This is a genomic window from Pseudomonas baetica (genome assembly GCF_051216495.1).
In the GTDB taxonomy this organism is placed as follows: domain Bacteria; phylum Pseudomonadota; class Gammaproteobacteria; order Pseudomonadales; family Pseudomonadaceae; genus Aquipseudomonas; species Aquipseudomonas baetica_B.
In genome coordinates, this window is sequence record NZ_JBPKAM010000054.1 from 1 (window position 1) to 44,077 (window position 44,077).

General features: G+C 57.7%; 31 protein-coding genes and 2 pseudogenes. 18 read left to right on the forward strand and 15 right to left on the reverse strand.

What is annotated here, in order from left to right; translation table 11 throughout:
- Positions 1–60: 60 nt before the first annotated feature.
- From ACSFE6_RS19065 to ACSFE6_RS19075, 3 genes are read right to left on the reverse strand one after another with little or no spacing between them, the layout of a single operon-like run.
- Complete coding sequence (locus ACSFE6_RS19065) at positions 61–1,011, reverse strand: HlyD family efflux transporter periplasmic adaptor subunit (RefSeq protein WP_435429045.1); 951 nt, start codon at positions 1,009–1,011, stop codon at positions 61–63.
- A 4-nt stretch (positions 1,012–1,015) separates the two neighbouring features.
- Entirely contained in the window at positions 1,016–1,216 is a 201-nt protein-coding gene (locus ACSFE6_RS19070) for a DUF1656 domain-containing protein (RefSeq protein WP_110963029.1), read from the reverse strand.
- Complete coding sequence (locus ACSFE6_RS19075) at positions 1,206–3,344, reverse strand: FUSC family protein (protein ID WP_435429046.1); 2,139 nt, start codon at positions 3,342–3,344, stop codon at positions 1,206–1,208. Before ACSFE6_RS19075 ends, ACSFE6_RS19070 begins: the two co-directional genes overlap by 11 nt.
- 206 nt (positions 3,345–3,550) lie before the next feature.
- On the opposite strand from ACSFE6_RS19075, the gene ACSFE6_RS19080 reads away from it, so the two are divergent.
- The 3 genes from ACSFE6_RS19080 to ACSFE6_RS19090 all read left to right on the forward strand — a co-directional run bounded on the left by ACSFE6_RS19080 (position 3,551) and on the right by ACSFE6_RS19090 (position 8,003).
- Entirely contained in the window at positions 3,551–4,606 is a 1,056-nt protein-coding gene (locus ACSFE6_RS19080; RefSeq protein WP_435429047.1) for a tetratricopeptide repeat protein, read from the forward strand.
- Positions 4,607–4,833: 227 nt separating this feature from the next.
- Positions 4,834–6,336: an ATPase domain-containing protein gene (locus ACSFE6_RS19085; protein WP_435429048.1), complete on the forward strand. Its 1,503-nt coding sequence runs from the start codon at positions 4,834–4,836 to the stop codon at positions 6,334–6,336.
- Complete coding sequence (locus ACSFE6_RS19090; RefSeq protein ID WP_435429049.1) at positions 6,336–8,003, forward strand: ATP-binding protein; 1,668 nt, start codon at positions 6,336–6,338, stop codon at positions 8,001–8,003. The genes ACSFE6_RS19085 and ACSFE6_RS19090 overlap by 1 nt, the downstream gene beginning before the upstream one ends.
- Positions 8,004–8,116: 113 nt before the next feature.
- Here ACSFE6_RS19090 and ACSFE6_RS19095 read toward each other — a convergent pair whose 3' ends face one another.
- From ACSFE6_RS19095 to ACSFE6_RS19115, 5 genes are all read right to left on the reverse strand, one after another.
- Positions 8,117–8,494, reverse strand: a complete 378-nt coding sequence (locus ACSFE6_RS19095; protein ID WP_435429050.1) for a response regulator — start codon at positions 8,492–8,494, stop codon at positions 8,117–8,119.
- A gap of 77 nt (positions 8,495–8,571) precedes the next feature.
- Entirely contained in the window at positions 8,572–9,753 is a 1,182-nt protein-coding gene (locus tag ACSFE6_RS19100) for a hybrid sensor histidine kinase/response regulator (RefSeq protein ID WP_435429051.1), read from the reverse strand.
- Entirely contained in the window at positions 9,747–10,340 is a 594-nt protein-coding gene (locus ACSFE6_RS19105; RefSeq protein ID WP_435429052.1) for a chemotaxis protein CheB, read from the reverse strand. Before ACSFE6_RS19105 ends, ACSFE6_RS19100 begins: the two co-directional genes overlap by 7 nt.
- Complete coding sequence (locus tag ACSFE6_RS19110; protein ID WP_435429053.1) at positions 10,337–11,170, reverse strand: CheR family methyltransferase; 834 nt, start codon at positions 11,168–11,170, stop codon at positions 10,337–10,339. The genes ACSFE6_RS19105 and ACSFE6_RS19110 overlap by 4 nt, the downstream gene beginning before the upstream one ends.
- Positions 11,170–14,658, reverse strand: coding sequence for a response regulator (locus ACSFE6_RS19115; RefSeq protein ID WP_435429054.1), 3,489 nt, complete (start codon positions 14,656–14,658; stop codon positions 11,170–11,172). Before ACSFE6_RS19115 ends, ACSFE6_RS19110 begins: the two co-directional genes overlap by 1 nt.
- 249 nt (positions 14,659–14,907) lie before the next feature.
- On the opposite strand from ACSFE6_RS19115, the gene ACSFE6_RS19120 reads away from it, so the two are divergent.
- The 11 genes from ACSFE6_RS19120 to ACSFE6_RS19170 all read left to right on the forward strand — a co-directional run bounded on the left by ACSFE6_RS19120 (position 14,908) and on the right by ACSFE6_RS19170 (position 34,098).
- Positions 14,908–15,267 carry a response regulator gene (locus tag ACSFE6_RS19120; RefSeq protein WP_435429055.1) on the forward strand — a complete coding sequence of 120 codons (360 nt, stop codon included), beginning with the start codon at positions 14,908–14,910 and terminating at the stop codon, positions 15,265–15,267.
- 320 nt (positions 15,268–15,587) lie between these two features.
- Positions 15,588–22,673 (forward strand): hypothetical protein, encoded by a 7,086-nt coding sequence (locus ACSFE6_RS19125; protein ID WP_435429056.1) that lies wholly within the window; start codon positions 15,588–15,590, stop codon positions 22,671–22,673.
- A 170-nt stretch (positions 22,674–22,843) separates the two neighbouring features.
- Entirely contained in the window at positions 22,844–24,133 is a 1,290-nt protein-coding gene (locus ACSFE6_RS19130) for a glycosyltransferase (protein ID WP_435429057.1), read from the forward strand.
- A gap of 149 nt (positions 24,134–24,282) precedes the next feature.
- Positions 24,283–25,188: an AraC family transcriptional regulator gene (locus tag ACSFE6_RS19135; RefSeq protein ID WP_435429058.1), complete on the forward strand. Its 906-nt coding sequence runs from the start codon at positions 24,283–24,285 to the stop codon at positions 25,186–25,188.
- A 359-nt stretch (positions 25,189–25,547) separates the two neighbouring features.
- Positions 25,548–26,858, forward strand: coding sequence for an ABC transporter substrate-binding protein (locus ACSFE6_RS19140; RefSeq protein ID WP_435429059.1), 1,311 nt, complete (start codon positions 25,548–25,550; stop codon positions 26,856–26,858).
- Between the two features lie 147 nt (positions 26,859–27,005).
- On the forward strand, positions 27,006–27,932 hold the full coding sequence (locus ACSFE6_RS19145) for a carbohydrate ABC transporter permease (RefSeq protein ID WP_435429060.1): 927 nt from the start codon (positions 27,006–27,008) through the stop codon (positions 27,930–27,932).
- A gap of 8 nt (positions 27,933–27,940) precedes the next feature.
- Positions 27,941–28,771, forward strand: coding sequence for a carbohydrate ABC transporter permease (locus ACSFE6_RS19150; RefSeq protein WP_435429061.1), 831 nt, complete (start codon positions 27,941–27,943; stop codon positions 28,769–28,771).
- 148 nt (positions 28,772–28,919) lie between these two features.
- Positions 28,920–30,023 (forward strand): ABC transporter ATP-binding protein, encoded by a 1,104-nt coding sequence (locus ACSFE6_RS19155; RefSeq protein WP_435429062.1) that lies wholly within the window; start codon positions 28,920–28,922, stop codon positions 30,021–30,023.
- 16 nt (positions 30,024–30,039) lie between these two features.
- Positions 30,040–31,512 carry a mannitol dehydrogenase family protein gene (locus ACSFE6_RS19160; protein WP_435429063.1) on the forward strand — a complete coding sequence of 491 codons (1,473 nt, stop codon included), beginning with the start codon at positions 30,040–30,042 and terminating at the stop codon, positions 31,510–31,512.
- Positions 31,513–31,643: 131 nt separating this feature from the next.
- The gene (gene xylB / locus ACSFE6_RS19165; RefSeq protein ID WP_435429064.1) at positions 31,644–33,140 is read left to right on the forward strand and encodes a xylulokinase; all 1,497 of its coding nucleotides are present in this window, start codon (positions 31,644–31,646) and stop codon (positions 33,138–33,140) included.
- 13 nt (positions 33,141–33,153) lie between these two features.
- Positions 33,154–34,098, forward strand: coding sequence for a carbohydrate kinase family protein (locus tag ACSFE6_RS19170; protein WP_435429065.1), 945 nt, complete (start codon positions 33,154–33,156; stop codon positions 34,096–34,098).
- 119 nt (positions 34,099–34,217) lie between these two features.
- Here ACSFE6_RS19170 and ACSFE6_RS19175 read toward each other — a convergent pair whose 3' ends face one another.
- The gene (locus ACSFE6_RS19175) at positions 34,218–35,519 is read right to left on the reverse strand and encodes an OprD family porin (RefSeq protein ID WP_435429066.1); all 1,302 of its coding nucleotides are present in this window, start codon (positions 35,517–35,519) and stop codon (positions 34,218–34,220) included.
- 443 nt (positions 35,520–35,962) lie between these two features.
- Between ACSFE6_RS19175 and ACSFE6_RS19180 the strand changes: the two genes are divergently transcribed.
- Together ACSFE6_RS19180 and ACSFE6_RS19185 are read left to right on the forward strand one after the other, a co-directional pair.
- Complete coding sequence (locus ACSFE6_RS19180) at positions 35,963–36,235, forward strand: DUF2790 domain-containing protein (RefSeq protein WP_435429067.1); 273 nt, start codon at positions 35,963–35,965, stop codon at positions 36,233–36,235.
- Positions 36,236–36,322: 87 nt separating this feature from the next.
- A complete protein-coding gene (locus ACSFE6_RS19185) occupies positions 36,323–36,718 on the forward strand; it encodes a hypothetical protein (protein ID WP_435429068.1) in 396 nt (131 codons plus the stop codon).
- Here ACSFE6_RS19185 and ACSFE6_RS19190 read toward each other — a convergent pair.
- The gene (locus ACSFE6_RS19190; protein WP_435429069.1) at positions 36,715–36,987 is read right to left on the reverse strand and encodes a DUF1652 domain-containing protein; all 273 of its coding nucleotides are present in this window, start codon (positions 36,985–36,987) and stop codon (positions 36,715–36,717) included. The two genes, ACSFE6_RS19185 and ACSFE6_RS19190, sit on opposite strands and share 4 nt — an antisense overlap.
- 298 nt (positions 36,988–37,285) lie before the next feature.
- On the opposite strand from ACSFE6_RS19190, the gene eco reads away from it, so the two are divergent.
- Complete coding sequence (gene eco, locus ACSFE6_RS19195) at positions 37,286–37,768, forward strand: serine protease inhibitor ecotin (RefSeq protein WP_435429070.1); 483 nt, start codon at positions 37,286–37,288, stop codon at positions 37,766–37,768.
- A 41-nt stretch (positions 37,769–37,809) separates the two neighbouring features.
- On the opposite strand, the pseudogene ilvA reads toward eco, so the two are convergent.
- From ilvA to ACSFE6_RS19210, 3 genes and pseudogenes are all read right to left on the reverse strand, one after another.
- Positions 37,810–38,811 (reverse strand): annotated as a pseudogene (gene ilvA / locus ACSFE6_RS19200) (threonine ammonia-lyase, biosynthetic); the annotation flags it as partial.
- A 309-nt stretch (positions 38,812–39,120) separates the two neighbouring features.
- Complete coding sequence (locus tag ACSFE6_RS19205) at positions 39,121–40,044, reverse strand: magnesium transporter CorA family protein (RefSeq protein ID WP_435429071.1); 924 nt, start codon at positions 40,042–40,044, stop codon at positions 39,121–39,123.
- 7 nt (positions 40,045–40,051) lie between these two features.
- A complete protein-coding gene (locus ACSFE6_RS19210) occupies positions 40,052–41,581 on the reverse strand; it encodes a RimK family protein (protein WP_435429074.1) in 1,530 nt (509 codons plus the stop codon).
- 137 nt (positions 41,582–41,718) lie between these two features.
- On the opposite strand from ACSFE6_RS19210, the pseudogene rimI reads away from it, so the two are divergent.
- Positions 41,719–42,156 (forward strand): annotated as a pseudogene (gene rimI, locus ACSFE6_RS19215) (ribosomal protein S18-alanine N-acetyltransferase); the annotation flags it as partial.
- Between the two features lie 101 nt (positions 42,157–42,257).
- Here rimI and ACSFE6_RS19220 read toward each other — a convergent pair.
- Together ACSFE6_RS19220 and ACSFE6_RS19225 are read right to left on the reverse strand one after the other, a co-directional pair.
- Positions 42,258–43,412: a PQQ-dependent sugar dehydrogenase gene (locus ACSFE6_RS19220; RefSeq protein ID WP_435429072.1), complete on the reverse strand. Its 1,155-nt coding sequence runs from the start codon at positions 43,410–43,412 to the stop codon at positions 42,258–42,260.
- Positions 43,413–43,450: 38 nt separating this feature from the next.
- The gene (locus tag ACSFE6_RS19225; RefSeq protein WP_435429073.1) at positions 43,451–43,792 is read right to left on the reverse strand and encodes a hypothetical protein; all 342 of its coding nucleotides are present in this window, start codon (positions 43,790–43,792) and stop codon (positions 43,451–43,453) included.
- Between the last annotated feature and the right edge of the window lie 285 nt (positions 43,793–44,077).

The window sequence follows — 44,077 nt, forward strand, 5'->3', positions numbered from 1 at the left end:
GTTCAACATCAATGGTGGCTGATACACCGCTTTCGCGAGCAGGCTCGCTCCCACAGAGGGTTAGCGGTGGTCTTCCTGAACGGTCACGGTCGCTGTGGTCCCTGCCCGCAACTTGTCCTTGCCCCCATAGTCATCATCGATCTTGATTCGCACCGGTACCCGCTGCGCCAGTTTGACCCAGGTGTAACTGGGGTTGATGTTGGCCAACAACCGCCCACCGGGCAGGTTTTCCCGGTCGGCGATGGCGAAGGCGATGCTTTGCACGGTGCCGCCAAAGCGTTCGCCACTCATCAACTCGATATCGACCCGATCACCCTCCCCGATTCGCGGTAGCTTGGTTTCTTCGAAGTAGCCGCTGACATAAAACGAATCGCTGTCCACCAGCGCCACCAGCGGACCGCCCGCCGTCGCGTAATCGCCCTGCCGGGTCAGCAGATTGGTGACGTAGCCGCTGACCGGCGATTCGACCCGGGTGCGCTCCAGATCGTGTTCGGCCTCGGCCAACGCCGCTATGGCCAATTGCACGTTGGCCTGGGCAAACCCCAAATTGGCCTGGTTACGTAACAAATCAGCCTGGGCCACGGACACATCGGTACTGGATTTTTCCCACTCTTCACCGGAGATCGCCGAACGCTCCTTGAGTGTCCTGCGGCGGCGCTCCTCGCTCTGACGCTGTCGGAGCAACGCCTGACTCGCCACGATGGTCGCTTCGGACTGACCCAACGAGACCTTCGCCACTTCCACCGAACGCTTGGCGTGTTCCACCGCCAGGGCATAACGCGAAGGGTCGATCTCCAGCAGCAACTGGCCCTTCTCCACATGCTGGTTATCCTGCACGCCGAGGGTGACGATGCGACCGCCGACATCGGCGGACAGGGTCACCACATCGGCACGCACTCGCGCATCCCGGGTCCAGGGGGCGCGGGTGTAGTGCTCCCAGGCAAACCAGCCGAGCACAAAAGCCAGGGCGACCACGGCCAGCGTCGAGAGGTGGGCAAGGATCTTCTTCAAGGCGTCAGGCTCCCATCACCAGAATCAATGTCGCGCACACACAGGCGTACAACGCGCCCTCAAACAAGGCTTCATGCCAGACGAACTGCAACACGCCAAGGCGCCGCAGGATCCAGTCCAGCACCAGGAAAATCGGCAGGCCCAGCAACAGCGCTTGGGCAATCGGCGGCAGGTAGACGCCGCCCAGTTCCAGATCAATGGGCAAGGCTCGCTACTCCCTGTTGCGCAGTGGCGGGTTCGAAGTGGCGACGGTGTCGTTCCAGGAATGACACCACGATCAGCAGTGCCACGCGCATGCGAAACACTGACCACAACTGCTCATGGACGCTGGAATGCAGTGCATCCAGTTCGTCGCCCAAAACGTGCAAGCTATCGAGCACAGGGTCCACTTCACTGCCGGGCCGTCCGGCGACCAGCCGCCCGGTCTGGCGAACCGTGTCGAACAATCGGGTTTGCGTCTGCGGGCTCAGCAGTCGATTGTTCTGCCCCTGTTGCCTGAGCTGGTTCAAGGCAATGCCCAGGGCCAGGCAGCCGAGGCTGACCTCGTACAGATCGCGCGCCGGTTTGTCCTGGATGGCGGGTAACAACCCCAGCATCGTGGTCAGACGGTCGACCATGCGGCTTTCAAAAGCGAACTGGTTTTCGTCGGTCGCCGGCATTTTCAGCAACGCATGGACCTGCTCACAATTTTCCTGATGCAACCGGCGGATGCGCAGTACAGGCCGGAACGGGAAGATCAAGGCATACACGCTCAGCGCCAGTGCAGCGGCACAGGTATAGGCGCCGGCGAATTCAAACCACTGGATCGCGGTGTTCTGCCCTATCCCGGTGTTTGTCGGACCCAGCAACAGAAACGTCGTCAACCCCAGGCCGATCCCCGTGCCGGTAGTGGGTGGGCTGGACAACCCCACTGCGACGGCATACAGCAAGGGCGCCAACAACAGCGCCAACAGCTCGAAACTGCTGATCATCGGCACCAGCGCGAACTGCAACACCGCCGATACCACCAGCGCCAGCCCCAGTCCCCGTGCATAGCTCTGGACAGCCAGCAGCGGTCGGGGAAATGTCGCCATCAGCGAGCACAGAATCCCCGTCACAACCATGCCACCCCGGGCGCCATCCCAACCGGTTTCGATCCAGATCAGTCCCGCGACCATCAGTGCGCAATAAGCACGGATAGCGTTCATCGCCGCCAAGGTGAAATCCAGGTGCAGCGGGTTGGCTTGGCCGCGATACAGGCTGCTGGCCTTGCGTCCGCTCTGGATCGCATCGGCCAGCTCCAGAATGGTTTCCAGTTGCTGCAGCATGCGCGCCTGTTCCCAGCGCAACGACCAGGACAGCGAGCGCAAGGTGGCTTTCAAGGGTTCGGTCAGTTGCTCCGAGCGATAAGCCAGCGCATCGAAACGCTGTTGCAACACGGCAAACTGGCGTCGTTGCTCGGCGGACAGTGCGCGCCCCTGCCTGGCCAGTTCATCAAGAAAAATCAGCTCCTCCGTGAGCAGCTGTTGTATTTCAGCCGGAATCGCACCTTCCCAGCGCTCGAGCAACAGCACACGCTGGTGGCGCAATGCGGTCAGCCGCGCCGTCAGCAATAACAGCTGATTCGCGAGCAATTGCACCAAATCATCGGAACTGCTCAATCGCGGCGCGTCGTAATACAAATGCCGGCGTACCCCCTCCAGCGCGCTGATCTGCCCGAGCAACTGCATCTGCCGTTGGTGAAAGTCAGCCTCGCTTTCCTCGGTACGAATGACGGCGCTGGCATGGGTCGCCAGCAATTTGATCACCTGATCGATCCGCGCAAAGTAATCCTTGGCCACGGCCTCCGGGCGTGCGGTCAGCAAGCTGACGACACAGACACAGGCCACCGCCAGCAGCGTCTCGGTCACGCGGGTCACGGCCAGCAGGAAGGTGCCGTCCTGATCCGGCACCGCCAGCAGCCCCACCACCACCGCCGTGTAGCCGCTGAGCACGAACGCCTGGGAACTGGTGTAGCGCAACAAGGTGCCACCGGCGGTACACAGTGCCAGCCACAGTGACAAGGTAATAAGGAATGGCACTGGTGCCTGGGGAAAGATCGCCATGATCGCCACGGCCACGATCGCACCCACGGTAGTGCCAATGACCTGACCAAAACTGCGCGCCAGCGTCATGCCAGCCAGGGGCTGGCTAACGATGACCACGGCCATGATCGACCATTTGGGCTGTTCGAGGTCGAAGATGAAGGCCAGGTACAAGGTCAATAAACCGGCCGCAATGGTTCTCAAGGCAAACAGCAACACCCCGCGACTGGGGTGGATGATGGCCTTGAAGTATTGCAGCAGCGCTTGCATCGGGATCGCTCGTGGGCGGTTATCCAGCAAGCGTAGTCACTGCTTCGGAGCATCGACGGGTTTCAGTATCAGCGGCGCCGGCAGGCACATTCGTGGGTCCTGTCGGGTGGTCGCAGCCGGCTGCAAGCCAAGTCCGGGTTTGACTCACAGCCCGGCCTGACCGAAGCTGCTCACTTTGCAAAAGTTTGCCAGCTTCCGGATTCCGCATGCCCAAGTCCCGCCGATACCTGCTCATCAGCCTCTGCGCCCTGTTTATTGTTGGCCTCGCGTGGTTGTTCCTGCGCAGCACAACGCCCGAGGTGCCGGAGGCGATCAAGCGCGGCTACAGCGAAGCGCTGGCCCGGGCCCGTGCAGGCCAACCTGGTGCTGCCCGGGTGCTTTACCAGCAATTGGCCCGTCCGGACATTTCGCCCAAGCGGCGCGTCTGGTTGCATGCCGAACTGCCCAACTACCCCAGCTCCGTAGCGCTGAAACTGGCGGATGCGGATTTGCAGCACGAATCACCCGAAGTACGCATTGCAGCGATCAAAAGCATCAGTGGCCTTGTCACCAGCGCGCAGCGCAGTTTGTTGCTGGGGCCGTTGCTCGATGACAACGATCAGAGCGTGCGGCTGGCGGCGGTCAATGCACTGTTGGGGCTATCGCCAGATGACCTTGGCTTGTATTTCGGGCCACTGGAACAGGCCATCGATGCTTGGCTGCAGTTGCTCAAAAGCGCGCCGGACACCGCCGATAACCACTATCAGATGGCACGCCTGCATTTGCACAACGCCGAATTGAAAGAGGCACAGCAGGAACTGGACAAGACCTTGCATCTGGCACCGGACAATCTACCGGCACTGGTGATGCAGATCGAGGTGCTGGACCGGCTGGGTCAAGGCGAAGCAGCCCGCGAGTTGCTGGCCAAACAGCTCAAGGCACAGCCCGACTCGGCTTACTTGCAACATGCCTTGGGGCTCTGGCTCCTGCATCACGGTCAAAGCGAGTTCGCCCTGCTCGGCCTGTCCAAGGCCGTAGAACTTGAGCCGGACAACAAGGATTACCGCTATGACCTGGCCACCACGCTGCACGGCGAACAGGAGCTGGAGGCGGCGCAAAAGCAGTTGCAGGAAATCGTCCAGCGCCACCCCAATGATCGCAAGGCGCGGGTGCTGCTGATCAATTACTGGAAGGAAAGCGGGCAGCTGCAGAACGTGCAGATTCTGTTGGCGCAACTGGAACAGCTCAACCCTGACGATCCGGCTCTTCAGCAGGGCCTTTAACACCAAACACTGTAGGAGCGAGCTTGCTCGCGATGGTCGTGAACGATAACGCGGGAATCCTGACACCCAGCGTTATCGTTATCCTTCATCGCGAGCATGCTCGCTCCTACAGACATGCCAATACAAAAGTTTGAACGCTCATCTCGACCAAAGGTCAAGTGAACAGGCAGCCCCTTCACGGCCCAAGCGCCAGCTGCCTCGTTCCCCTGGTCAAGAGAGGGCATTTTTTGTCTACATCCAACGAGTTCATCAGCGCAAAAGCCGCCACCGGGATTGAAGGTCTGGATGACATCCTCGATGGTGGGCTGTCCCGTAGCCATGTGTTCCTGCTCGAAGGCGAACCCGGCACCGGCAAGACCACGGTTGCCCTTCATTTTCTTCTGGCTGGCGCCCTGGCCGGCGAACGTTGTTTGTACATCACCCTGTCGGAAACCGAGCGCGAGTTGCGTCAGGGGGCCAAGTCCCACGGGTGGGAGATTTCCGACAACCTTCACATCTTTGAGCTGACACCACCGGAAAACCTCCTCAATGCCGAGCACCAGCAGACCTTGCTGTACTCATCGGACCTCGAGTTGGGCGAAGCCACCAAGCAGATCTTCGAGGTGGTCGAACGGGTCAAGCCGACCCGCGTGGTCCTCGACAGCCTGTCCGAGATCCGTTTGCTGGCGCAAAGCTCCCTGCGCTATCGCCGGCAGATCCTCGCGATCAAGCATTACTTCGTGCGCTACGACGCCACGGTCCTGCTGCTGGATGACCTGACCACCGAATCCCTCGACAAGACCGTACACAGCGTCGCACACGGGGTGATTCGCCTGGAGGAACTGACACCCAACTACGGTGCCGAGCGGCGACGTATCCGGGTGGTTAAGTACCGGGGTCAGAAATATCGTGGCGGTTTTCATGACTTCACCATCATGGGCGACGGCGTGCATGTATTTCCGCGCCTGGTGGCTGCCGAACACCGCAGCGCCTACCTCAGGCAGCAATTGACCAGCGGTATCCCGGAACTGGACGCCCTGCTGGGCGGTGGCATCGAGACCGGGTCCAGCACCTTGATCCTCGGCCCGGCCGGTACCGGCAAATCGCTGATCTCGATGATCTTCGCCGTCGCCGCCGTGACGCGGGGCGAAAAAGCCGCGTTGTTCATTTTCGACGAAGAATTGGGATTGCTGTTCGAGCGCATGAAGCACCTGGGTATCGACCTGCAAGCACTGCAAGACACCGGCAACCTGCTGATCGAGCAAGTGGATGCCGCCGAGCTGTCCCCCGGCGAGTTCTCCCACCGGGTGCGGCGCTGTGTGGACGGGGGCGATATCAAGACCGTAGTCATTGACAGCATCAACGGCTATCAGGCGGCGATGCCAGAAGAAAACGCCCTGGTGTTGCACATGCACGAGCTGCTGCTGTACCTCAACCGCAAAGGGGCCGCGACCTTCATGACCGTCGCCCAACATGGATTGGTCGGCGACATGCAGGCCCCGGTGGACATTACCTACCTGGCCGATACGGTCATCCTGCTGCGTTACTTCGAGGCACTGGGCAAGGTGCGCCGGGCCATTTCGATCATCAAGAAGCGTACCGGCACCCATGAATCGACCATCCGTGAATACCGGATCGGTTCACGGGGCATGACCATCGGTGAACCGCTGGAAGCCTTCCAAGGCGTACTGCGCGGGGTTCCGACCTATCTCGGTGCGGGAGCGCCGTTGCTCGCGGATGAACATTCGTGATGGTCCAAAAAGAGACCTCCGAGCGCGCGATCATCCTCGCGCCACTAGGGCGCGACGGCCAGATTGCCCTGATGATCCTTAGAGAAGCCGGTTTCGACGGGGTCATCAGCCGCGATCTGCACGGACTGTGCGCTGAGCTGGAACAAGGCGCAGGCTTGTTGCTGGTGTCTTCAGAAGCCTTGCTGGGCCAGGATCTTTTGCCGCTGCTCAAACTGATCGAACAACAACCGGCCTGGTCCGACTTGCCTATCGTTCTGCTGACGCACCATGGCGGCCCGGAACTGAACTCGACGTCACGTTTCGGCTCACAACTGGGCAATGTGACGTTCCTTGAGCGCCCTTTTCATCCGGTGACCTTGATCAGTCTGGTGACCACCGCCTTGCGTGGTCGCCGACGACAGTACGAAGCCAGGGACCGGCTGATCGATTTAAGCCAAAGCGAGCTGCGCCTGCAAAACACCCTGGAAACCCTGGAGCAGCAAGTCGAAGAGCGCACCGCACAGTTGCGTCACAACGAAGAAGTATTGCGCCAGTCACAGAAAATGGAAGCGGTCGGCCAACTCACCGGCGGTATCGCTCATGACTTCAACAACATGTTGACCGGCATCATCGGCAGCCTGGAGTTGCTGCGACGACGCCTGGCCCGAGGACGCTTTGAAGATCTGGACAGTCTGATCGACCTCGGCGTGACCTCCGCCAATCGCGCGGCGGGCCTGACACACCGCCTGCTGGCATTCTCCCGACGCCAGTCGCTGGACTCCAAACCTGTGGAGATGAACGCTCTGGTGGTGTCCATGGGCGAATTGCTGCAGCGCAGCATTGATGAAAGCATTTGCCTGGACATGCAATTGAGCGAATCACTGTGGGTGGCGGAGGCCGACCCCAATCAACTGGAAAGCGCCCTGCTCAACCTGGTGATCAACGCCCGTGACGCCATGCCCGATGGCGGCCAACTGGTGGTGAAAACATCCAACCGGCAACTGGACGCCGACTTCACCCAACCCCACAGCAATCTCGAACCCGGGGATTTCGTGGTACTCAGCGTGACCGACAATGGCTGCGGCATGCCGCAAAGCACCATCAACCGCGCATTCGATCCCTTCTTCACCACCAAGCCCATCGGCCAGGGCACGGGCTTGGGGTTGTCAATGATCTACGGATTCAGCAAGCAATCGGGTGGCCACGTCGCCATTCAAAGTGAAGTCGGCGAAGGCACCACCGTCAGCCTTTTCCTGCCGCGTTATCGGGGCCATGTCTCGCAAGGTCAATCGGTAGAAAGCCTGCACCCGACGATTGCCGGGAACGGGGAAACGGTGCTGATCGTTGAGGATGATCCTGCCGTGCGGGTATTGGTCAGTACGGTGCTGAGCGAGTTGGGCTATGGCTTTGTCGAGGCCGGCGATGCGGACAGTGCGATGCCGATTCTCGATTCGGGACAACGCATTGACCTGATGATCAGCGACGTCGGGCTGCCCGGCATGAATGGCCGGCAACTGGCGGAGATCAGTCGGCAATACCGGCCCGGGCTCAAGGTGTTGTTCATTACCGGCTACGCCGAACACGCGGCGGTGCGTGGGGGCTTCCTGGATCCGGGCATGCAGATGATCACCAAGCCGTTTACCTTTGACCTGTTGACGGCGAAAGTGCGGGAGATGATTCGGGTTTGAAACACCCATTCCCTGTAGGAGCGAGCTTGCTCGCGAAAAACGTCTGGACAACGCGTTCATCCAGACAGGATGCGTTATCGTTGTCGTCCATCGCGAACTCGCTCCTACAAGGGCTACGACAATAGATCCTGCATGATGTCCTGCAACTCATCCAGGTCGAACGGTTTTTCCAGAATCGGCGCCTTCAGCGTGATCGGGCTGCCGGTTTCGCGGATTTCCTTCGCGTAGCCACTGATGAAAATCACCTTGAGGTCCGGTCGCAGCTTTACCGCAGGTTCAGCGATCTGTACGCCGGATATGCCGCCCGGCAGCCGGTAGTCGGTAATCAGCATATCCAGATGCGGCTTGCTGGCGAGGATCTCGAAAGCCTGCTCGCCGTTTTCCGCCTGTAGCACACGATACCCCTGCCCCGACAAGTAGTCGGTCAGCACCATCAGGATAACCGGCTCGTCCTCGACGACGAGTACTACATCTTGTGCATCTTCACTCATGGGAAGCCTTTGTTCGTTCAATAGCTGCTGATACGACCCCGGGGTCGATCAGAGGTTGCGTTTATCGGGCTGTTTTCCTACAGCGGCAGACAAACGCGAAACAGAGCGCCTTCGCCAATCCGGCTTTCGACGGTAATCGTTCCGCCATGGGCGGTCACTATCTGTTCGGAAATAAACAATCCCAGGCCCAAGCCGGCGATGGCGTGCGTGGCCGAAATCCGTTCGAACTGTTGGAAAATCCGTTGCTGGTTCTCTTCGCTGATACCGATCCCGAAATCCCGGACCTCGACCCGCGCCTCACCATTTTCACTGTATACCTTCACTTTGATCGGGCTCTTGGCACCGTAGCGCAAGGCGTTGGTCAGCAGGTTGGAAATCACCTGTTCAATGCGAAATTCATCCCAGTTACCGACCACCGGTTGTTCGGCGTCGAGGGAAACCGAAGCTTCGGCGGCTTCGATCTGCTGGGCAAAATTCTGTAACAAACTGCGTACCAGCACCGACAGATCGAAGCAGGTCGTCCGGATCGACAACTTGCCGGTGCGAATGCGCGACACGTCGAGCATGTCTTCGATCAGGCGGATCAGGCTTTTGATCTGCCGTTCGTCGCGGTCGACCATGGCGTGCATTTTATCGAGGGTAAATGCCGCGGCGTTATCCCGCGCCAGGTGCATCTTGCGCAGTTGGGTTTCAAGAATCAGGCCATTGAGTGGCGTGCGCACCTCGTGGGCGACAATGGACATGAAGTCATCGCGCATGCGCACCGCCTGCTCGAGTTCGATTTGCGTGCTCTGCAACTGCGCCAGCAATGCCTCCTGCTCGCGACGGCTCTGCTCCAGCGCTTCGACCTGCTGCTTCATGGCCTTGCTCTGGCGGTACAACTCGACGAACACATTGACCTTGCTCTTGACCGCATGGATATCCAGCGGCTTGTGCAGGAAGTCCACGGCCCCGCTTTCGTAGCCCTTGAACGCATAGTTGAGCTCACGGCCGGCGGCGCTGACGAACACGATCGGGATGTTCTTGGTCTTTTCCGTGCCACGCATCAATTCGGCCAGTTCAAAGCCGTTCATACCCGGCATCTGCACATCGAGAATGGCCATGGCGAATTCGTGCTGCAGCAACAGGGACAAGGCTTCGTCAGCCGATTGCGCCTTGAATACGGTGCGGTCTTCGCGCTTGATCAGCGCTTCAAGTGCCAACAGATTCTCCGGCAGATCGTCGACGATCAGCAGTTTGGCCTGGATATTACTTAGCATGCGATTCGTTCCAGCTCGACAAGCAGACGGCCGATGCCGCTGACAGTAAGAATATGGTCGGGCTGATGAATTTCCAGCGCCGCCTGAGGCATGGTCGCCACCTGAGCCTCCTCAGGGTCTTGCACGATCGTCAGGCCGCCATGGCGTTTGACCTGCGCAAGGCCATGGGCACCGTCGCGGTTGGCGCCGGTCAGCAACACGGCCGCCAGTTTCGGGCCGTAGGCATCGGCGGCTGATTCGAATAAGTAATCGATGGCAGGCCGCGAATAATGCACACGGTCCTCAAGGCTCAAGGAAAAGCTGCGGTCCAGTTCCACCGACAAGTGATAACCGGGCGCGGCGAAATACAGCGTTCCGGCTTCAATCGAGGTTTTGTCGATAGCCTCCCGAACCGGCAGCGCAACACGCCGGGCGAAGACTTCCGTCAATTGACTGCGGCGTTCGTTCGGCAGATGCAGCACCACGATGATCGGCAACGTGAATCCTGCCCGCAGCGGCCCGAGGATGTTCAACAACGCCTCAACCCCACCGGCCGAGGCGCCGATCACGATGGCTTCTATGGAAGGCAAACCTGTTGCGCCGTTCATGTTTTGCGGTAGATCCGTTCCTGTTTGACCAGCGGCTCGAACCGATTGCCAAAGGCTGAAAAATCCGGGGTTTCCTTGCTGCCCAGCACCAGAAATCCACGGTGGCACAGCGACTCGTGAAACAAACCGAACGCGCGATCCTGAAGCGTTTTATTGAAATAAATCAATACATTACGACACGAAATCAGTTGGGTTTCCGAGAATACGCTGTCGGTCGCCAGGCTGTGGTCGGCAAAGGTCACGTTCTCGCACAGCGACTTGTCGAAAATTGCGTAACCGTAGGCCGCCGTGTAGTAGTCGGCGAACGAACGCTGGCCACCGGCCTGCTGATAGTTAGCAGTGTAGGCGCGGACATTCTCCATGGAGAAAATCCCTTGCTTGGCTTTCTCCAGCGAGCGCGGATTGATGTCGGTGGCGTAGAGGATGGTGCGATCGAGCAGGCCTTCCTCGCGCAGCAAAATGGCCATCGAATAGACTTCTTCGCCCGTGCTGCAACCGGCGATCCAGATCTTGATCGACGGGTAGGTCTTGAGCAGTGGCACCACCTCCCGGCGAATCGCCAGGAAGTGCGAGGGATCACGAAACATTTCGCTGACTGGAATCGTCAACAACTGCAGCAACTGCATGAACGCGGCGGGATCGTGCAGGACCTTTTCCTGCAGGGCCGAAATGGTATTGCACTCGAACTGGCTCAACGCGTGGATCACCCGCCGCTTGATCGATGCACCGGAGTAATCGCGAAAATCGTAGCTGTACTTGAGGTAAATGGCCTCGATCAACAACCGCAGTTCGATTTCGGTATTTCGCTCCACTGAATACTGGCGCTCCACTAGATACGTTCCATTTTCGGCAACCACACACGAATCAGCGAAAACAGGCGATCCAGGTCGATGGGCTTGGCCAGGTAATCGTTGGCGCCTGCTTGCAGACAGCGCTCCTGATCGTCCTTCATGGCCTTGGCCGTTACCGCAATGATCGGCAGCTTGCGCCAGCGCGGGTCCTTGCGGATCTCGACGGTGGCTTCAAAACCATCCATCTCCGGCATCATCACGTCCATCAGCACCAGATCGATGTCTTCGACTTCATTCAATCGAGCAATCGCTTCACGACCATTTCGGCCGATGACCACGACCGCACCCTTTTGCTCCAATGCACTGGTGAGGGCGAAGATGTTGCGCACATCATCATCCACCAGCAGCACTTTTCGACCCTCGAAGACCTTGTCGCGGCTGCGGGCGGTCTTGAGCATCTTCTGTCGTTCATGGGACAGCCGGGATTCGACTTTGTGCAGAAAGAGTGTCACCTCATCCAGCAAGCGCTCGGGCGAACGTGCCCCCTTGATGATGATCGAGCGTGAATAGCGGCGCAGTTCTGCCTCTTCGTCCCGGGTCAGGTTGCGCCCGGTGTAGATAATGACCGGCGGGAACGAGCAGATTTCCTCGGTGGACATGCGCTTGAGCAAATCGCCGCCGAGCATATCCGGCAGCTTGAGGTCGATGATCATGCAGTCGAAAATCGTCGTGCGCAGCAGGTCCAGCGCGTCCTGGGCAAAGCCGACCGCGGTGATTTCGATGTCATCGTCGCCGATCAAGCGGGAAATGCTGTCACGCTGCAAATCATCGTCTTCCACCAGCAATACGCGCTTGACCTTCTGGGTCAATTTGGCTTCCAGGCGCACGAACACGTCCTTGAGTTCTTCCCGGGTGGTCGGCTTGACCGCATAGCCGATGGCGCCCATGTGCATCGCCGCTTCCACCCGGTCTTCAACCGAAATCACATGCACCGGGATGTGCCGGGTTTCAGCGTGTTCCTTCAGGCGTTGCAGCACGGTCAGCCCGGAATGGTCCGGCAGGCGCATATCGAGCAGGATGGCGTCGGGAATGAATTGCCGGGCCAGGTCGTAGCCTTCGTCGGCGCCATGAGCCACCAGGCACTGATAGCCCAACTCATGGGCGAGGTCGTAGAGGATGTGCGCGAAATTCGCCTCATCCTCCACCACCAGAATACAACGGGAGGTAAACGGCGCCTTGCTGCGATCATCGTCGAAACGCGGGATATGGACATCAGCGATCACTGGCTTTGCCTGCGGAGCCGCGACGCTGGGGACGGCCATGACCGATGCCCGCATCGGCTCGATGGCATCATCTCCAGGTTCAACGTAGTTTTGCGGCAATACCAGGGTAAACACACTGCCCTGCCCCGGCGCGCTGGACACGCTGATGGAGCCGCCCAGCAATGTTGCCAGATCGCGGGAAATCGACAGGCCCAATCCGGTGCCGCCGTAACGGCGATTGGTGGTGCCGTCGGCCTGGCGGAAAGCCTCGAAAATGCTTTCCTGCTGATCGTCGGCGATGCCGATCCCCGAATCGCGGACGCTGAAAGCGATACCCTGATTCGGCGCACTGGCGACGCTCAAGCTGACGCTGCCTTGTTCTGTGAATTTCACTGCGTTGGACAACAGGTTCTTGATCACCTGCTCCAGGCGCTGGCGATCGGTGAACATCATGGCCGGTGCATCGTCCTGCAACTCGACGTGGAATTGCAGTTGTTTGTCCGTCGCCAACGGCTGGAACATGCCGCGCAAACCGTCCACCAGACGTTCCACGCTGGTGTTCTCCGGGCGGATTTCCAGTTTGCCGGCCTCAACCTTGGAAATATCGAGGATGTCGTTGATCAGGTTGAGCAAATCGTTTCCAGCGGAGTAGATCGACTCGGCAAACTTGACCTGCTCGGCACTGAGATTTTCCTGAGGGTTTTCCGCGAGCAACTTGGCCAGGATCAGCGAACTGTTCAACGGCGTGCGCAGTTCATGGGACATGTTGGCGAGGAATTCCGACTTGTATTTGCTCGAACGCTGCAACTCTTCGGCACGCTCCTCGAGCTGGGCCTGGGCCTGATTCAATTCAGTGTTCTTAAGGTCCATGGCGTCGCGTTGCTCGGCGAGAATCTCGGCCTGTTCAGCCAGTTGCTCGTTGGTCTGCTCCAGCTCGACCTGTTGGGTTTCCAGGTGCGCCTGGGACTCCTTGAGAATCCGCGACTGTTCTTCGAGTTCTTCGTTGGCGGTCTTGAGCTCTTCCTGTTGCACCTGCAGTTCTTCGTTGAGCTGCTGGGTCTCCGCCAGGACTTCCTGCAAGCGCTGGCGATAGCGCGCCGCCTCGATGGAGGTGCCGATGTTGCCGGCGATCAACTCGAGCAACTCGACGTCACGGTCGTCCAGCGGACGCAAAAAGCCCAGTTCGATGACACCGTTGACCCGATCATCGTCGCTGGTTGGCACCACCAGCACACTGCGCGGCAGTCCCTCACCAAGCCCGGAACTGACCTTGAAATAGTCACTCGGTACTTCATCGAGACGAATCAGCCGCGCTTGTTGCGCCACCTGACCGACAATGCCTTCATCGCTGTAAATCTGCTGCTCACGCTCTTCCTGCTCGCGGGACATGCCATACGCTGCCACGCGCTTGAGACCACCGTGCTCCTCACGCACGTAGATGGCCGCCACGGCGCTGCCCAAATACTTTGCGCAAAACTGCAGAATGTTGCGTCCCAACATATTCAGGGACAACTGCCCCAGCATCTGCTCGGCCAATGCGGTCTGACCTTCGCGCAACCAAGCCTGGCGCTCCAATCGACCGGCGCTGGCCTGTTGTCTGGCCAGGTTGGCGCCGTATTGTTGCGAAAGATTGATCAGGTCACGACGGCCAACATACGCCAGCAAGCCGCTGATCGCAGCGATGAACACCAGATAGAGGGCAATGCTCCAGATCGTCGTGCGTCGCACTTCCTCGTTACGCGCTGCGCGTAACTGCTGCTCCATGTCGATCACGTCTTCGAACTGTTTGCGGATTTCGTCGGTCAGGCGCTTGCCCTTTCCGGCCTTGACCGCGCTGCGGTAGTCACCGCTGGTTCGCTGCAAGTCGATCATGGTTTTCGCGTACTCGACCCACTCCTGCTGCAAGCCTTGCAACCGATGCAATCGGTCAGACTGAACCGAATTGTCGGCGGTCAACTCAAGCAAGGTATTGAGCACGACTTCGATTCGCGGCTTGGCGGTTTCGTAAGGTTCGAGAAATTTTTCATCGCCACTGAGCAAGAAGCCGCGCATGCCGGTTTCCAGATCGACCGTCAGCTTGACCGCCTCGTTGGCGTTATTGATCACCCGGTCCGTGTGCTCGACCCACTGGATCGTCGACAGCAGGTACGTAATCAGCGACACGAAAAAGACCGCACTGATGGCGCCGACACCCAGCGGCAGACTGATGTTGCGGCTCAGGAGTTTGCGGAAGCGTTGCTCATCAACCGAAGACGCAGAGGTCATAAATCAGCCTTGTTGAACGGGTGAAAACCAAGGAGTTTGCCCCAAAAACGGCGAATGGATCCATTTTTCTCACGCCTTTTCGAGCAAAGTCCTACATTCAGCTGCTCCCATGACTACGGGAGCGGTTATCCTTTCCACTATTCTTTTATAGCGCGTCGGGAACTTGTCGGGATCCGCCACTTACTCATGGATTAGGGTCGGCGATTTCAATCGACCGGTGACCGTCCATCCATTGTCGAGAACCCCACCATGCCAGCCAACGCCTCCACCATTCTGGTCGTCGAAGACGATTCCATCGTGCGCAGTTTGATTATCGATGTGTTGGAGGAGCTGGAGTTCAATGTGCTGGAGGCCGACGGCAGTGAACAGGCCCTGGAAAAACTCCGGGACCAAAACCTGCACATCGACCTGATGATGACCGATGTCGGCCTGCCGATCATGGACGGCCGGGAACTGGCCAACGAAGCGTGCACCCTGCGCCCTGGCCTGCCGATCCTGTTTGCCAGCGGTTATGCCGAAAGCATCGACGTGCCGCCTGGGATGCATGTGATTGGCAAGCCGTTTTCAATTGATCAGTTACGCGACAAGGTCAAAAGCATCATTGGTTAGTTAATAGAGGCGTCAATATTTTCATCATGTTTGAAACCCCGGTGGCACCTATCGTTTCGGGTTGATCCATGCCTGAACGTGCTTAGCGTTGAGGCATTTTTTGAACCGCGTCTCGACAAGGCCTATTCATGCTTCCCGCAAACACTACTTCAGTCGTCCGCCCTGCCTTCGTATCCTCTCCCCCGCCAACGGCACCTTCGACATCCAGATTTTCGGGAGCTTGTGTCCGTAATTCAACGGCCGGCAATCTTCGCTGGTCCCCCTATGCCGTAGTAGAAAAGCCCGCCTCAAAAGATTCAAAGCTGCCGATTTCGTGCCCGGTGTACAACGGCCTTCTCACAACCGAAGAAATCCCCGAAAGTTTGAGAGATGAGGTGATCCACTCCCAGGAATCTCTAGAAAGAAGCTGGACGTCAATCGCAGAGCAACTACGGACACAGCCGCTCACGGAGGAAGACGTTCTACAGACACTTAAGGCCGGCTTTCTGCAAACACCGCACGGTAAGGTGCTGGCCCCGTTATTCGTAGATGCCATCCTGCGTTCGATCAAGCCGCTGGACGGGCTCACGCCAAAACAACTGCGCGAGATTGTCGAAGTCATTTGTGGACTGCCCCCGCATCTATGGGCGGATACGTTGGGCGAACATATCAATTTCCCTCGTGGCCACAATGGCGAAGGTGTACATGGATTTATTCAGAACCAACTGACGCAATCACGTTTGCTAAGAGAACAACGGATCGCCGATGGCGAGTTGCTCGATAACGACACATGGAAAGCGGTGTGTGACTTCACCAAACAAGCGCGTCAGTACGTTCGCAGGTCCGCTGAAGGGCCACTCAACACACACTTGCGTCAACTTGAAGATCACCTTCATGTCAGGCCGTCTCCCAAGGACGCCCAAATGCTGGTGGCCCTGTTCGTTGAAGCATTGAACACGCCGGAACCGGCTCAACGTCAGCGTTGGCCGGAACGTTTCGCAGTCACCGCTCAAGCGCTTCAGGACCGTTTACAGGCCATCGAGATCAACGATAGCCGGCCGGAACTGAGTGACGTGGTGCATTCGACTCTATCGAAAATCGCGACACCGCTAAACGCAGCACTCACCAGACTGGGCGCAATATCCCTGAAAGTCGTTGCCGATGGGATTGGGAGCGTCGTGGAACAGGCGTACGACACTTTGGGATGTTTCGTTTTCTTTGCCGGTAGTGAATCTGTGCACGTTTCCGGGCAACAGGCTGACAACCCAACCGCCGAGTCCGAGTTGCTGTTGAAGCTGCAAGAGATTGAAAAACGTTCGAGTTTTTATGATGAAGTCAGCACCTCGGGACCACACTACACCGGAGGATTTCTTGGAAAAGTACTCTTCGTTGCCAATGCGCTGGATACCGTTGGAGTACTTGGCATCGCGGATAAAGTTCGGCCACATCTACCCGCAGTTCCGACGCCGGCACCTGTTGTTGTACCGCTAGAAGCGCCAGATGTTTCGCCGGTTTCAGTGGCTGAATTGCTGGACCGAGTAAAGCGAACGGAAAAGGAGGTGTACGAATTTTTAGCGCCGCAGCCACCAACACCAGAGGCTGAAGCTCGTGAAGATATTGGCAACGACGCGAACCCACCAGAAGCCATACAGTCAACATCTTCGGCAAGGGACGGACTTGACGTTGAACAGATGGCGCGGGCAATCGGCGATATCTTGCGCAGGATCGACGATGCACTGACCTTTCCGTCGGCTTCAGCTAATGAACTTCAAGAGCTTCTGGGAGAAAAGCAGGAGGACCTCGAAGCCCTGAGCAAGTTGCAGGAAGAACTTGACGCACTGCGTCAGATTGAGCCCGTTGGACCTTTGCAGGTACCGCCGACTTCATGGTGGGAACCGATTGCACAGCAGTTAAACAACGTGCTGCTCCGATTATCTACAGCTCTCGCGACTTACTCGCTCGGAGCGGCCTCCACAGCCCTGCAACTGGCCAGGGACAATCCCGGGGCAAGCGTGACGGCCGCTTTTGTCGCGGCCTCGACACTGTATAACGAATATCGCCAATCCCTTCCGGACCCAGCAGCCCCCGGCACCGCCTTGCCCCCGGCCCCGGAAAGCCCGGCGTTGCACCAGGAGCGGCTGGAGGACGACATCGAGCAAATCCTGGCACAGCCCGTAGCGGCAGGTGAGCCTGTCCTTTCCCAGTCGATTCTCAATCTGATGTATCAGTCCACAGAACGTGACCTGCTCGACGATGAGCAACTCATCGAGGAAGTTGCCCTCGAGTTGCAACAACCCAGCCCGCAAGCCCCCGAAAAAACCTACCTGGAGTTGATCCGTGAGCTGCAGGCTACGGAGCATGTCGAACAGACTTCCGTCAAATCAACACAGGACGTTCATCACATTCGCAAACGCAATACGGCGGCGTTTAAGGCGTCAGCCCTGTCATTCAACGCCCGGGAGGAAGATGTTGAACCGACGCCCGACATCGAAGAAAGCGAAGAAAGCGAAGAACAAAAAGTAGCGAACCTCGATCAGTACCTCAAAACCATGGAAGCGCTGCAGAGTGTGGCTACCGATATCGACCAGTCCACCGACGACAGCCCCTCGGAAACAGCAACCGGAACCGCAAAACAAGTGATCCACTTACTGCGCCACAGACGCGCGGTGACGTGGATGGATGATTCTCGGGCCGCGGGCGATACGCAGTTGGTTAACAGTTACGCCCACGCGTTGAACAAATTTGCCGATGGCACGGTCCAGTACACCCACGCGACTGTCGTCGTCCCCATGCATTCGACCTTTGGCCAGTGTTATTTGAACCTTATCAACGCGTTCAAAAACCCGTTCTTCATAGACTGGGCCCAACAGGCGAATATCGAGCTTCCCACTGTTCGGGTAAACACGGCGGACAGCACGCTGACCGCAAAGGTCAAAGGCGTCGAGACAACGTTCAAACTCGATGACAACACTGGCTGGGGTAACGTCGCCGGACCGATATTGAGGACGGCCGGTATTGTCGATCCAACCTACATCGGCGTGGCTTACCCGATCGACTCGTCAACGCCTCTGGCGCTGGTGAGCGGGTTTCAGGGTGAACGCTCAGCGCCGACCCAGGCTCAGGCACGCCAGCGCGCTCGGGAGTTGGCGGCAAACCAGGTCTTTGACCCGATAGCATCCGACGATCCGCTCAGGCCACTGGAGTTGAGATCCGAAGCAAACGTTGAAAAACAACGACAAAACCTGGGTGATCTCTACACCCATCATGCGCTGATTACGGGACTGACCGACCTTATCAAGGGCAAATCCGACGGCGCGTCCGTAAACCTCAATGCCTGTCTATTCGCCACCGATAAAAATTCGTTATTTGCCAGCCGATACCCGCAAGAAGCCCAGAGATTGGTCACTGCGCAACGATTTATCGACGCCATGGGCTGGAAAATGCCGAAGAACGTGGGAGAGGTACTGAATTTAATTAAGGTTTTGTCTTTCGTATTACCCGAGAGTACTGAACAGGGGGACTATAAGGGTGCCCTTGGGTATGACAGTCCCCTGACAACCGCGCATATACAAACGATCCGGCAAACGGTTCAACGTCTTGAAAAACCAATGTCTGGTGGCTTACTCGTCAATCTCCTGCAATCGCAGTCCGTGACCAGTCCTGATCAGGGTCTGAACCTTGCGTTGAATAGCGCTAAAGGCAAACTCCTTGGCTCGGCACTTGAGTCGAACCTCAATGCCATAAGCACTCCGGGCAGCGCGACCGAGTGGGTCATGGCAGCCCTCCTGCTCGACATTGATCCTACTCCGGGCACGCCCCGCAACCACGTGGCCGGTTACAACCTCACGCAATCGGCTAACTGGGGAGAGAAACCCTCGACTGTGGTGGGTCGCCTCGAAGCTCACCTTTTAGCGATCGGAAAAGTCTCGGCCACAACCGCGCCAGTTGCCGCCTGGCACTTGCTGTCAGCCTTCGCGCCAGAATTTCTGGTCACCAAGATGCCCGACAACCTGGTCTGCGGTAGCCACACATGGGCAAGCTTCAGGATCGCGGTGGCCCGTATCGAACAGCTCAATCCGGGGGCTACAAGGAAGATGAGCTTCGAGCAAGTGATGAGCTTTGGCAGCACGCAACCCATTACAGCGGGCCAGGAAATAGCCACACAATCAGTCTCGGTGAATCCGCTCATCGACTGGGCCATAGCCAATGGGGTGCTCATGGCGAATGCCTCCGACACCTACACGACAACCCAGCTGGGCATCGCTCGGGAGAAATTCAACGCCGTCAGAACGGAAATGGCCAACGCTCGGGACGCTTTGACGGCTGATGTACCGACCAGAGAGCAATTGGCGCTGACCGAGCTGGAGCGGGTTTTCGGTAAAGATCTACCGTACAAAAAACTGTGTTTGAGCCGCAGAAATATCCCCCAAGGCCAACCGATTTCAATGTATTCACTGCTGGACCTCTATATCACCGGGCAACTGACCCCAGGGATATGGAAATCATACGATGCTCGGATTCGAGTTTCTGAGCTTGAGGGGAAATTCAGTCAACTGAAATCGGCCGAATCGATTTTCAAAAAATCGTTCACCTCGTACTTTGACAACTTGCGCAGCGGTTCCGAATCTGTATTCAAGTACCTTGTTTCGCAATTACCACTGGAGGATCGACAAAGTCTCGAATATGGCAGTCAGAAATTTTATTCGGTGCGCAGTGCCATTAACGAAGACCGCCACTCTCAAACTTCTGAGAAAATAGAAGCGCACAAGGGCCGTCACGGCGTATTGATTCGATCGGAATACAAGGGAAAGGTTGCCTACTATGAAGTATTTCCTGGCTCGGTTGAGATTCGAAAAAACACACAACTTCCAGCCAACCTGAAGTTGAACGGCGAGATTAAAACCTTTCGCAGCAGGAACGATCCGAGCGGTTATATACAAAAGCAATGCGCCACACCTCAACCCGTTGATTGGGACGCCTATAAAAAAGGTTCGGCGCCACGCAACGGGATCACATCCGACGTCATCATCGAAGACATACAACCCGTCACCCAGCAGGCCACATTCTACCCACAAGGCTACAACTTCGACAAAGCGCCTAATGCTTTTTCTCCAAGCTCACGGATTGACTATCTGGCCAAAGTTGCTGTTGATGAACATTTCGTGGTGGGGCGAGAAAAGTTGGAATCCCTGGCCCGAGGCTCTACAAACTCAGAGAATGAAAAGGCGTTCAAGAGCAAGTTATTGGACTTCTTCTCCAGTCTTGTGCCCTTCAAATCCTGTATCGACAACATCAGCCAGGGCAATGTCGGCGGAGCCGTGTTTGACTGCCTGTTGGATGCGGCAGGCTTCGTCATACCAGGCGGCGTGGCAGCCGGCCAGGCTGTCAAAGTGGCAAAAACGACCGGCAAGTTCGTCCCCAAGGCAATGAAGATGACCTGGATCATGACCAGTAGCCTCGTCTCCTCCGCCAATCCACTGGATGGCGTGGGTGATTTGCTCAGGTTCGGGAAAAACGCAGTGTGCAAGCTGGGAACCACGGCATACCGGGCCGCTGGCGTTGGTATCGATCAGATCAAGAATCTGTATGGCACGACGAAAGCCGTAGACCATGGGCAATTACTCAAACGCGCGGATATTGCAGAAGGGGTTGTCGGTTCGAAAATCGCAGGCCAAAGCAATTCGCTGACCGCGTTGTTCAAAAACGGTAAATGGTATGCCTTTGACGCCGCCCGCAATCGCCCCTATGGGCCGCCCCTCGAGAATTTCAGGCCCGCCAGCTCGATTCCGTTGGAGCTTACTACCTTCAGTGACGGGTCAACCGCGTTTACGCCATCACGACTTTTCGATACCGAGCCTCACACGATTCAACGCTTGTCCGGAGAGGTCGATGTAGTCGTTGGTGTTAACGTCTTGCGATTCAATCCTGAACAACCGAATACCCTTACTGACATAACCTCACCTGCCTATAATGGAAAACTTGATGGATTCGACGCGGTTTGCAGCCGAGGCGGTAAATCAAAGAAAGGAATCACCTGTCTCTCAAAATCAATACAAATCACTAGAGCGCCGGAGCAACAACGGGCGCAGGCAATTGAGCACAAGCGTCTTTACCCTTCAATAGAAAACCCACAAGTAATACATGAGCGGCGTGCATACAAGGTTGACGGTACATTGGGAGAAGCTAAACCAGCTCCCAATGTCGTACCTATGCATTTCAAGTCGGAAACCACCGGCAGCATCATCGACGATCAACACTTCGGCTTTTCGGATAAACACATCGATGATGAACTGGAAAAGAAGACGAGAATTGTTAGAGTGAATGCCATCGTCAACGGTGTCGACGATATGCGCGACGTAAGAGCATTCCAAGTGGACATCCCTGGCTTCATATATGGCAAGTACAACTACTTGGTAGCCGAAGTAGACACCGGGCTATTTTATTATTGCTCTTATGATAAAAAGAAGACGGACAACATTGTATTCACACGACTGGACTACGAAGATAACGGACTGGCAGCTGACCTGATCAAAGGATTTCACAAGGCAAAAGACCCTTTATTGAGTGCTGCACTCGTCATTCCGAATCAGCCTTTTCTAGCCTTGCCGTCACTTGAAACCCTGTATAAAAATCTAGAGGACAAAAAAGGCTTCACGCCCGATGATATTGAGGCATTAAAGAAAAAAGTCGAGCTTTTTTCCGATGAACAAAAACGGGAATTTATTATTACCACTTGGAACAAGGGAAATGAATTAGGTGTTGAGGTCTATATCCCGGAAATCAGAGTCAACATTGCAGCTAAGCCACCGGGCTTTGCGACATTCTCTGAAGACAGCAAAAACCGCTTTTATGCAAGTATCGCAACGCAGCAAGTGGAAGATCAGTTCGAGGCCACTGGACTGGGGTCTTTTAATAAACTTTTAGATGATGACGTAAGTGACAAACAACGAGTAGCTTTGGCTCAACCCATTGTCCTGTGGGAGTACTTCAGGAGTGACTCCACCCATTATGCTGAGATGATACTGAAGACAGGCGCGGGAAACTGTGACCAGATGGCTTATGCAAGCGCTGCAACCGCCATAACTAACGGCGGTGACGCAAGCATTTGGAGAATGCCAGGGGCACATGTCTTTACAGTAGTAGGGATTCCGCAGGGAACTTATCGCTCAACTATCGACTTTAGTGAACCTGAATATGTAAACATCTGGGTTAGCGACCCATGGGTAGGTATCCATTGTCCGGCGTCCCAATACATGGAGCAACTCAAGGATAAAATGACCCAATGGAATCGCGAGGGGAGAAAAATTATTTCCACCGACCGGACAGCCAACCCACCGGTTAACCGATGGACGGGTCCGCTGGAACAGAGCTGGTTTGAGCCGGTCATTCTTGGACCAAAAGAAACGGGTTCAAAAAAGAGCCCCTGAAATCAACGGTTGAATCAAACCAGAACCGACGCTCCCCACCTGGGAGCGTCAACCTCTGTGACTCACCTCGTCGTTCGAAACGAACCAAACCAGCCCGCCTTCCACAGTAGCTGTGATTTAATTGCCTCCCTGCCTGTTCTGCCCTGCCCGCCTCAAGGAAATAGCCGCTGATGAACTCCCCCCACGCAACCAAAGTCCTGGTCATTGGTTACGTCTGGCCCGAGCCCCGCTCTTCGGCGGCTGGCGGCCACATGATGCAAATCCTCGAGAGCTTTCTGGCGCAAGGATGGGACATCACCTTCAGCAGTCCGGCTCGTAGCGGTGAACATCGTGCGGACCTCACTACGCTGGGCATTGACGAAGTGCCGATCGAGTTGAATGACAGCAGTTTCGACAGTTTCGTCAGCGAACTGGCGCCGGATGTGGTGTTGTTCGACCGCTTCATGATGGAAGAACAGTTTGGCTGGCGCGTGGAAAAACACTGTCCCAATGCGCTGCGCGTGCTTGAGACCTCCGACCTGCAAAGCCTGCGCGATGCGCGACATCATCGGCTCAAGCAGCGCTTGAAAAACAGCGACGACGCCAATGACTTCAGTGAACTGTTCGCGCCAGCGTTGAGTGAAGAGTTCGAGTTCATGGCCGAAACCGATCTGGCCCAGCGGGAGATCGCGGCGATCTATCGTTGCGACCTCAACCTGATGATCTCGGAGGTGGAAATCGAGCTGCTGGTTGAGCAGTTCAAGGTGCCGCGCAACCTGCTGCACTGGTGCCCGCTGATGATCGATCTACCGGAGACTGCGCCCGTGCCGTTTGAGGAGCGTGCGCACTTTCTGCACATCGGCAACTTCCGCCACGCGCCCAACTGGGATGCGGTGCTCTGGCTGAAAACCACTGTGTGGCCACTGATCCGCCAGCGACTGCCTGGGGCTCAACTGCACATCTACGGCGCTTACACTCCGCCCAAGGCCACGGCACTGCACAATCCCGCGCAAGGCTTTCATGTGATGAACTGGGCCGAAGACGCGCTGCAAGTCATGTCGGCGGCACGGATATGCCTGGCGCCATTGCGTTTCGGTGCGGGTGTCAAGGGCAAGATTGTCGATGCAATGCTCTGTGGCACGCCAAATGTCACGACGCCCGTTGGTGCAGAGGCGATGCACGGTGAGGAGCCCTGGCCGGGGGCGATTACCCGTACGGCTCACGATTTCGCCGACAATGCCGTGCAGCTCTATCAGGACAAGTCCCGATGGCTGCAAGCCCAAACGCAAGGCTTTGCATTATTGGCCAAGCGTTACCAGCATGCTGTTCATGGCCCGGCATTGGTCAGCCGTATCGAGCACTGCCTGCAAAACCTGCCGACTATCAGACGGGACAATTTCACTGGCAGCATGCTGCGCCACCACCATCACAAAAGCACGCAATATATGTCGCAATGGATCGAAGCGAAGAACCGCCCGTAGGAGCGAGCTTGCTCGCGATGTACGCAAGAACACCACGGGGTGTCAGGTGGACAGCGTCATCGTTGACGTCCATCGCGAGCAGGGCTCGCTCCTACACGGAAGCGGCCTATGGCATGATCGAGGTGCGATAACAATAAAAGCGTGCCGACATGACCCGTACCGCCAGAGTCACCGACCCTTCCTACGAACTGATGGACGACCACAACGGGTTGTCCATCATCTATCGCCAGCACGGATTCCCCTGCCCGCTGGTCCGTTGGCATTTTCACAAGGAATACGAACTGCACCTGATCGTCGCCAGCTCGGGCAAGGTGTTCATCGGCGACTACATCGGCAACTTCTACCCTGAAACCCTGTTCCTCACCGGCCCCAACCTGCCCCACAACTGGATCAGCCAGGTGGCCGAGGATGAGGTCGTGGAAAAGCGCGACATGCTGGTCAACTTCACCGACGAGTTGTTCGACAGTGGCTATCAGGTGTTCGCCGAACTCAAGACCCTGGCGCCGCTGCTGGAACGTGCGCAGTACGGCATCGAGTTTCGCTGCAAGCACACCATTCGCCGGGCGATGAACCTGATGCAGCTCATCGCCGACACCACCGGCGTGACGCGTCTGGGGCACTTTTTCATCCTGTTGGAGTTGCTCGCGGCGTGTGACGATTACCAGTTGCTGTCCGGCGCGACGACACCGCAACTGGCGGACGAGCACAACATCGATCGCACCAACCGGGCAGTTGATTACATCTTCGCCCACTACGCCCGGGACTTGACCCTGGAAGAAGTCGCCGAGCATCTGGGGATGAAACCGACCTACTTCAGCCGGGTGTTCAAACAGGCCACGGGGCGCAATTTCGTCGAGTTCGTCAATCGCCTGCGCATCAGCAAGTCCTGCGAGTTGCTGGCCGATGGCGACAAACCGGTGACCGACGTGTGTTTCGAGTCGGGCTTCAACAACATTTCCAATTTCAATCGGCGCTTTCAGCAGCTCAAGGGCATGACCCCATCGCACTACCGGCGGTTGGTGGTGCAGCGGTTGACCGAGCAAAACCTGGGATAACACTTAAAACCCTGTCTCCAATCCCTGTGGGAGCGAGCCTGCTCGCGAAAGCGGTGTGTCAGCCGCCATCGTTTTTGAATGCAATACCACATTCGCGAGCAGGCTCGCTCCCACAGGTGATGTACTGCCTTTACGCTTGAAACCTGTACGGATTTGATATCGCCCTAGCGCTCCCTCCCCCTTCCCTGTGTTTCCCGCACTAAACCCCAGTGCAAAAAAGTATCGAACAAAGTGCGACGGATGATTTGTCTCGCCCACCATTGAACGCTGTAATCAGCGCAGATTCTTCCTACACACGGAAGACACAAAAACAATAACCGTCCTTCTGTATCCCGCCGGGAGCAGAAAAGGAGTGCACGATGCAACCTTCTACAAAAGCTCTGCTCGCCCTCACCTGCATGACCCTCAGCAGCGTCAGCCTTGGCGCCCAGACCCTGACCATCGCCACCGTCAACAACAGCGACATGATCCGCATGCAAAAGCTTTCGAAAACCTTCGAGGCCGAGCACCCGGAGATCAAGCTCAATTGGGTGGTGCTGGAAGAAAACGTCTTGCGTCAGCGTCTGACCACCGACATCGCCACCCAGGGTGGGCAGTTCGACGTATTGACCATCGGCATGTACGAAGCAGCACTGTGGGGTGCGAAGGGTTGGCTGGAGCCCATGAAGGATTTGCCCGCCAGTTATGCCCTCGACGATGTGTTCCCTTCGGTGCGTGAAGGCCTGTCGGTGAAGGGTTCGCTGTATGCCCTGCCGTTCTACGCCGAGAGTTCCATCACCTATTACCGCACCGACCTGTTCAAGGAGGCCGGGCTGACCATGCCCGAGCGCCCGACCTGGACCCAGATCGCCGGGTTCGCCAGCAAACTCACCCACAAGGACAAGGAACAGTACGGTATCTGCCTGCGCGGCAAGGCCGGCTGGGGCGAGAACATGGCGCTGATTACCACGGTCGCCAATGCCTACGGTGCGCGCTGGTTCGACGAGCAATGGAAACCGGAATTCAGCGGTCCCGAGTGGAAAAACGCGCTGAATTTCTACGTCGACACCATGAAGCAATCCGGCCCTCCGGGGGCGTCGAGCAACGGTTTCAACGAAAACCTCGCACTGTTCAACAGCGGCAAATGCGCGATCTGGGTCGATGCCAGCGTGGCCGGCTCGTTCGTCACCGACAAGACCCAGAGCAAGGTCAGCGACCACGTCGGCTTTACCTTCGCGCCCCATGAAACCACGGACAAGGGCTCGGCCTGGCTTTACTCCTGGGCGCTGGCGATCCCGACCAGCTCCAAGGCCAAGGACGCGGCGAAAACCTTCAGCGCTTGGGCTACCTCGAAGGAGTACGGCGAACTGGTCGCCAAAACCGACGGTATCGCCAACGTGCCGCCTGGCACGCGCGCCTCGACCTACAGCGAGGCGTACATGAACGCCGCGCCGTTCGCCAAGATCACCCTGGAATCGCTCAAGGCCGCAGACCCGAGCAAACCGAGCGCCAAGCCTGTGCCGTACATCGGCATTCAGTTGGTGACCATTCCTGAGTTCCAGGCCGTGGGCACCCAGGTTGGCAAGTTGTTCTCCGCGGCACTGATCGGCCAGTCCACTGACGAGCAAGCGCTGGCGGCCGCCCAGCAAACCACCGAGCGCGAAATGAAGCGCGCGGGTTATCCAAAATAACCCCGGCTATTCCAATGTGGGAGCGAGCCTGCTCGCGAAGGCGGCGGTCCAGTCGCGGAAGATCTAGCGGATTTACCGGCCTCTTCGCGAGCAGGCTCGCTCCCACAGTTGATCTTCATTTGTCTGCATCTAATCGGTTTTAACACCATGAATACATCCACTGCCAAAGCTCACATGGACATTGTCCAACCCGTGCGTAAAAGCCGGTCGGCCAACCCCGGCTGGTTTCTGGTCAGCCCTTCAGTGGCATTACTGCTGTTGTGGATGATCGTGCCGCTGGGCATGACCCTTTACTTCTCGATGATCCGCTACAACCTGCTCTATCCCGGCGAAAACGAGTTCGTGGGGCTGGAGAATTTCACCTACTTCCTGACCGACGCGGGATTTGTGTCCGGCGCCGCCAACACCCTGCTGCTGGTGGGCAGCGTGCTGCTGATCAGCGTGGTGCTGGGCGTCCTGATCAGTGCCTTGCTGGAGGCCACTGACTTTCTCGGTCGCGGCATCGTGCGGGTCATGTTGATCTCGCCGTTTTTCATCATGCCCACCGTCGGCGCCTTGATCTGGAAGAACCTGATTTTCCATCCGGTCTCCGGGATTCTCGCCTGGGTCTGGAAGCTGTTCGGCGCGCAGCCGGTGGACTGGCTGGCGCACTATCCGCTGTTGTCGATCATCATCATTGTCTCCTGGCAATGGCTGCCCTTCGCGATCCTGATCCTGATGACCGCCATGCAGTCCCTCGACCAGGAACAGAAAGAAGCGGCACGCCTGGACGGTGCCGGGCCGATCGCGATTTTCTGGCACCTGACCTTGCCACACCTGGCGCGGCCGATTGCGGTGGTGGTGATGATCGAAACCATCTTCCTGCTCTCGGTGTTCGCTGAAATCTTCACCACCACCAATGGCGGCCCCGGCTACGCCTCAACCAACCTCGCCTACCTGATCTACAACCAGGCGCTGGTGCAGTTCGACGTCGGCATGGCCTCGGCGGGCGGTTTGATTGCGGTAGTGATCGCCAACATCGCGGCCATCGTCCTGGTGCGGATGATCGGCAAAAACCTGACAGACAAAGCCTGAGGCCAGCCATGACTCTTCAACAATCCCGCCGGTTGCAAAGCCTGCTGCTCGGCACCCTGGCCTGGGCCATCGCGATCCTGATCTTCTTCCCGATTTTCTGGATGGTGCTGACCAGCTTCAAAACCGAAATCGACGCATTCGCCACGCCGCCGCAGTTCATCTTCATGCCGACCCTGGAGAACTACCTGCACATCAACGAGCGCAGCGATTACGCCAGTTTCGCCTGGAACTCGGTAGTCATTTCCTTCAGCGCCACGGCCCTGTGCCTGCTGATCGCGGTGCCAGCAGCCTACTCCATGGCGTACTACGAAACCCAGCGCACCAAGGGCACGCTACTGTGGATGCTCTCCACCAAGATGCTGCCGCCGGTGGGCGTGCTGATGCCGATCTACCTGTTGGCCAAGAGTTTCGGCCTGCTCGACACGCGCATTGCGCTGATCGTGATCTACACCCTGATCAATCTGCCGATCGTAGTCTGGATGGTTTACACCTACTTCAAGGACATCCCCAAGGACATCCTCGAAGCCGCTCGTCTGGACGGCGCAACGCTGGGACAGGAAATGCTTCGGGTACTGCTGCCAATCGCCAAGGGCGGTCTCGCATCGACCGTGCTTTTGTCGCTGATCCTGTGCTGGAACGAAGCGTTCTGGTCGCTGAACCTGACTTCATCCAAAGCCGCGCCCCTGACCGCGTTGATCGCCTCGTACTCAAGTCCCGAAGGATTGTTCTGGGCCAAGTTATCGGCAGTGTCGACCTTGGCCTGCGCGCCGATCCTGATCTTCGGCTGGATCAGCCAAAAGCAACTGGTGCGCGGGTTGTCGTTTGGTGCCGTGAAATGACCTGCCTATCTGCATTCCCCCTGTGGGAGCGAGCCTGCTCGCGAAGAGGGAGTGTCAGCCAACGTTGATGTGTCTGACACACCGCATTCGCGAGCAGGCTCGCTCCCACAGGTTTAACCGAATAAAAAACAAACGGAGGCCCATCACCATGGCCAACCTGAAAATCAAGAATCTGCAAAAAGGCTTCGAAGGCTTTTCCATCATCAAGGGCATTGACCTTGACGTGAATGATCGTGAGTTCGTGGTCTTCGTCGGCCCTTCGGGCTGTGGCAAATCCACCCTGCTGCGCCTGATCGCCGGCCTGGAGGAAGTCAGTGGCGGCACCATTGAACTCGATGGCCGCGACATCACCGAAGTCAGCCCCGCCAAACGCGACCTGGCGATGGTGTTCCAGACCTACGCCCTGTACCCGCACATGAGCGTGCGCAAGAACATGTCGTTTGCCCTCGATCTGTCAGGTGTTCCCAAAGCCGAAGTCGAGAAAAAAGTCGGCGAAGCAGCGCGCATCCTCGAACTGGGACCGATGCTGGAGCGCAAGCCGAAACAGCTGTCCGGCGGCCAGCGCCAGCGTGTGGCGATCGGCCGGGCTATCGTGCGCAACCCGAAAATATTCCTCTTCGACGAACCCCTGTCCAACCTCGACGCCGCGTTGCGGGTGCAGATGCGCCTGGAGCTGCTGCGCCTGCACAAAGAGCTGCAAGCGACGATGATCTACGTGACCCACGACCAGGTGGAAGCCATGACCATGGCTGACAAAGTCGTGGTGCTCAATGGCGGCAGGATCGAACAGGTCGGCTCGCCACTGGACCTGTACCACCACCCGGCCAACCTGTTTGTCGCAGGTTTTCTCGGCACGCCGAAAATGGGTTTCCTCAAGGGCAGGGTCAGTCGGATCGACCATCAAAGCTGCGAGGTGGCGCTGGATGCCGGCACCCGCATCAATCTGCCGTTGAGCGGCGCCAACCTGAGCGTCGGTGGCGCGGTCACCCTGGGCATTCGCCCGGAGCATCTGGAACTGGCCAAACCCGGTGATTGCACCTTGCAGGTCACTGCCGACGTCAGCGAGCGCTTGGGCAGCGACACCTTTTGCCACGTACGGACCACTTCCGACGAAGCCCTGACCCTGCGGGTTCGCGGTGACCTGGCGAGCCGTTACGGCGAGACCCTGAGCCTGCACCTGGATGCCACACACTGCCATTTGTTCGATGCCAACGGTGTAACGCTGACCCGCCCGTTGCGCGCTGCCGCCTGACTTTCGAGTGTTTGAAATGAAACTGAACCGACACAACCTCTACCGCCTCGCTCCCGAGGTCGTTCTGCCGGCCTATTCCCTGAGCGACATCCGCCAAGGCATCGTGCACATCGGCGTTGGCGGTTTTCACCGCGCCCATCAGGCGTATTACACCGACGCGCTGATGAACACCGGCGAAGGCCTCGACTGGGCCATCTGCGGCGTGGGCCTGCGTGCCGAAGACCGGCGCGCCCGGGACGATTTGAAAGAACAGGACTGCCTGTTCACCCTGTTCGAACTGGGCGATACCAACGACACCGAAGTCCGGGTCATCGGCGCCATCCGCGACATGCTATTGGCCGAAGACAGTGCCCTGGCGTTGATCGACAAACTCGCCGACCCACAGATCCGCATCGTGTCGCTGACCATCACCGAAGGCGGCTACTGCATGGATGACAGCAGCGGCGAATTCATGGCCCACCTGCCCCAGGTCCAGCACGACCTGGCGCACCCGGACGCGCCGAAAACCGTGTTCGGTTTCCTCTGTGCCGCGCTGGCCAGGCGCCGGGCAACAGGCACGCCAGCGTTCACCCTGATGTCCTGCGATAACCTGCCGCATAACGGCGCCGTCACCCGCAAGGCGCTGCTGGCGTTCGCCGCACTGCGCGATGCCGATCTGCGGGACTGGATCGAACGCCATGTTGGTTTCCCCAACGCCATGGTCGACCGCATCACCCCGATGACCAGCCCCTCACATCGCTTGCAACTGGCCGACAAGCATGGGGTGGACGATGCCTGGCCAGTGGTCTGCGAACCCTTCGTGCAATGGGTGCTGGAAGACAAATTCGTCAATGGCCGCCCGGCCTGGGAAAAGGTCGGCGTGCAGTTCACCGACGACGTCACGCCCTATGAGGAGATGAAGATCAAGTTGCTCAACGGCAGTCATCTGGCACTGACGTATCTGGGCTTCTTGAAGGGCTATCGCTTCGTCCACGAAACCTTGAACGACCCATTGTTCGTGCGTTACATGCGCGCTTACATGGACCTCGATGTCACGCCGCAACTGTCGCCGGTGCCGGGGATCGACCTCACCGACTACAAAAACACCCTGGTGGCGCGCTTCTCCAATCAGGCGATTGCCGATCAACTGGAACGCGTGTGTTCGGATGGCTCGTCGAAGTTTCCCAAGTTCACCATTCCAACCATCAATCGCCTGATCGCCGATGGCCGGGACACCAAACGGGCGGCGCTGGTGGTGGCGGCTTGGGCGTTGTATCTGAAGGGCGTGGATGAAAATGGCGACACCTACTCAATTCCTGATCCGCGAGCGACGTTCTGCCAGGCACTGGTGGCCGATGATGCGTTGATCAGCCAGCGGTTGCTGGCGGTTGAGGAGATTTTTGGCACAGAAATTCCGCGTTCCGCAGCGTTTGTCGCGGCGTTCGAGTGGTGTTGCAACAGTTTGCGGGAGGTGGGGGTAACGCGGACGCTGGAGCGGATGTTGGCTTAAGCAAGACGGTGAATGAAATGCCGGCTTCGCGAGCAGGCTCGCTCCCACAGGGGATTGCATTTCAATTGTGGGAGCGAGCCTGCTCGCGAATGGCTTCACCCAAATCGCCCTGACACACCAAGGATTTATCAATGGCAACCCGACAACTCTTCCTGGGCATCGACTGCGGCACCCAAGGCACCAAAGCCCTTGTCCTCGACGCCCTCAGCGGCCAGGTCCTGGGCCAGGGCGCTGCGACGCACAAGATGATCATTGGCGCCAACGGTCGCCGCGAACAAGACACCGCGCAGTGGCTGCACGCATTCACGCTCGCCACCCGCCGCGCCTTGCTGGCGGCCAACGTTGATGGCCAGCAGATCCTTGGCATCGGCGTCTCCGGTCAACAGCATGGCCTGGTGCTGCTCGATGATCAGGGCCAGGTCCTGCGACCGGCCAAACTCTGGTGCGACACCGAAACCACCGAGCAAAACAATCGACTGCTCAAACACCTTGGCGGTGAGGAAGGCTCACTGGAGCGTCTTGGCATCCTCATCGCACCGGGCTACACGGTGTCCAAGCTGTTGTGGACCAAGGAGCAGCACCCCGAGATCTTTTCCCGGATCGCCCGCCTCCTGCTACCCCACGACTACCTCAATTTCTGGCTCACCGGCCGCGCGTGCAGCGAGTACGGCGATGCGTCGGGCACCGGTTACTTCAACGTGCGCAGCCGGCAGTGGGATGTGCAGTTGCTGCGTGATATCGATCCCAGCGGACGCCTGCAAGCCGCGTTGCCGGAACTGATCGACGCCCATGCAACGGTCGGCACCGTGCTGCCGGACATCGCCGAACAACTGGGCATCAATCCGCAGGCGCTGGTCTCGAGCGGCGGTGGCGACAACATGATGGGCGCCATTGGCACCGCCAACATCCGACCCGGCGCGATCACCATGAGCCTGGGATCTTCCGGCACGGTGTACGCCTATGCCGATTCACCCAAGGTCAGCGCGGACGCGGCAGTCGCCACCTTCTGTTCCTCCAGTGGCGGCTGGCTGCCGTTGATCTGCACCATGAACCTGACCAATGCCACGGGTGCTATTCGCGAGCTGCTCGAGCTCGATATCGACCAATTCAACGGTCTGGTGGCCCAGTCGCCCATCGGCGCCGAAGGCGTGTGCATGCTGCCGTTCCTCAACGGCGAGCGCGTCCCCTCCTTGCCCCACGCCACCGGTAACCTGCTGGGTTTAACCATGACCAACCTGACCCGGGCCAATCTGTGCCGCGCCGTGGTCGAAGGCACGACCTTCGGATTGCGATACGGGCTGGACCTGCTGCGCCACAATGGCTTACAAAGCCGCAGCATCTGCCTGATTGGCGGCGGTTCGAACAGTCCGGTATGGCGACAGATCGTCGCCGACATCATGGACACCCCTGTGATCTGCGCCGAACAAAGCGAAGCCGCCGCCCTCGGCGCAGCGATTCAGGCGGCGTGGTGCACGTCCCGGGAAAACGGGCATGAGGACAGCCTGGCGGATCTTTGTGAGCGTTGCGCAAGACTCGACGCCGCCAGTGAAACCCGGCCGATTGCAGAGAACGTGGTGGCCTCGCAACAGGCCTATGAGCGCTATCGACAGCATGTCGCAACCCTTTGAAGAGTGAACAATTATGTATCTGGTGTGTGGCGAAGCGCTGTTCGATTTCTTCAGTGAAGACGACGCCAGCGGTCTGGCTTCAAAAGTGAATTTCAAGGCCATTGCCGGCGGTTCCCCATTCAACGTCGCGGTGGGTTTGCGTCGTTTGAGCGTGGACGCGGCGTTGCTTGCCGGGTTGTCCACCGACTACCTGGGCCGGCGTTTGCTGCAAGTACTGCAGGATGAAGGTGTACGTACGGACTACCTGCTGGATTTCGCCGCCCCCACTACCCTGGCGATGGTCGCGGTGGGCGCCAATGGCTCGCCACACTACAGTTTCCGTGGTGAAGGATGTGCGGATCGGCAATTGAAACCAGAGCATTTGCCGGCGCTGGGGCCTGAGGTGCGCGGCTTGCACATCGGCTCGTTTTCGCTGGTGGTGCAACCGATCGCCGACACCCTGCTCGCGTTGGTGCGCCGGGAAAGCGGCAAGCGCCTGATCAGCCTCGATCCGAATGTGCGGCTCAATCCCGAGCCGGACATCGAGCTGTGGCGTTCGCGGATTGCCACCCTGGTCAAGCATGCCGACCTGATCAAGGTCAGCGATGAGGATTTGAGCCTGCTGTATCCCGGACAGGATCCTGCGCGGATCATCGACGGCTGGTTGCAGCACCGCTGTCAGTTGGTGTTCCTGACCCGTGGCGGTGAAGGCGCGACGGTGTACAGTCGGGTTCATGGATCGTGGTCGGTACCTGCTTGTGCGGTGAAAATCGCCGATACCGTTGGGGCCGGTGATACCTTCCAGGCGGCTTTGATTGCCTGGTTGACCGAACAGCAGATGGATTCGGTTGAAGGGGTTCAACAGCTTGGCCGCGAGAAGATCGATGCGATGGTCAGGTTTGCGGTGCAGGCGGCGGCATTGACCTGCGGCAAGACCGGGCCGGATTTGCCGTATCGCCACCAGTTGGATCTTCGCTGATCTCCATGACCCCTTCGCGAGCAGGCTCGCTCCCACAATGAATCGGTACTGAACATAGAATCTGTGTTCACTAAAGATCCACTGTGGGAGCGAGCCTGCTCGCGAAGGCGGTCTATCGGTTACAACACCGAAAAGTTGTAACTGATGATCAACCGGCTCTCATCCACATCCCGGGCAAACTGCTCGTAGTTGGTGCGGTAGGTCGCATTGCGCAGCCGCAGGCTGACATTCTTGAACGTCCCGCTCTGCACCACGTATTTGAGCTCGCTGTCGCGTTCCCACTCCTTGCCTTCCTGATCGCTGCCCGGCACCTTGATGTGGTCACCGTTCACGTAGCGCGTGAGGAATGTCAGGCCGTTGAGACCGATGGCCTTGAAGTCGTAGTCATAACGCAGCTGCCACGAGCGCTCTTGCGCGGCGGCAAAATCATTGACCTGCACATAGTTGACCAGATACGGGTTGGTGCCATCGAGGTACGGCATCGAGTTGTCGCCGTTCATGCGCTGCCAACCGGCACTGAATGTATGGCCGCTAACGGCGTAAGCGAGCATCCCGTTCAGGGCGCGGTTGTCGATGGAGCCGGCGCGGGCGGCACCGCTGTCGGCGCTCTTGAGCAAGCGCAGATCCGCCTTGAGCATCCCGGTACCCAATGGCTGGTTACCCAGCAGACCGACGAAATGCTGACGATAAATATCTTCCAGTTCCGCATAGTGATACTGCGCTGTCAGTCGCTCATTAATCTTGTAGTCAAACCCATACATATCGAAGTGATCGGCCGTGATATTGCAGGCATAGCGCTTGTTCTTGCAATGCACTCGGATGTCTTGGGAGTCGGTGGAGTCCCGGGCGGTGTACTTGTCCAGGCGCGCCGCCATAAAGGACAGATCCTTGACCTCTCTGGAAGTAAGCATCGCGCCGTTGAACATCGTTGGCAGCAGGCGTCCGTCGTTGTATTTGAGTAGAGGCACATCCGGTAACAACGCGCCGTATTTCAACACGCTTTGAGAGACGCGCACCTTGGCGGTCAGGCCGAGCTTGGCGTACTGGTCTGCCGAACCACGCGGATCGCTGCCGCTGGAGGGCAACAGGCCGCTGTTGCTGCTGTCAGGACTGGAGTCGAGTTTGAACCCAAGCATGCCCAATGCATCGACACCGAACCCTACCGTGCCTTCGGTGTAACCGGACTGCAGGTTGAGAATGAAGCCCTGGGCCGCCTCCTCGCGCTTTGAAGCGCCCTGCTCATTGGAGGTGTGCCCATCACGAAAATCGCGATTGAAATACACCGTGCGCGCTTCGATGTTGGCCTGTGTGTCATCAATGAAACCGCTCGCCCGGGTCGGCCCGGTAAATCCGGCGCACAGGACTAGAGCGCCGAAGCCAAGTGACTGGCGCGCGGTGATCAAGGTAAAGGGGGAACGCATGAAAAACTCCAACAGTGCTGCGTGACCGCCAAGGCACACGCAGCCAAAAATAGCCTTCGCCCGGATCAATGGCTGACCGGGGAAGTAAACACGCGGGGGTGAGCGGCAATGATGGCAGAAGGCTTTTTCACCTTGCAGACGACTTTAGTCTGAATGCTCTAACTGTAGGAGCGAGCTTGCTTGCGAAGAAATCACGGGCACCACCGAACATCCAGGATTACGCGCTATCGTTCACGTCCATCGCAGCAAGTTCGCTCCTGCAGGAGGCAGCACCCGCCGAACGGTAGTGGCAAAGCGACAGGTGGCGTTCAGGCGGGTTAACCAATGCTTAATCGTGCAGTCCAATATTAACTGGACCGCACGCCTTCAGAGTCCTCTGATGCCCAGTGCGGCAGGTTCGACACCATGTCGAGCTGACTTCCGTCCGCACTGGAGATCGCAACATGAACTCGCGCGCCCTGCTTGTTTCCGCTGCTCTTGTCTGTGCCCCGCTTGCTGCAATGGCACAGACTAACGATTCCGCTTCCACCCAAGCCATCCCCTCTTACCACTACGGCATGCCTCTGCATGTGGGCAAGGTCATTTCCATGACAGAACCCACCACCCTGGAATGTGAAGTGGTCACGGCGACAATGACGTACATCGATACACAGTCTGGTAAACCAGCAGAGCTAGCCTACCGAAAGCTGTCTGACGCGTGCAGTTACCAAAACTGACGGATAAGTCTGAAATATCACCTTGCGGTATTCGTGAGGGGGATCAGGCGCTATGCTCTAGCTCCCTCACTGCCGCAAGGATTGGCCATGCAGTTGTCGTTTCGGACGTTATCGACTTTCACCTGTGCTTTGTGTTTTTTACTGGCGCTTGTCTGGGGCTTTTTGCCTGACTGGATATTGGCCAGCTGGGATATCGAATATTCATTGACCGCGGGACTGATTGCGCGGCGCTCAGCGATGCTGTTTGCAGTGTTGGGAATCATGTTTTTTCTGGTACGCAACGAAGCGCCATCTCCCAGTCGAAACGCAGTGAGCAACAGCTTCATGCTCGGTTGTTGGGGACTGGCGATACTGGGCTTCGGCGAATGGCTCAATGGTCATGCCGGTCCGGGCATTCTGCTGGCTGTCGGTGTCGAACTGGCGCTGGGCCTGGCATTTTTCCAGACCCGGCGCGTATCGGTGGAACTGGAAACCGCAGGTTAAAGCGCCTTGCGCGTTGCCTGACTGTGCATGGGTTCCACGTAGTGATGCGCAAGATCGGTACGCAATATCGCAATCAGTTCGTTGATTTCCCGGCAGCCATTGAGTTGCCGGGCATCGATACCCGTTTTGAAGAGATCCAGCTGATCGGTTTCCCCATCGGCATACACTTTTACCGTCATGGACAAGTCCGGCGACAGCGTGCATTGGCAGCGTTTCGGGAGAAAACTGCTTTCAATGATATTGCGTAGTTCCAAGGCAGAAAGAAACATGGCCACCCTCTCCTTTTTGTGAGACTGCCAAATCAACCAACGACGCTGGCTCGTTTGAAATCCCCGGTCAGCTTGAGAACAGATAGAGCATAAAACATGCCTTCAAATGCGCCCGGTTGTTCATCGGCAAATCAGGGTTTTATGTAACAGCCCGTTAACACCCGCCATGCAGTTTGCAAGGAACGTCTGTCGGCGACCTGCATTTTGCACACACTTTGAATTTGCATCCTCTGGCAACGGCAGTAAAAATGCGCGCCAGGCGAACGTTCGCCATCCGTCTTAAACGCAAGGAGGCATCATGAGTACTTTCATCAATCGCACATCCATCGGTTTGATCCTGGCGACATTGTCGGGCATGGTTCACGCGTCAACCCTGGAAGAAGTCGCACCTTATCCAAAAGCCGAAAGCGGCTTCACCCGCCAGGTCATTCACCTGACCCCGCAAGCACAGGAAAACGATTTCAAGGTCGAGGTCCTCGCCGGTAAGATCATGACCGTTGACTGCAATCTCCAGCGCCTTGGCGGCACGCTTGAAGAGAAAAACCTCGAAGGCTGGGGTTACTCGTTCTACCGCCTGGAAAAAGTCACTGGCCCGATGAGTACGCTAAAAGCCTGCCCGAACGGCACCAGCAAACAGGATTTCGTGCCGGTGGTCGGTGACGGCTTCATGCTGCGCTACAACAGCAAGCTGCCCACTGTGATCTATGCCCCCAAGGACGTCGAAGTGCGCTATCGGATCTGGTCGGCATCGAGCCAGGTCGACAAAGCCGTCGCGGAGTAACCCGTTTACCGTAAAGGAACCAGACCCCATCAACCCAGCGCATCGCTTAACGCGGCGCGCTCGGCTACATGTCGCAAACTGTCGAAATTGATGTTGGCACCCGAGTCGATGGCCACCAGCGTCTGTCCCCTGACGCCACTACGCGCCACGTATTTCTTGATCCCGGCCACGGCCAGCGCACCAGAGGGTTCGGTGATCGAGCGAGTATCGTCGTAGATATTCCGGATCGCGCAGCAAAGCTCATCGTTGCTGACCGTCAGCACTTCATCGACACAGAACCGACACACTTCGAATCCGTGCGCCCCCATTTGCGCGACCGCCACACCATCGGCGAATGTGCCGACGGTTGCCAGGACCACGCGCTCATTGGCCTGCAATGCTGCCTGCAAACAGGCGGAGTGTTCCGACTCGACGCCGATGATGCGCACCTCTGGTCGCAGGTATTTGACGTAAGCCGCGATACCCGCAATCAAGCCGCCACCACCCACCGGAACGAAGATCGCATCCAGTGCACCTTGATGCTGACGCAGGATCTCCATGGCTACGGTGCCTTGCCCGGCGATTACATCCGGATCGTCGAAAGGCGACACAAAGGTCTTGCCGGTTTGCTCAACCAGCTCCAGAGCATGGGCCAAGGCAAACGGAAAGCTATCCCCATGCAGCACAGCGTCAGCACCACGGCTACGTACGCCCAGCACCTTCAAGTCCGGGGTGGTGGCGGGCATGACAATCGTCGCGTCAATGCCCAGCTCCCGCGCGGCCAGTGCCACGCCCTGGGCATGATTGCCGGCCGAAGCGGTAATCACGCCGCGGGTCTTTTGTTCGACACTCAAGTTCACCAGTTTGTTGTAGGCGCCACGGATCTTGAAGGAAAAAGTCGGCTGTAAATCTTCGCGCTTGAGCAGGACCTGGTTGTCCAGCATTCCGGACAACGCGGGGGCCGGTTGCAGTGGTGTGCGCACGGCCAGTTCGTACACCGGCGCGGCGAGGATTTTTTTGACGTAGTGCTCAAGCAAGGATTGCTGGGCTGGCGTGCTGGTCATAATCGTCTCCTGACATTGATCAGAACCCCGAGACAGAAAATGAAAACCCGCCTCTAGGGCGGGTTGGGTGCTGCAGTCGTGAGCTAGCCCGCCAAATGAGGAATGGCGGTAATAATGCTTGGCTGGCAACGCAATACGGCGGAAGTCATGACGGGAAATTAGCCGGGTGCTGATGGCAAGTCAACGGCCAATTTTCAGCGCTGCCGATGTTGCCTTCGCGAGCAGGCTCGCTCCCACAAGACCTGTAAGCGCCACAGACTCATTGTGGGAGCGAGTCTGCTCGCGAAAGCGGCGTGACAATCACCCGACTCATCTCGCCAACCGCTTGAGCCCAATCACCATCATTCCCGCCCCCAGCATCATCGCCGCCAAGAACAACGGGTACGACACCCACCACGGCGTGCCCGCCGTCATCATGCTGAACTCGGACATACCGCCAATGCTCGCAATCAGGTTCAGTGGCAGAAACACCACGTTAATCAGCGTCAGCTTGCGCAGCAGGTTGTTCATGCTGTTGTTCATCAAATTGCCCCGGGCGTCGATCAGCCCGGAGAACACCGTCGAGTAGATTTCCGCCTGTTTGTAGCACTGGTTGTTTTCGATGATCAGGTCGTCGATCAGGTTGATGGCATGGGCATCGAAGTGTTCCTTTTGCGCATGATTGCGCAAACGGGTCAGGACCGCGCCGTTGCTGTGGATGGCGTTGATGTAGTAGATCAGGCTTTCACTGAGGTTGAACATCTGGACCAGGTGCTGGTTCTGCATCGATGCATTGAATTTCTGCTGCAACTCCCGGGCGACCAACTTGATGACTTTAAGGTGGCCCAGATAGTGGTGGATGTTGTTGAACAGCAGGTCTAGCAACACATCCAGCGGTGTATTCAGTGCCTGTCCCCTGCCAAGGCCATAGAGCGGTGCGTCATCGGTGGCGATCACCAACAAGCGGTCCGGACAAAACAGCAGGCCGCAGGATGACACTTCGAAGGAAAGACTGCCGGCCCCCGAATAGTTTTCCGGGCGCTTCCAAATCAGGAACAGGTTGTCGGGGTGGAACTCGATACGCGAGACCTCATCGGGGTCAAGTGCCGAAGCCAGGGCATGTTCATCGAGTTTGAAGTGACTGTGCAGCAAGTCCCGCTCTGCCGCGTCGGGATTGCTGAACAGCATGACGTCGGCATCCAGCCGTTCAACGGTGTGCAATGCGCCGTGAGCCAGTTCGTAACTCTTGATCATCGGCCGCTCACCACGCCTGGCCGCGACGCTTGAGTTCCAGGCGACGGACGAACTCCTCCAGCACCAATGAATACAGATCGTCCTGGAGGTAGGCGTCTTCGATACCAGCGTCAATATTCGGATTATCGTTGACCTCGATCACCACCACTTTGTCGCCGGATTGCTTGAGGTCGACCCCGTAGAGGCCATCGCCGATCAGGCTGGCCGTTTTCACCGCCAGTTCCACCACCGCCCGCGGCGCTTCGTGAACCGCCAGCGTACGGCATTCGCCGTTGATATCCTGACCTTTGGCCTTGTGGTTGTAGATTTGCCAGTGGCCCTTGGACATGAAGTATTGGCAGGCAAAGATCGGTTTACGGTTGAGGACACCGATGCGCCAGTCGTATTCGGTGTAGAAGAACTCCTGGGCCAGCAACAGCACCGAGTGTTCGAACAGTTCGGCGGTCGCTTCGAGCAGCGCCTGCTGGCTTTCAACCTTGATGACGCCCCTTGAGAAACAGCCGTCGGGGATTTTCAGCACCAGCGGAAATCCCAGGCGTTCGCCCACCCGCTCGAAGTCTTCCGGTCGCTCCTTGTAGAGGATTTCAGTGGCAGGCATGCCCAATTGATGGCTCTTGAGCAGGTCGGTCAGGTAGACCTTGTTAGTGCAGCGCAGTATCGACGCCGGGTCGTCCATCACCACCAGCCCTTCGCTTTCGGCTTTCTTGGAGAAACGGTAAGTGTGGTTGTCGACGCTGGTGGTTTCGCGAATCAGCAGACCGTCGTATTCGGCAATCCGCGCATAATCCTTGCGTTCGATCAGTTCGACGTCGATGCCCAGTGTCCTGCCAACTCTGACGAAGTTGTCCAGCGCCTTGGCATTCGACGGCGGCAAGGCTTCCTGGGGATCGTGCAGGATGGCCAGGTCATAACGGGCCAGCCGCCTTGAACGCGGCAAGCGCCAGATCTTGCGACTGAAACTGTCGAGAGACTGGGCAAATTGATCCTCCTGATCTTCGCGCAACTTATGCAGCGCACCGGACTTGATGCCTTCGATGTGCCAACCGTTAGTTCGACGAAACTCAACCAACAAGATCGGACAAGCAAACACTTCAAATAACTGCCTGGCCAAATCCTGCAAGGGTTCGATATTAGTCTTGCCGAAGTAAAGTGTCAGAGTAAAACCTTCGGTATCACTATAAGCGTGATGACTAAGGGCTCTTTCCAGCGTTTTATCCAGATCATCCAGCGCCAATCCGTAAAGTGACTTACGGGTCAGCTCGCTGATTGTCCGCACCGACGGAATGACTTTGTGTCCACGGGCTTCGGCCAGCAGCGAGCAGTAATAACCATGCCCCAGGTACTTGTAGCTGCGGCACAGGTTGATCACCTGAACACGCTTGCCCTGCTCGTTATCGCGGGTTTGTTCCAGGTATTCCTGGGCCGTGACGATGTCTTCGCTGGGGAAATAGGATGCCCAGTCCTCCTTGCGTTCGACGATGATAATCAACTGACTGGAAGTTCTATTCGCATCATTTAAAAAAGTTGCCGCCGGCATAGTTTGCCCGGATACTTCGCGCCAATGACCCTGTACCGCTGACATAGTGATTGATCCGTTGGAGAACAAGACCATTCCTATTAAGCACGAGATTTTTCGAAAGTCCCGTTTCGTTACGCAACTTTTACGGCGGTCATATGAATACGCTTTTTCGTTTAGCGGTCATCGAAGATTTACCGGCGCTATTGCAACTGGAAGAGCAATGTTTCACCACCGATCGACTCAGCAGTCGCAGCTTTCAATGGATGATCAGCCGCACCAACGGACAACTTCTGGTGGCCCAGTGTAGTGAACAACTGCTCGGCTACGCCGTGGTGCTTTTCCATCGGGGCACGTCCCTGGCGCGCCTATATTCGATTGCCATCGCGACCCAGGCACGGGGCAACGGCTTGGGCAAGCAGTTGCTCGATCGTGTCGAGGCCTGTGCGCTGGAGCGCGAATGCACATGTTTGCGACTGGAAGTGCGTGTCGATAATCCGCTAGCCATTGCCTTGTATGAGCGCAACGGTTACCGGCAATTTGCCCTGATTCCCAGGTTTTACCAGGACCATGCTGACGCGATGCGGATGGAGAAATGCCTGGTTTGATCGACACATGTGTAGGTGCTGCCGTTAAATAATTAAAAGATCGCAGCCTCGTTGCACTCGACAGCTCCTACACAGCTTCTACACCGCACCTACGGTTTCAGGCCGATCCGATACACCCCCCCATTCTCTTCATCGGTCAACACATACAAATACCCGTCCGGCCCCTGCCGCACATCGCGAATGCGTTTGTTGAGTTCACCCAGCAAGCGCTCTTCGTGAACCACCCTGTCGCCGTCGAGTTGCAGGCGAATCAGCTCCTGGGTCACCAGCGCACCGATGAATGCGTTGTGCCGCCAGGCCTTGAATCGATCAGCGTCATAAAAGGCCATGCCACTCAGGCCCGGGGACTTCTCCCATACATGATGCGGACCAAGGGTGCCTTCGGCGGTTTTCCCGTTGGCCTCCGGGATCGGCTGGCCGGAATAGTTGATGCCGTGGGTGGCTAGCGGCCAACCATAGTTCTTGCCGCGTTCGATGATGTTGACCTCGTCACCGCCCCGCGGACCGTGCTCGTTTTCCCAAAGGGTAGCGGTCCAGGGATTGAGCGCCGCACCTTGTGGATTGCGCACGCCGTAGGCCCAGATTTCCGGGCGCACGCCGGGTTGGCCGACAAAGGGGTTGTCGTCCGGCACCTTGCCGTCTGGATAGATCCGCACAACCTTGCCTTGCAGTTTGTCGAGGTCCTGAGCGGTCGGGCGGTCGTTGTTTTCACCCAAGGTGATGAACAGGTAGCCGTCACGGTCGAACACCAAACGCGAACCAAAATGATTGCCAACCGACAGTTTGGGCGCCTGACGGAAGATCACTGTGAAATTCTTCAGGCTCGCCAGGTCTTCGGATAGCTGTCCGCGACCGACGGCTGTACCGGCCTTGCCGCCCTGACCACCACCTTCGGCGTACGACAGATAGACCGTGCGGTCCTGTTTGAAGTCCGGTGACAGTGCCACATCCAGCAATCCACCCTGTCCTTTGGACCAGACCTCGGGTACGCCCTTGATGGGCGCTGAGAGTTTTCCTTCGGAACTCACCATCCGCAGGTTTCCGGGTCGTTCTGTCACCAGCATGCCCTTGCGGTCAGGAAGAAACGCCAGCGCCCAGGGATGCTCCAATCCCTCGACGATCGACGTGACCTCCAGGGTGCCCTGCTCGCTGCTCATCTCTTGGGAGGAAGTTGCCAGCGCAGGCAACGTAGCGCTAACCAATGCGCTGGCACAGAGGGTGGACAGAAGGGTTTTACGCAACATGCACGATTCCTTTTGTCATGGGACGGTTTCCCGGCCGCTCAATTGCGGGGCGGTGGATTGGGAATGAATCTTGGCGCGCCAGCAGGAGCCGGTTGACTTTGCGGATAGCGATTGCCAATTCCGCCGTTATCGAGGGTCGGCGGTCGAGGCACCGGTACGGTGTTCGGACCGCGAATGGGCGGGGCGCTGGGTTGCGTGCCCTGCATGCTATTGGGGTTGGCCCGGCGAATCGGGCTGTTGTAGGGATTGCTGTTACCGCTGTTAGGCAGGTTCTGGGCGACCTGCAACGGTGTTGCTGGTAATGGGTCTTGCGCGTAGGCCAACTGGCCAAGTGTGCTGCTCAAGGCCAACAGGATAACGCCACTTGCGCATCGGTTCATGGGGTGCCTCTTCGACATGGGCGTGTTCAAGGTCTTCGATAACACGCTACGCCCGGGGTTCGGATTTGTTAACCAAAACCTCTACCGAGAGATGTAACACGAAGTTGATGCACGGGCCGTAGAGCGCTGCAGGCCCTGTAAGTCTTATGCGAGACCGTGAATGTGCAGGTCTTTTCTTGGGGAAAATCAATTCCCCCCAAAATTGCGGTGGCCCTTTTTGGGAGGTACTGCTGCTCAAAAACACACCCAACTTCCCCCCCTCCCACAACCACAAACAACAAAACA

Bases quoted from the DNA above. Each gene is read 5' to 3' on its own strand.
- xylB (WP_435429064.1), top strand. From the start codon at position 31,644: ATGGCAACCCGACAACTCTTCCTGGGCATCGACTGCGGCACCCAAGGC.
- ACSFE6_RS19105 (WP_435429052.1), bottom strand. From the start codon at position 10,340: ATGAACGGCGCAACAGGTTTGCCTTCCATAGAAGCCATCGTGATCGGC.
- ACSFE6_RS19145 (WP_435429060.1), top strand. From the start codon at position 27,006: ATGAATACATCCACTGCCAAAGCTCACATGGACATTGTCCAACCCGTG.
- ACSFE6_RS19080 (WP_435429047.1), top strand. From the start codon at position 3,551: ATGCCCAAGTCCCGCCGATACCTGCTCATCAGCCTCTGCGCCCTGTTT.
- ACSFE6_RS19150 (WP_435429061.1), top strand. From the start codon at position 27,941: ATGACTCTTCAACAATCCCGCCGGTTGCAAAGCCTGCTGCTCGGCACC.
- ACSFE6_RS19100 (WP_435429051.1), bottom strand. From the start codon at position 9,753: ATGCTAAGTAATATCCAGGCCAAACTGCTGATCGTCGACGATCTGCCG.
- ACSFE6_RS19175 (WP_435429066.1), bottom strand. From the start codon at position 35,519: ATGCGTTCCCCCTTTACCTTGATCACCGCGCGCCAGTCACTTGGCTTC.
- ACSFE6_RS19170 (WP_435429065.1), top strand. From the start codon at position 33,154: ATGTATCTGGTGTGTGGCGAAGCGCTGTTCGATTTCTTCAGTGAAGAC.
- ACSFE6_RS19220 (WP_435429072.1), bottom strand. From the start codon at position 43,412: ATGTTGCGTAAAACCCTTCTGTCCACCCTCTGTGCCAGCGCATTGGTT.
- ACSFE6_RS19180 (WP_435429067.1), top strand. From the start codon at position 35,963: ATGAACTCGCGCGCCCTGCTTGTTTCCGCTGCTCTTGTCTGTGCCCCG.
- ACSFE6_RS19205 (WP_435429071.1), bottom strand. From the start codon at position 40,044: ATGATCAAGAGTTACGAACTGGCTCACGGCGCATTGCACACCGTTGAA.
- ACSFE6_RS19095 (WP_435429050.1), bottom strand. From the start codon at position 8,494: ATGAGTGAAGATGCACAAGATGTAGTACTCGTCGTCGAGGACGAGCCG.
- ACSFE6_RS19075 (WP_435429046.1), bottom strand. From the start codon at position 3,344: ATGCAAGCGCTGCTGCAATACTTCAAGGCCATCATCCACCCCAGTCGC.
- ACSFE6_RS19115 (WP_435429054.1), bottom strand. From the start codon at position 14,658: ATGACCTCTGCGTCTTCGGTTGATGAGCAACGCTTCCGCAAACTCCTG.
- ACSFE6_RS19135 (WP_435429058.1), top strand. From the start codon at position 24,283: ATGACCCGTACCGCCAGAGTCACCGACCCTTCCTACGAACTGATGGAC.
- ACSFE6_RS19225 (WP_435429073.1), bottom strand. From the start codon at position 43,792: ATGAACCGATGCGCAAGTGGCGTTATCCTGTTGGCCTTGAGCAGCACA.
- ACSFE6_RS19190 (WP_435429069.1), bottom strand. From the start codon at position 36,987: ATGTTTCTTTCTGCCTTGGAACTACGCAATATCATTGAAAGCAGTTTT.
- ACSFE6_RS19185 (WP_435429068.1), top strand. From the start codon at position 36,323: ATGCAGTTGTCGTTTCGGACGTTATCGACTTTCACCTGTGCTTTGTGT.
- ACSFE6_RS19120 (WP_435429055.1), top strand. From the start codon at position 14,908: ATGCCAGCCAACGCCTCCACCATTCTGGTCGTCGAAGACGATTCCATC.
- eco (WP_435429070.1), top strand. From the start codon at position 37,286: ATGAGTACTTTCATCAATCGCACATCCATCGGTTTGATCCTGGCGACA.
- ACSFE6_RS19210 (WP_435429074.1), bottom strand. From the start codon at position 41,581: ATGCCGGCGGCAACTTTTTTAAATGATGCGAATAGAACTTCCAGTCAG.
- ACSFE6_RS19155 (WP_435429062.1), top strand. From the start codon at position 28,920: ATGGCCAACCTGAAAATCAAGAATCTGCAAAAAGGCTTCGAAGGCTTT.
- ACSFE6_RS19090 (WP_435429049.1), top strand. From the start codon at position 6,336: ATGGTCCAAAAAGAGACCTCCGAGCGCGCGATCATCCTCGCGCCACTA.
- ACSFE6_RS19130 (WP_435429057.1), top strand. From the start codon at position 22,844: ATGAACTCCCCCCACGCAACCAAAGTCCTGGTCATTGGTTACGTCTGG.
- ACSFE6_RS19160 (WP_435429063.1), top strand. From the start codon at position 30,040: ATGAAACTGAACCGACACAACCTCTACCGCCTCGCTCCCGAGGTCGTT.
- ACSFE6_RS19140 (WP_435429059.1), top strand. From the start codon at position 25,548: ATGCAACCTTCTACAAAAGCTCTGCTCGCCCTCACCTGCATGACCCTC.